52 protein-coding genes and 8 pseudogenes (1 of these 60 running past the window's edge) are annotated in these 56101 nt (G+C 69.3%); 29 read left to right on the top strand and 31 right to left on the bottom strand.

Translation table 11 applies throughout. From position 1 onward, the window contains the following. From FU658_RS04550 to FU658_RS04575, 6 genes are all read left to right on the top strand, one after another. Window positions 1–1511 carry the 3' portion of a phosphoenolpyruvate carboxykinase (GTP) gene (locus FU658_RS04550; RefSeq protein ID WP_147890982.1) on the top strand. The gene continues 238 nt to the left of window position 1, outside the view, so the window shows 1511 of its 1749 coding nt (coding positions 239–1749); its start codon lies off the left edge, out of view; it ends in the stop codon at window positions 1509–1511. A gap of 12 nt (window positions 1512–1523) precedes the next feature. After that, entirely contained in the window at window positions 1524–2531 is a 1008-nt protein-coding gene (locus FU658_RS04555) for a class I SAM-dependent methyltransferase (RefSeq protein ID WP_147890983.1), read from the top strand. Next, a complete protein-coding gene (locus FU658_RS04560) occupies window positions 2518–4062 on the top strand; it encodes an O-linked N-acetylglucosamine transferase family protein (RefSeq protein ID WP_147890984.1) in 1545 nt (514 codons plus the stop codon). Before FU658_RS04555 ends, FU658_RS04560 begins: the two co-directional genes overlap by 14 nt. Then, window positions 4059–4445 (top strand): O-linked N-acetylglucosamine transferase family protein, encoded by a 387-nt coding sequence (locus FU658_RS14320; protein WP_187265913.1) that lies wholly within the window; start codon window positions 4059–4061, stop codon window positions 4443–4445. Before FU658_RS04560 ends, FU658_RS14320 begins: the two co-directional genes overlap by 4 nt. 308 nt (window positions 4446–4753) lie before the next feature. Next, window positions 4754–7414: a TonB-dependent receptor plug domain-containing protein gene (locus FU658_RS04570; RefSeq protein WP_147890985.1), complete on the top strand. Its 2661-nt coding sequence runs from the start codon at window positions 4754–4756 to the stop codon at window positions 7412–7414. A gap of 104 nt (window positions 7415–7518) precedes the next feature. Continuing rightward, a complete protein-coding gene (locus tag FU658_RS04575) occupies window positions 7519–8934 on the top strand; it encodes a sulfotransferase family protein (protein ID WP_187265914.1) in 1416 nt (471 codons plus the stop codon). 23 nt (window positions 8935–8957) lie between these two features. On the opposite strand, the gene FU658_RS04580 is transcribed toward FU658_RS04575, so the two are convergent. Further along, window positions 8958–9623: a TIGR02466 family protein gene (locus FU658_RS04580; protein ID WP_147890987.1), complete on the bottom strand. Its 666-nt coding sequence runs from the start codon at window positions 9621–9623 to the stop codon at window positions 8958–8960. A gap of 102 nt (window positions 9624–9725) precedes the next feature. Here FU658_RS04580 and FU658_RS04585 point away from each other — a divergent pair, with 102 nt between their 5' ends. Further along, a complete protein-coding gene (locus FU658_RS04585; RefSeq protein ID WP_147890988.1) occupies window positions 9726–10106 on the top strand; it encodes a hypothetical protein in 381 nt (126 codons plus the stop codon). A 4-nt stretch (window positions 10107–10110) separates the two neighbouring features. Here the strand turns inward: FU658_RS04585 and ptsP are convergent. The 13 genes and pseudogenes from ptsP to FU658_RS04650 form a co-directional block, all read right to left on the bottom strand. Beyond that, window positions 10111–11825, bottom strand: a pseudogene (gene ptsP, locus FU658_RS04590) (phosphoenolpyruvate--protein phosphotransferase). Continuing rightward, window positions 11822–12094 carry an HPr family phosphocarrier protein gene (locus tag FU658_RS04595; RefSeq protein ID WP_147890989.1) on the bottom strand — a complete coding sequence of 91 codons (273 nt, stop codon included), beginning with the start codon at window positions 12092–12094 and terminating at the stop codon, window positions 11822–11824. The pseudogene ptsP and the gene FU658_RS04595 overlap by 4 nt, the downstream one beginning before the upstream one ends. Beyond that, window positions 12087–12479 carry a PTS sugar transporter subunit IIA gene (locus FU658_RS04600; protein ID WP_147890990.1) on the bottom strand — a complete coding sequence of 131 codons (393 nt, stop codon included), beginning with the start codon at window positions 12477–12479 and terminating at the stop codon, window positions 12087–12089. The genes FU658_RS04595 and FU658_RS04600 overlap by 8 nt, the downstream gene beginning before the upstream one ends. 38 nt (window positions 12480–12517) lie before the next feature. Beyond that, a complete protein-coding gene (gene rapZ, locus FU658_RS04605; RefSeq protein ID WP_147890991.1) occupies window positions 12518–13396 on the bottom strand; it encodes an RNase adapter RapZ in 879 nt (292 codons plus the stop codon). Continuing rightward, window positions 13396–14349 (bottom strand): HPr(Ser) kinase/phosphatase, encoded by a 954-nt coding sequence (gene hprK / locus FU658_RS04610; RefSeq protein WP_147890992.1) that lies wholly within the window; start codon window positions 14347–14349, stop codon window positions 13396–13398. The genes rapZ and hprK overlap by 1 nt, the downstream gene beginning before the upstream one ends. A gap of 4 nt (window positions 14350–14353) precedes the next feature. Further along, window positions 14354–14824, bottom strand: coding sequence for a PTS sugar transporter subunit IIA (locus FU658_RS04615; RefSeq protein ID WP_147890993.1), 471 nt, complete (start codon window positions 14822–14824; stop codon window positions 14354–14356). A 6-nt stretch (window positions 14825–14830) separates the two neighbouring features. Beyond that, a complete protein-coding gene (hpf, locus tag FU658_RS04620; protein ID WP_147890994.1) occupies window positions 14831–15157 on the bottom strand; it encodes a ribosome hibernation-promoting factor, HPF/YfiA family in 327 nt (108 codons plus the stop codon). A 120-nt stretch (window positions 15158–15277) separates the two neighbouring features. Further along, window positions 15278–16774 carry an RNA polymerase factor sigma-54 gene (locus tag FU658_RS04625; protein ID WP_425477582.1) on the bottom strand — a complete coding sequence of 499 codons (1497 nt, stop codon included), beginning with the start codon at window positions 16772–16774 and terminating at the stop codon, window positions 15278–15280. Window positions 16775–16811: 37 nt separating this feature from the next. After that, entirely contained in the window at window positions 16812–17579 is a 768-nt protein-coding gene (gene lptB / locus FU658_RS04630; protein ID WP_147890996.1) for an LPS export ABC transporter ATP-binding protein, read from the bottom strand. Next, entirely contained in the window at window positions 17530–18081 is a 552-nt protein-coding gene (gene lptA, locus FU658_RS04635) for a lipopolysaccharide transport periplasmic protein LptA (RefSeq protein WP_147890997.1), read from the bottom strand. The genes lptB and lptA overlap by 50 nt, the downstream gene beginning before the upstream one ends. Continuing rightward, window positions 18059–18625 (bottom strand): LPS export ABC transporter periplasmic protein LptC, encoded by a 567-nt coding sequence (gene lptC, locus FU658_RS04640; protein ID WP_147890998.1) that lies wholly within the window; start codon window positions 18623–18625, stop codon window positions 18059–18061. The genes lptA and lptC overlap by 23 nt, the downstream gene beginning before the upstream one ends. Further along, window positions 18622–19176 (bottom strand): KdsC family phosphatase, encoded by a 555-nt coding sequence (locus FU658_RS04645; protein ID WP_147890999.1) that lies wholly within the window; start codon window positions 19174–19176, stop codon window positions 18622–18624. Before FU658_RS04645 ends, lptC begins: the two co-directional genes overlap by 4 nt. Window positions 19177–19218: 42 nt before the next feature. Continuing rightward, a complete protein-coding gene (locus FU658_RS04650; protein WP_147891000.1) occupies window positions 19219–20229 on the bottom strand; it encodes a KpsF/GutQ family sugar-phosphate isomerase in 1011 nt (336 codons plus the stop codon). A gap of 126 nt (window positions 20230–20355) precedes the next feature. On the opposite strand from FU658_RS04650, the gene FU658_RS04655 reads away from it, so the two are divergent. Next, window positions 20356–20595, top strand: a complete 240-nt coding sequence (locus FU658_RS04655; RefSeq protein ID WP_147891001.1) for a BolA family protein — start codon at window positions 20356–20358, stop codon at window positions 20593–20595. 56 nt (window positions 20596–20651) lie between these two features. Beyond that, a pseudogene (gene murA, locus FU658_RS04660) lies at window positions 20652–21910 on the top strand (UDP-N-acetylglucosamine 1-carboxyvinyltransferase). 19 nt (window positions 21911–21929) lie between these two features. Here the strand turns inward: murA and FU658_RS04665 are convergent. The 3 genes and pseudogenes from FU658_RS04665 to purM form a co-directional block, all read right to left on the bottom strand. Then, window positions 21930–22580 carry a DUF3108 domain-containing protein gene (locus FU658_RS04665; RefSeq protein WP_187265915.1) on the bottom strand — a complete coding sequence of 217 codons (651 nt, stop codon included), beginning with the start codon at window positions 22578–22580 and terminating at the stop codon, window positions 21930–21932. An 82-nt stretch (window positions 22581–22662) separates the two neighbouring features. Beyond that, window positions 22663–23289: pseudogene (purN, locus tag FU658_RS04670) on the bottom strand (phosphoribosylglycinamide formyltransferase); the annotation flags it as partial. Beyond that, window positions 23286–24350: a phosphoribosylformylglycinamidine cyclo-ligase gene (gene purM, locus FU658_RS04675; RefSeq protein WP_425477575.1), complete on the bottom strand. Its 1065-nt coding sequence runs from the start codon at window positions 24348–24350 to the stop codon at window positions 23286–23288. The pseudogene purN and the gene purM, both read right to left, overlap by 4 nt. Window positions 24351–24481: 131 nt before the next feature. Between purM and FU658_RS15945 the strand changes: the two are divergent. The 4 genes and pseudogenes from FU658_RS15945 to hda all read left to right on the top strand — a co-directional run. Beyond that, window positions 24482–24898 (top strand): annotated as a pseudogene (locus tag FU658_RS15945) (DUF2066 domain-containing protein); the annotation flags it as partial. 59 nt (window positions 24899–24957) lie between these two features. After that, on the top strand, window positions 24958–25266 hold the full coding sequence (locus FU658_RS15085; protein WP_255505412.1) for a hypothetical protein: 309 nt from the start codon (window positions 24958–24960) through the stop codon (window positions 25264–25266). Continuing rightward, window positions 25266–26357 (top strand): annotated as a pseudogene (locus FU658_RS14685) (AI-2E family transporter); the annotation flags it as partial. The gene FU658_RS15085 and the pseudogene FU658_RS14685, both read left to right, overlap by 1 nt. Before the next feature lie 87 nt (window positions 26358–26444). Beyond that, window positions 26445–27149: a DnaA regulatory inactivator Hda gene (hda, locus tag FU658_RS14690; RefSeq protein ID WP_222708357.1), complete on the top strand. Its 705-nt coding sequence runs from the start codon at window positions 26445–26447 to the stop codon at window positions 27147–27149. A gap of 3 nt (window positions 27150–27152) precedes the next feature. Here the strand turns inward: hda and murU are convergent, their stop codons facing one another. Both murU and FU658_RS04695 read right to left on the bottom strand, forming a co-directional pair. Beyond that, window positions 27153–27851, bottom strand: coding sequence for an N-acetylmuramate alpha-1-phosphate uridylyltransferase MurU (gene murU / locus FU658_RS04690; protein ID WP_147891005.1), 699 nt, complete (start codon window positions 27849–27851; stop codon window positions 27153–27155). After that, on the bottom strand, window positions 27848–28846 hold the full coding sequence (locus FU658_RS04695) for an aminoglycoside phosphotransferase family protein (RefSeq protein ID WP_255505413.1): 999 nt from the start codon (window positions 28844–28846) through the stop codon (window positions 27848–27850). Before FU658_RS04695 ends, murU begins: the two co-directional genes overlap by 4 nt. Before the next feature lie 90 nt (window positions 28847–28936). Between FU658_RS04695 and FU658_RS04700 the strand changes: the two genes are divergently transcribed. Next, a complete protein-coding gene (locus FU658_RS04700) occupies window positions 28937–30343 on the top strand; it encodes a mannose-1-phosphate guanylyltransferase/mannose-6-phosphate isomerase (protein WP_147891007.1) in 1407 nt (468 codons plus the stop codon). A 35-nt stretch (window positions 30344–30378) separates the two neighbouring features. Here the strand turns inward: FU658_RS04700 and FU658_RS04705 are convergent. Beyond that, window positions 30379–31871, bottom strand: a pseudogene (locus FU658_RS04705) (M20 family metallopeptidase). A 200-nt stretch (window positions 31872–32071) separates the two neighbouring features. On the opposite strand from FU658_RS04705, the gene FU658_RS04710 reads away from it, so the two are divergent. Both FU658_RS04710 and FU658_RS04715 read left to right on the top strand, forming a co-directional pair. Further along, window positions 32072–32374 (top strand): ComEA family DNA-binding protein, encoded by a 303-nt coding sequence (locus FU658_RS04710; RefSeq protein WP_147891008.1) that lies wholly within the window; start codon window positions 32072–32074, stop codon window positions 32372–32374. Between the two features lie 123 nt (window positions 32375–32497). Continuing rightward, window positions 32498–33136 carry a HutD/Ves family protein gene (locus tag FU658_RS04715; protein WP_187265919.1) on the top strand — a complete coding sequence of 213 codons (639 nt, stop codon included), beginning with the start codon at window positions 32498–32500 and terminating at the stop codon, window positions 33134–33136. Between the two features lie 12 nt (window positions 33137–33148). Here the strand turns inward: FU658_RS04715 and FU658_RS04720 are convergent, their stop codons facing one another. The 7 genes and pseudogenes from FU658_RS04720 to FU658_RS04750 all read right to left on the bottom strand — a co-directional run bounded on the left by FU658_RS04720 (window position 33149) and on the right by FU658_RS04750 (window position 39381). Continuing rightward, window positions 33149–33469, bottom strand: coding sequence for a non-heme iron oxygenase ferredoxin subunit (locus tag FU658_RS04720; protein ID WP_147891010.1), 321 nt, complete (start codon window positions 33467–33469; stop codon window positions 33149–33151). Beyond that, the gene (locus FU658_RS04725) at window positions 33466–34005 is read right to left on the bottom strand and encodes a GNAT family N-acetyltransferase (protein ID WP_147891011.1); all 540 of its coding nucleotides are present in this window, start codon (window positions 34003–34005) and stop codon (window positions 33466–33468) included. The genes FU658_RS04720 and FU658_RS04725 overlap by 4 nt, the downstream gene beginning before the upstream one ends. 20 nt (window positions 34006–34025) lie before the next feature. Then, window positions 34026–35278: pseudogene (locus FU658_RS04730) on the bottom strand (cysteine desulfurase). Beyond that, entirely contained in the window at window positions 35275–36573 is a 1299-nt protein-coding gene (gene sufD / locus FU658_RS04735) for a Fe-S cluster assembly protein SufD (protein WP_147891095.1), read from the bottom strand. The pseudogene FU658_RS04730 and the gene sufD overlap by 4 nt, the downstream one beginning before the upstream one ends. Before the next feature lie 20 nt (window positions 36574–36593). Next, a complete protein-coding gene (gene sufC / locus FU658_RS04740) occupies window positions 36594–37358 on the bottom strand; it encodes a Fe-S cluster assembly ATPase SufC (RefSeq protein ID WP_147891012.1) in 765 nt (254 codons plus the stop codon). Window positions 37359–37429: 71 nt separating this feature from the next. Beyond that, complete coding sequence (gene sufB / locus FU658_RS04745; RefSeq protein WP_147891013.1) at window positions 37430–38896, bottom strand: Fe-S cluster assembly protein SufB; 1467 nt, start codon at window positions 38894–38896, stop codon at window positions 37430–37432. 17 nt (window positions 38897–38913) lie between these two features. Further along, on the bottom strand, window positions 38914–39381 hold the full coding sequence (locus tag FU658_RS04750; protein WP_147891014.1) for an SUF system Fe-S cluster assembly regulator: 468 nt from the start codon (window positions 39379–39381) through the stop codon (window positions 38914–38916). A gap of 157 nt (window positions 39382–39538) precedes the next feature. Here FU658_RS04750 and FU658_RS04755 point away from each other — a divergent pair, with 157 nt between their 5' ends. Next, window positions 39539–40030 (top strand): SET domain-containing protein, encoded by a 492-nt coding sequence (locus FU658_RS04755; protein WP_147891015.1) that lies wholly within the window; start codon window positions 39539–39541, stop codon window positions 40028–40030. A 76-nt stretch (window positions 40031–40106) separates the two neighbouring features. Beyond that, window positions 40107–40661: a type 1 glutamine amidotransferase domain-containing protein gene (locus FU658_RS04760; RefSeq protein ID WP_147891016.1), complete on the top strand. Its 555-nt coding sequence runs from the start codon at window positions 40107–40109 to the stop codon at window positions 40659–40661. Between the two features lie 11 nt (window positions 40662–40672). On the opposite strand, the gene FU658_RS04765 is transcribed toward FU658_RS04760, so the two are convergent. The 3 genes from FU658_RS04765 to FU658_RS15720 are packed head-to-tail and all read right to left on the bottom strand — an operon-like array spanning window position 40673 to window position 43160. Beyond that, window positions 40673–41092, bottom strand: a complete 420-nt coding sequence (locus FU658_RS04765; RefSeq protein WP_147891017.1) for a DUF2784 domain-containing protein — start codon at window positions 41090–41092, stop codon at window positions 40673–40675. Continuing rightward, window positions 41089–42762 carry an elongation factor G gene (gene fusA, locus FU658_RS04770; RefSeq protein ID WP_321167730.1) on the bottom strand — a complete coding sequence of 558 codons (1674 nt, stop codon included), beginning with the start codon at window positions 42760–42762 and terminating at the stop codon, window positions 41089–41091. Before fusA ends, FU658_RS04765 begins: the two co-directional genes overlap by 4 nt. Further along, a complete protein-coding gene (locus FU658_RS15720; RefSeq protein ID WP_321167731.1) occupies window positions 42744–43160 on the bottom strand; it encodes a GTP-binding protein in 417 nt (138 codons plus the stop codon). The genes fusA and FU658_RS15720 overlap by 19 nt, the downstream gene beginning before the upstream one ends. A gap of 315 nt (window positions 43161–43475) precedes the next feature. On the opposite strand from FU658_RS15720, the gene napE reads away from it, so the two are divergent. The 9 genes from napE (at window position 43476) to FU658_RS04815 (ending at window position 51704) form a co-directional block, all read left to right on the top strand. Beyond that, the gene (gene napE, locus FU658_RS04775) at window positions 43476–43655 is read left to right on the top strand and encodes a periplasmic nitrate reductase, NapE protein (protein ID WP_147891018.1); all 180 of its coding nucleotides are present in this window, start codon (window positions 43476–43478) and stop codon (window positions 43653–43655) included. Between the two features lie 36 nt (window positions 43656–43691). Further along, window positions 43692–44183 (top strand): ferredoxin-type protein NapF, encoded by a 492-nt coding sequence (napF, locus tag FU658_RS04780; RefSeq protein WP_147891019.1) that lies wholly within the window; start codon window positions 43692–43694, stop codon window positions 44181–44183. Continuing rightward, complete coding sequence (locus tag FU658_RS04785; RefSeq protein ID WP_187265920.1) at window positions 44180–44461, top strand: chaperone NapD; 282 nt, start codon at window positions 44180–44182, stop codon at window positions 44459–44461. The genes napF and FU658_RS04785 overlap by 4 nt, the downstream gene beginning before the upstream one ends. Beyond that, window positions 44445–46937, top strand: a complete 2493-nt coding sequence (gene napA, locus FU658_RS04790) for a periplasmic nitrate reductase subunit alpha (RefSeq protein ID WP_147891021.1) — start codon at window positions 44445–44447, stop codon at window positions 46935–46937. Before FU658_RS04785 ends, napA begins: the two co-directional genes overlap by 17 nt. A 10-nt stretch (window positions 46938–46947) precedes the next feature. Further along, window positions 46948–47460, top strand: a complete 513-nt coding sequence (locus tag FU658_RS04795) for a nitrate reductase cytochrome c-type subunit (RefSeq protein ID WP_147891022.1) — start codon at window positions 46948–46950, stop codon at window positions 47458–47460. Further along, window positions 47457–48062: a cytochrome c3 family protein gene (locus tag FU658_RS04800; protein ID WP_222708353.1), complete on the top strand. Its 606-nt coding sequence runs from the start codon at window positions 47457–47459 to the stop codon at window positions 48060–48062. Before FU658_RS04795 ends, FU658_RS04800 begins: the two co-directional genes overlap by 4 nt. Before the next feature lie 6 nt (window positions 48063–48068). Further along, entirely contained in the window at window positions 48069–49529 is a 1461-nt protein-coding gene (locus tag FU658_RS04805) for an alpha/beta fold hydrolase (protein ID WP_147891023.1), read from the top strand. Window positions 49530–49633: 104 nt separating this feature from the next. After that, window positions 49634–51331 (top strand): amidohydrolase, encoded by a 1698-nt coding sequence (locus FU658_RS04810; RefSeq protein WP_255505414.1) that lies wholly within the window; start codon window positions 49634–49636, stop codon window positions 51329–51331. A 67-nt stretch (window positions 51332–51398) separates the two neighbouring features. Next, window positions 51399–51704, top strand: a complete 306-nt coding sequence (locus FU658_RS04815; protein WP_147891024.1) for an FmdB family zinc ribbon protein — start codon at window positions 51399–51401, stop codon at window positions 51702–51704. 21 nt (window positions 51705–51725) lie between these two features. Here the strand turns inward: FU658_RS04815 and FU658_RS04820 are convergent, their stop codons facing one another. After that, window positions 51726–52997 (bottom strand): MFS transporter, encoded by a 1272-nt coding sequence (locus tag FU658_RS04820; RefSeq protein ID WP_147891098.1) that lies wholly within the window; start codon window positions 52995–52997, stop codon window positions 51726–51728. 217 nt (window positions 52998–53214) lie between these two features. Between FU658_RS04820 and FU658_RS04825 the strand changes: the two genes are divergently transcribed. Both FU658_RS04825 and aspS read left to right on the top strand, forming a co-directional pair. Further along, complete coding sequence (locus FU658_RS04825) at window positions 53215–53766, top strand: hypothetical protein (RefSeq protein ID WP_255505430.1); 552 nt, start codon at window positions 53215–53217, stop codon at window positions 53764–53766. A 181-nt stretch (window positions 53767–53947) separates the two neighbouring features. Then, a pseudogene (gene aspS, locus FU658_RS04830) lies at window positions 53948–55695 on the top strand (aspartate--tRNA ligase). The last annotated feature ends 406 nt before the right edge of the window (window positions 55696–56101 follow it).

Genomic DNA, 56101 nt, shown 5'->3' on the forward strand with positions numbered 1-56101 from the left:
CCGAGCGCGACGACGCGGGTCCGAACAACCACTGGATGGCGCCGGCGGATGCGCACGCGAAGATGGACGAACTCTTCGAAGGCTGCATGCGTGGACGCACGATGTACGTGATCCCCTACTGCATGGGGCCGATCGATTCGCCGATTTCGCGCTGCGGCGTCGAGATCAGCGACAGCCCCTACGTGGCGGCCAACATGCGCATCATGACCCGCATGGGCAAGCCGGCGCAGGCACGCATCGAGCGCGAGGGCCGCTTCGTGAAGGGCCTGCACTCGGTCGGCGAGCTGGATCCCAAGCGCCGCTTCATCATGCACTTCCCCGAAGAGCTCACGATCAAGAGCTTCGGCTCGGGCTACGGCGGCAATGCGCTGCTGGGGAAGAAGTGCCATGCCTTGCGTATCGCCAGCCACCAGGCCCGCTCGGAAGGGTGGCTCGCCGAACACATGCTGATCGTCGGCATCGAGAACCCGGCCGGCGAGACCCACTACGTGGCCGCCGCGTTCCCCAGCGCCTGCGGCAAGACCAACCTGGCGATGCTGATCCCGCCGGAAGGCTACCGCCGCGACGGCTGGAAGGTGTGGACGGTCGGCGACGATATTTCCTGGATGACCCCGGGCGAGGATGGCCGCCTGTGGGCGATCAATCCCGAGGCCGGCTACTTCGGCGTGGCGCCGGGCACCAGCGAGTCGACCAATCCGAACGCGCTGAAGATGCTCAACCGCGATGCGATCTTCACCAATGTCGGCGTGACCGCCGACAACCAGCCGTGGTGGGAGGGCCTGCCCGGCCAGCCGGCGAAGGACTGGCAGGGGCGCGACTACGACCCGGCCAATGGCCCGGCCGCGCATCCCAATTCCCGCTTCACCGTCAGCGCGAAGCAGTGCCCGAGCTACTCCGACAAGGCCGAGGCCGCCCAGGGCGTGCCGATCTCGGCGATCGTGTTCGGCGGCCGCCGTGCCTCGCTGGTGCCGCTGGTGTCCGAGGCGCGCGACTGGACCCACGGCGTGTTGATGGGTGCGGCGATGGGCTCGGAAACGACCGCCGCCGCCACCGGCGCGGTCGGCGTGCTGCGCCGCGACTCGATGGCGATGAAGCCGTTCTGCGGCTACAACTTCGCCGACTACTTCTCGCACTGGCTCGACTTCGACCGGCCGGGCGCGAAGCTGCCGCGCATCTACAAGGTGAACTGGTTCCGCAAGGGCGACGACGGCAAGTTCCTGTGGCCTGGCTTCGGCGACAACCTCCGTGTGCTGGAGTGGATGCTCAAGCGCGTGACCGGGCAGGTCGACGCGCGCGAGACGCCGGTGGGCAACCTGCCGCGCGCCGAGGACCTCAACACCGCCGATCTCGAGATCGATCCGGCCGCCCTGGATGCGTTGCTGTCGGTCGACGAGGCGGGCTGGAGGTCGGAGCTGTCCTCGATCGGCGAGTACCTGGAGGACTTCGGCCCGCGCATGCCGGGCAAGCTCAGGGAAGAACAGCGCCGGATCGCCGACGCGCTCAAGGCCTGAGTCGCCTCGCGCGTGTCGGGCGACGCGAAACACGGGGAGGCCGGGGACGCCGGCATCTGGGAACGCCTGTGGAAGACCGGCGCACTGCATTCGTGCGCCGGCGCCTTCCGCGAGAACTATGACGGTGCCCTTGCCGCATTCTGGACGGCGCGTTTCGGTGCGCTGGAGGACGGCGCTGTGGTGCTCGACGTGGGCACCGGCAACGGGGCCATTCCACTGCTGGCCAAGGACGCGGCGCGCGCGCGCGGGGTCGCTTTCAGGATCCACGGTGCAGACATCGCCGACATCGACCCGGTGGGCAGTTGCCCCGACGGGGCCCGGCGCTACGAGGGCATTGAATTCCATCCGCGGGCGCCGCTGGAGAAGCTGCCCTTCGCCGATGCCAGCGTCGACCTGGTGTGCTCGCAGTACGCGTTCGAGTACGCCCGGCGCGACGCGGCCCTGGCGGAAGTGGTCCGGGTGATGGGGCCGCGCGGGCAGGCCGGGTTCGTCCTGCATGCGCGCGCATCACTGGTCTGCTCGACCGCGCTGGAACAGCTCGAGCACTGCCGGTTCCTGTTGCGCGAGTCGGGCCTGTTCGCGCAGGCACGCGGGTTGGCGCAGCGACTGGTGGCAGCAGGTCCCGACGGACCGGCGCGACTGGTGGCCGATCAAGACACGGAGCGCTTGCGCGTGGCGCTCAACGCGTCGGCAGGCGAGGTGCAGCGTCGCATGGCGGCGACGCAGACCCGGGACATGCTGGCCAAGGCGATGCACATCGTGTCCACCGTCCTGGCCGAAGCGCCGCGCAATCCGCCGGAGGTGACGCTGCCGTGGTTCGATCGCGCGGTGTCCGGACTGGCCGACGAGGAGCGGCGGCTGCAGGCTTTGGATGCCGCGGCGCTGGACGAGGCGGGCATGGTGGCCTTGCGCGAGGCCTTCCAGGCCCACGGTTGCCGGGACTGCGACATCGGCGTCCTCCACCACGAGCGTGGGCCGCTGATGGGGTGGACGCTTGTGGTGGCCAATGGACCCGCGTGAGCGCGCGCTCGGGCTGCACCGCGACGGCCAACTGGTCGAGGCCGATCGGGCCTACCGCGCGGCACTCGACGCCCATCCCGACGATGCGCGACTGAGGCATTTCCACGGGGGACTGCTGATGCAGAGCGGGCGCCTGGAAGAGGCGGCGCTGCAGTTCCAGAAGGTGGCGGCACAGGCGCCGGACGCGGTGGAAAACCTGGCGGCCCTGGCCTTGTGCCTGCGCGACCTGGGGCGCCTGGCCGAGGCGCTGCCGGTGGCCCATCGGGTGCTGGCGCTGCGGCCGGACGATGCGCTGGCCCTGCTGGTGGCGGGCAGCACGCATGCCGCGCTGGGGGAAGGAACGCAGGCCGAGCGCCTGCTGCGCGAATGCGTCGGCCTGGCGCCTGCCAATACCGAAGCTTGGCATCACCTCGGCGTGGTGCTGCAGGAACAGGGGCGCTGGGACGAGGCGGCCAGCGCGCACGAGCGCGTCGCCGCGCGCCGTGCCGGCGCCTGGTACAACGTCGGCCTGTGCCGCGAGCGCCAGGGAGACTTGCTGCTGGCGCGCGAGTGCTACGGCCGGTTCAACCAGGCCCATCCGGACCGCATTGCCGGCTGGACGCGCCGTGCCCAGGTGCAGGCGCTGCTTTGCGACTTTCCCGGTGAAGCCGAGAGCGTGGCGCGGATCCGCGCGCGCCTGGCGCGCCCGGAGGCGCTGGCCGTCGACGACCAGGCCGAACCGTTCGTGCTGTCGTTCCTGCCCTTGCCGGATGCCGACCGCCGACGACTGCTGGAGCATGCCGTGCACCAGGTGCAGGCGAAGGCGGGACGCCTCGCGGATGGCATGCAGCCGGCGAAGACGGGCGCGCGGCAGGCGGGCACGCACTTGCGGCTGGGCTACGTGTCCCCGGACTTCGGTGAGCACGCGGTGGGGTCGCTGATGCGCGATGTGTTCGCCGCCCACGACCGCGGCCGCGTCCACGTGACCGCCTATTCGTTGCGGCGGCACGCCGGTGCCACGGCCGACGCGATCCGCAGCGGCTGCGACGTGTTCCGGGATTGCGAAGCGATGGCCACGCCGGCGATCGCCGAGTCCATCGCCGCCGACGGCATCGACGTGCTGGTCGACCTGGGGAGCTACACCTCCGGCGCCCGTCCCGAGTTGCTTGCGTTGCGGCCGGCGCCGGTGCAGTTGGCCTACCTGGGGTTCCTCCACCCGCATGGCGCCCCCTGGCTGGACGCGGTGGTGCTGGATCCCTGGTTGTTGCCGGCGGGGGCAGAGGCGATGTTCGGCGAACCGGTGCGGCGCCTGTCCACACTGATGCTGCCGGGGCGGAGCGCGGAACCGGCGCCAATCGATCGTGCGCGCTTCGGCCTGCCCGCCGAGCGTGTCCTGCTCGCCGCCTTCAACAACAGCTACAAGTTCGATCGCGCGTTGCTGGAAGCCTGGCTGGAGATCGCCGGCAGGGCCCCGCAGGCCGTCTTCGTGCTCAGCGTGCCGCCGCAGGCCGAACCGCTGCTGCGCAGGCACTGGGCCGGACAGGGGGGGTGATCCCGGCCAATTGCTGTTGCTGCCGCGTCTGGCCACCGGCGAGCACGCCGCGCGCCTGGCGTGTTGCGACCTGTTCCTCGACGCCTTCCGCTACCAGGGGGGGAGCCAGTGGCATCGGTGCGGTAGCGGCCGGCCTGCCGGTGCTCGCGCTGGCCGGTGACCGGCCCCTGGCCCGGATGGGTGCGGGGCTGTCGGCGTTCCTGGGCCTGGACGAACTGGTGTGCCCGACCATGCAGGCCTACATCGACACCGCCGTGGACCTGGCCACCGACGCGCAGCGGCGCCGGGACGTGCGTCGGCGCCTCGATGAGGCCGTTCGCCGCACGGGGCTGTTCGATCCGCGGCGCATTGCGTCCGCACTCGAGGACGTGGCCGGCGCCTGAGCGGCGCGTGCCACGCCCCGCAGGGCAACCGGCCGGGTCTACGCTATTCGTGGCCACCCCCGGCCGTGGCCCTGGGCCTGCGACGCAAACCCGCATCCGGAAAGGAGTTTTGTTCAGTTTCGGCCGCAGTTGTTAATTCAGCGTGCAGGGATTGACCCTGGTGTTAAAAGATTGCTAATGTCGGCGCAACCGGGGAATCAGGGCTGGCTGTTGCCGTACCCGGGGGCCTGCTGGTTTGCCATCAGGCTTAGCAGCGATGCCAAGTCCCGATACTTAACTAGTTCCATCTTTGACGTTGGAGAGAACGAATGACTGTCAACCGTAATCTGCTGAGCGAAGCAGTGCGTTTTGGCCTGGCGGCTGGTGCCGTCGGCCTCATCGGCACTGTTGCCGCTCCTGCCTATGCACAGCAGGGCGAGCAGGCAACCGAGCTGGACCGCATCGAGGTCACCGGTTCCCGAATCAAGCGTGCTGAAATCGAAGGCCCGAGCCCGATCACCGTGATCGACCGTGCCGACATCGACGTCAGTGGCGAGCTGTCCGTTGCCGACTTCCTGCGCAACAACGTGTACAACTCGTTCGGCTCCACCCGTGAGTCCTCGGGTTCGGCCACCGGCTCGCAGGCCACCATCAACCTGCGTGGTATCGGTTCGGTCTACACCCTGGTGCTGCTGGACGGTCGTCGCATGACCTCCTCGCCGACCCTGTCGGGCGGCGCGCAGAACATCAACCTGATCCCGATGGCCGCCGTCGAGCGCATCGAGATCCTGCGTGAAGGCGCGGGCGCCATCTACGGTTCCGACGCGATCGGTGGCGTTGTCAACGTCATCCTGCGCAAGGACTACGAAGGCCTGGTCATGTCGGCCGGCATCGAGCGTCCGACCGGCGCCGGTCCGAACGCCGCCAGCGGCGCCGTCGCCGGTGGCATCAGCTCCGACCGCGGCAACATCACCTTCTCGCTCGACCACCAGTCGCGCGACCAGATGTACAACCGCGACATCCGCGACAAGATCGACCCGGCCCTGTGGGCTTCGGGCCTGAGCATCTTCACCTCGGCCGCGAACATGTTCGCCCCGGGCGTGGGCGTGCTGGGTGCGCCGAACTGCGACCAGTACGAGAACAACATCTTCCGCCCGAGCCTGGGCCGTTGCGCGTTCGATCACGGTAACACCTCGGCCAACGAGTCCTCGCTCAAGCGCGACTCGATGCTGGTCAACGGCAACTACCAGATCACCGACCGCACCTCGTTCTTCTTCCGCGGCATCAACTCCGACACCCAGTCCCTGGGCGTCTACGCGTCGGCCCCGGTCGACACGTTCCCGACCATCGCGGCGGACAACCCGTTCAACCCGCACGGCGTGGAAGGCACCCTGTACTACCGCTTCACCCCGCTGGGCACCCGCGACTCCATCCGTCGTGACACCTACCGCGACGTCAATGTTGGCCTGCAGGGCAACAACGACTGGTTCGGCGGTGCGGACTGGGAGCTGAGCATGGGCCACGGCCGCGTGCGCCAGAGCTCGGTGAACTACAACTACGGCATCGGCAGCGTCCTGCAGGACCTGATCGACGCCGGCGAGTTCAACCCGTTCGACCCGACCCACCCGTCGGTCGCCGCCAACGCCGGTGCGATCGGTCACACCGTGCTGGTCGAGTCCGAGCAGCGTGAAGTCAGCGCCGATGGTTACATCGCGTTCGACCTGTGGGACATGCCGAGCGGTCCGGTCGGCTTCGTGACCGGCTTCGAGTACCGTGACCTGCGCCTGTCGCAGATCTATGACGCCCAGTCGGCTGCCGGCAACGTGTTCGGTTCCGCGGGTGCGGGTACCGGTGGTGAGCGCGCCTACAAGGCCGCCTACTTCGAGGCCCTGATCCCGATCCTGTCGACCCTGAACCTGACGGTCGCCGGTCGCTACGATGACTACAACGACTTCGGCAACAAGTTCTCGCCGCGCGTGTCGTTGGAGTTCCGTCCGCTCGACACCCTGCTGGTTCGTGGTTCGTGGGGCCGTGGTTTCCGCGCTCCGACGCTCAACGACCTGTACGGTGCCGACTCGACGACCAACCTGAACAGCCCGCCGAACTCCTCGCTCCAGCCGCCGCACGCCGGTGGTGACGAGCTGGCTTGCGCGGCGCTGACCGCCGAGCGTGCCGCTTCGGGCAACGCGAACTACCAGCCGTACCCGGTCGATCCGTGCACCAGCACGAACCAGTACCAGTGGCTGCTGACCGCCAACCCGAACCTGCAGGCCGAAGAGTCGAGGAACTGGGGCGTGGGCGTGGTGTTCAGCCCGACCGACACGCTGTCGATCGCGGTGGACTACTGGGACATCACCCTGGAGAACATCATCGGCACCGTGCCGCGCGCCCTGGCGTTCCGCCTGGGTGACCAGGGCACGAACCCGGCCTATGGCGTGATCCGTACCCCGGGCTTCACCGCTCCGGGCGGCACGGCGATGCCGGGTGCACCGCAGCAGATCCTGCTGCCGATCGACAACGGCGCCGAGCGTCGTGCCCGCGGTGTGGATCTTGATGCGAACTTCCGCATCAATACCGCTGCCGCCGGTTCGTTCCGCAGCCACCTGGCGGTGTCGCGCCAGCTGCAGTTCGACTTCACCCCGATCGGTGGTGCAACGCTGGAGCAGGCCGGTACCGCCGGTGCGCCGAAGACGCGTGGCCAGCTGACCCTGGGTTGGGATTACGCGGACTTCGGTTTCGCCGTGATCACCAACTACATCGCCAGCAGCACCAATGCGAACCCGGCCCAGAGCCTGCCGTCGTGGACCACCTTCGACGCCCAGGCCAACTGGTCGACGCCGTGGAACGGCAAGGTCACCCTCGGCATGCGCAACGTGACCGACAAGGACCCGCCGTTCAACAACCTGCTGTTCGGCTTCCCGTTCTACAGCAACAGCCTGTACAACATCTACGGCCGCACGCCGTACATGCGCTACGAGCAGCGCTTCTGATCTTCGGATCCGTAGCGTGAAACATGGAGCGGCCCGCCTTGTGCGGGCCGTTTCCTTTTTGGCCCCGTACAATTCCCGGATTCCCGCGACGACATCGGAACCGGATGACCTCCAGCAGCAACCTGCCCCCGCCGATCTCCTGGCACGCCCACCCCGACCCGCAGCTTGAAGCGCTGCTCGCGCGGGCCGACCCTGCTTCGCTGCGCCAGGCCTTGGACAATCCGGGCGTCAGGGCGGACAGCTTTGCCCGGTTGCGCGTTGTCGATGCGCTCTACCGATGCGATCCGGGCGACGAGCAGCTGGAGTGGCGATGGCTGCAGGAAATGCTGCTTTCAAACCGGCCCGCGGCCGCGTGGCCCGTTGTCCAGCGCTGGCCGCAGGCGCCCGGCACGGGGTTCGAGCGACTGTTCCTTGCCGCACAGGTGGCCCAGATCGCCGCGCCCCGTGGCGAGGCGGCGCGCCGCTACCAGACGTTGCTCCAGGCGTTCCCGGACCGGGTCGATGCCTGGCAGAAGGCGCTGGAGTTCGATCCCGGCTTGCCGGTGGACCAGAGCGGCATGGAGCGGCTGGACGCATGGACGTCGGGCCCGGACGCCTATGCGTGCGAGAAGGCCGCGTTCGCCAGATCGAGCCTGCTGCGCACGGCGGCGCCTTCCGAGTCGTTCGCGCTGGCCATGAAGGCGCAGGCGCTCAAGCAGGCGCGAATCGGTCGGTGGAACCTCGATGCGCTGGTCGGGCAGCTGGCCGGAGACCGTGCCGCGGTGCCTGTGCCGGTGTCGGGTTCCGCCTCGCCCGGGGTGCGACCGGTCTTCATCGTCGGGCTGCCGCGCAGCGGCACCACCCTGCTGAGCGCCATGCTGGCGGCGCATCCGCGCGTGTCCACGGCTGGCGAACAGGGGCTGGTGGCCGCGCTGGCGATGGGACCGGCACGCAGCCAGGTTCTTTCAGGGGCTGCCCATGGCGGGCTGTACCAGGACTGGTACCTTGCTGCCGTCGGCGACCTGACTGACGGGGCGGATGTCGTGGTCGACAAGATGCCGCTCAATGCCGAGCACGTCGGGATCATCCTCGCGGCGTTCCCCGATGCGCTTGTGGTCCACATCGAGCGCGACCTTCCCGATGTGGCGGCGTCCATCCACCTGCATGATTTCGACTTCGGCTGCGGTTTCAGCATGTCCGCGGGCGACATCGGCGCTTACGCCGGCGTGATCTCGCGGCACCTCTCCCACTGGCGCGAACGCGCGCCCGGGCGGGTGCTCGAAGTGGCCTACGAGGCGTTGACGCAGGACGCACCGAAGGCGCTGTCCCCCGTGCTGGAACGGCTGGGCCTGGCCTGGGACGCACGGATGGCGGATTTCTGGAAGCGGCCGCAGTCGGTGGCGACCTTCAGCGAGGCGCAGGTCCGGCGTCCGCTCAACCGCGATGCGGTGGGGGCGTGGCGGCGATACCTGCCGGCTGCGGAAGGGTTCATGCGGGAGCTGGAAGCGCAGCACCGTTTCCGTCGTGACGCGACCGGGTAGGCGGCGCCGATCCGGGGTGGCCCCTACTGCTTGGCGTGCCAGGCGTTGAACGCGACCACGATGCGCGGGCGTTCGCCGGTATAGGGAAAGATCTCGTGCAGCAGGTAGGAGGGGAACATCAGCAGCTTCCCGGGCTTGTGCTGGAGCTGCCACGGTCCGTGCCGGTAGGGCACCTGCAAGGCACTGTTGGTCGGGTCCAGGTACATGTCGCAGCCGGCCCGCGGGTCGTGGAAGCGCACCGCGCCACTGTTGCTGCCGGGTTCTCCGGGCTCGCCGGGGTCGACGCAATAGATGCCCGACCATGCGGCATTGGGATGGTTGTGCAGGCCCTGGTATCCCCCCTTGCGGGTGACATGGAACCAGGTGTGGTACTGCAGGTCCAGGCGTGAGGCTCTGGCCGCATCCATCCCGCTGATCCCGGCGACGAACTGCCGCAGGGTGAGGTCGATGAAGCGGCACAGCGCGCGGATTTCCGGCTCCGGCCGGGTGTGCAGGTGGAAGTTGCTCTCGAACAGCCCGTATTGGGTGTCGCGTCGAACCGCGTCGCGATGCACGTCACCCTCGGCTTCCATCTTCAGGAACCGGCGCGCCAGGGCCTCGTTGAGGGCCTGCGCATCCGGCATCTCGCTCTCGATCAACGGCACCGCCCAGAGCGGGTGGACGGTGGCCTGCAGGTTCTCGTGGCTCATGGGTGAAGATTCGCACAAGCGTGGCGGGATGTCAGGCGGTGTGCCGGCAAGCCGCACCGGTTATCCTCGCCACACGAACGCTTCGGGCAGAGGGAGAACCACATGCGCTGGACCTGGATGCTGCTGAGCGCGCTTGCCACCGTGCATCTGGCGGGGTGCGCCCGCGACCAGTCCGACACACCCACGCGCCCGTTCACGACCGAGGGCGTGCACTTCGCGCTGACGCCGTCGGCGGCACGCGACTGCGACCCGGAAACGGTCTACGAGGCGGTGATCGGCTGGCGCGTCCAGCGCCCGGGACGCGTGCGCGTCGACATCCGGGTGGACGGGGCGGAAGGGGAGTTGTTCGCCCGCTCCAATGAGCCCGAGGGCAGCGAGCGAACCGGCCCCTGGGTGCGTCGCGGGATGTGGTTCATGCTCGTGGACCGCGACAGTGGGGAGGTGCTGGCGGCCCAGCGCGCGGGACCTGAAACCTGCGATTGAGGCCTCAGCCGCGGTCCAGCCAGGCCGCGATCGCGTCGCGGTCACGCGCGGCCAGCAGCGTGCGGACGCGCCGGCGAAGCTTGCCGCGATGGCTCCGCCGGATCATCTGGCGCACTTCCAGCAGGTTGGAAGGATGCAGGCTGAACTCGCTCAGCCCCAGCGCCAGGAGCAGGCGCGTGTAGGCGGGTTCGCCGGCCATCTCCCCGCACACCGACACCGGGATGCGGTGCGCACGCGCCTGCCGGATGACTTCGTGCAGCAGGCGCAGCATCGCCGGGTGCAGCGGCGAGTGCAGGTCGCCGACGGCATCGTTGCCGCGGTCGGCCGCCATCAGGTACTGCACCAGGTCGTTGGTGCCTATGGCGAGGAAATCGACCTGGTCGGCGAAGCCGTCGATGGACAGGGCCGCGGCCGGCACTTCGATCATCGCCCCGACCTGGTAGTGCGGGTCGGCCACCAGGCCGGCCTCGACGAGCTCCGCTTCGCACTCGGCGATCAGCGCCCGAGCGGCCAGCAGTTCGGCGCGCTGCGTGAGCATCGGCAGCAGGATCCGGACCGGTCGAACGCCGCGCTGCGAAGGATCGCGCGCAGCTGTGTCTTGAATATCAATGGACGCGCCAGCGCCAGGCGCAGGCCCCTGAGGCCCATCGCCGGATTCGGTTCGCTGGCCATGCCCAGCCCCGCTGCGTCGGCCTTGTCGGCCCCCAGATCGATGGTGCGGATCGTGACCGGGCGCCCGCGCATGCCCATGACCACCTCGCGGTAGACGCGGAACTGCTCCTCCTCGTCGGGCAGCAGGGGGCGGTTGAGGAAAAGGAATTCGGTGCGGTACAGGCCGACGCCGGCGGCATCCATGGCGTGCGCCTCGCCGACGTCCTCCATCGACTCGGCGTTTGCGAACAGCAGGATGTCGTGGCCGTCCTCGGTACGGGTCGGGGCATGGCGCAGGCGCTCGAGCTGCCTGCGCTCGCGCCGGAGTTCGGCGACCCGGCGGCGATAGCGGCGCAGGTCGCCCGCATCGGGCTCGACGATGACCTCGCCGCTGCTGCCGTCCACGATCAGGGCGTCGCCGTCGTTGATGCGCTGGATCGCATCGTGGGCGCTGACCACCAGCGGCAGGTGCAGGCTGCGGGCGAGGATCGCGCTGTGCGAGAGCGCACTGCCGGTGCCGGTGACCACCGCCACGATCCCACGTTCCTTGAGCTGGGCCAGCTCGGCCGGGGCCACGGTCTCGGCCACCAGGACCTCGCCCGAACGCAGCGGAAGCGCCGGTTCGGACGCCCGGTGCAAGGCGGCGTAGACCCGCCCGATGGCATGGTCGATGTCCTCCTGGCGACTTCGCAGGTAGGGGTCGTCCATCGCGGCGAACACCGACGCCAGGCGGTCGCGCTGCAGCCGCAGCGCGTACTCGGCGCTGTAGCGTCCGGTCTCGATGAGCTCCCGCAGGCCGCTGAGCAGCTCAGGGTCGTCGAGCAGCAGGGCATGCAGGTCGAGGAACTCGCCCAGCTCCTTCGCGATGGCGCCCTGCAATTGCTCGCGCGTCGCGGCCAGCTCGCTGCGGGCGCTGGCGATCGCCTCTTGCAGGCGCTCGACTTCCCCGTCGACGGATTCCGGCTCGATCCGCGTGGCGTCGACGTCGATGGCGTGGGGTTCGCGCACGCGGGCGCGGCCCAGCACCAGGCCGCGCGATGCGCCGACGCCCTGGATCGACAGCCTCATTCGCCTTCCTCGTCGAAGCGGCGTTCGAACAGGTCGATGACGGCGGCCAGCGCGGCCGCTTCGTCCTCGCCCTCGAGCCGGAGCTGCAGGGTGGTGCCCTGCGCGGCCGCCAGCAGCATCACCCCCATGATGCTCTTGGCATTGATCTCGCGGTTGCCGTTGGACAGCCAGGCCTGCGCCTTGAACCCCGACAGCACGCGCACCAGCTTGCTGGCCGCGCGCGCGTGCAGGCCCAGGCGGTTCGTGACCTCGATCGGCTGCTCAATCATCGTCGAGGAGGACTCCGTTGCGCGCCCCGGCAGCCGCCGTGCGCGCAAGTTCGTCGAGCGCTTGCTCGGCGTAGTTGAAGCTGCGCAGCAGCATGGGCAGGCTGAGGCCGGCGACGCGCCGGACGGGCGTGCCCAGTTCGGCCACCCGGGCGGCCAGGCGGCTGGGGGAGGACCCGTAGACGTCCACCAGCACCAGCACGCCATCGCCCTGGTCGACCCGGCGAAGCGCCGCACTCGCCTCGGGCAGCGCCGTGTCGGGGCTGTGCTCGAAGTCGAGCTCGAAGCACTCCGCCGCGAGGGGCAGCTTGCCCAGCAGGCGGGTGGCGACCTGCAGCATCGGCGCACCGATGCCTTCGTGGGTGATGAGGAGGATGCCGACGGCCATCCGGGAAAACTACCAGATCGAAGGCGCCGCGGGTGCCGCTATTCGAGCTCGCGGTGGTAGGTCAGCACGTTCTCGCGGCCACTCTCGCGGAAATGCCGGGCCATCGCTTCGGCCAGATAGACCGAGCGATGTCGGCCACCGCTGCAGCCGAAGGCGACGGTGACATAGCTGCGGGTGCCCGACTCGAAGCGCGGGATCCATTCGTCGAGAAAGGAGCGAACCTTCTCGGCGTATTCGCGCACTTCCGTCTGCAGCTCCAGGTAGTCGCGCACCGGTGCGTCGCGCCCGGACAACGGCTTGAGCGTGGGGTCCCAGTGCGGATTGGGCAGCGCCCGTGCGTCGAAGACGAAGTCCGCGTCCGGTGGCAGCCCGCGCTTGTAGGCGAACGACTCGAACAGTACCGACACGCCTTCCTGGGGGCCGGCGGAGAACTCGCTGCGCACCCGTTGCCGCAGCTGGTGGACGTTCATTCCGCTGGTGTCGATGACCAGGTCGGCCAGGGCGCGCACCGGGCGCATGACCTGGCGCTCCAGTACGATCGCATCCGCCAGTGCCAGGCCGGTGTAGCTCAGCGGGTGGCGTCGGCGGGTCTCCGAATAGCGCTTGAGCAGCGTCTCGTGCGTGGTGTCGAAGAACAGCAGCCGCGGGTCGAGCCCCCGGGCGCCGACCGCCGCAAGCAGGTCGGGCAACTCGTGCAGGTCGCCGCTGCGGTTGCGCACGTCGATTCCCACCGCCAGCCGCCCGGGAGGTGCCTCGCTGCCCATGACGTTGTCGACGAAGTCCGGCAGCAGTCCCGCCGGCAGGTTGTCGACGCAATAGAAATCCAGGTCCTCGAGCGTGTTGAGCGCGACGCTCTTGCCCGAGCCGGACAGGCCACTGACGATCACCAGGTCGGGTTTTCCGGTCAGCTCGTTCATCAGTACGCCGCGCCTCCCCCCTGGAGCATCTGGCTGTGGCGCGCCATGAAGGCGTGCGCCGGGTCGATCCCCTTCGCACGCAGGATATACAGTCGCACCGCCGCTTCAAGCAGCACGGCCAGGTTGCGGCCCGGGGCGACCGGGATCGTGATGCAGGGGATGTCCAGGCCCAGCACCTCGCGGTGGCTGGTGTCGCCCGCCAGCCGGTCGATCTCGGCCCCGTTCTCTGCGCTGACGGGCTCCAGGTGGACGATCAGACGCAGGTACTTGTTCCGCTTCACCGCGGTGTGGCCGAACATCTCGCGGATGTTGAGGATGCCCAGGCCGCGCACCTCCAGCAATTCCAGCAACAGCTCCGGGCAGGTGCCGTCGAGCACGTCGGGCGCGATCTGGGTGAACTCCGGCGCGTCGTCGGCGACCAGCCGGTGGCCGCGGGTGATCAGCTCCAGTGCCAGCTCGCTCTTGCCCGAGCCGCTTTCACCGGTGATCAGCACGCCGATCGAGTAGACCTCCAGGAACACGCCGTGCATCGTCACGCTGGGGGCCAGCGCACGCGCCAGGTGGTACTGCAGCAGGGTCAGCAGCTCGTGCCCGCGGCGCGGGGACACCCACAGGGCGGTGCCGGATTCCTCGGCCGCATCGCGCAGGTCCGACGGGCAGCTCTGGTCGCGCGTGATGACCAGTGCCAGCGGCTTGAACGCGACGATCTTCTGCAGCGTTTCCCAGCGATGGCGCGCGTCCAGGCCGTCCAGCCAGCTCAGTTCCTCGGTGCCGAGGATCTGCACGCGGTTGGGATAGATCGTATTGAGGTAGCCGGCCATCGACGGCCGCCGGGCGAGGTGCTCGCCGGATTCGATCAGGCGATCGCCTCCGTCGTGGTTGCCCAGCCAGCGCAGCTCCAGTCGCTCATGGAGCTGGTCGAAAAGCTCCTGGGCACTGATGCGCTCGCTCATGGGGTCAGGCCGCGGCGTGCGCGGCCTGCCAGTCCGACAGCAGGCGGTGGATGGCGGCGCTGTCCGGTGCCTTGCGCAGGCTGTCGCGGAAGGATGCGTCGCCGAACATGTCCGCGAGCTGGGACAGCAGCACCAGGTGCTGGTGGGTGAAGTGTTCGGGGACGGCCAGCGCGAAGACCAGGTCGACCGGCTCGCCATCGGGTGCGCCGAAGTCCAGCGGTTCGCGCAGCCGCACGAACGCGCCGGTGGCGGTGGCCAGGCCCGGCGTGCGGCCATGCGGGATGGCCACGCCGTGCCCCAGCCCGGTCGAGCCGAGGCGCTCGCGCGCGCACAGGCTGTCGAAGACCGGCCGGTCGAGTTCGGCCGGCTGGTCCTGGATCAGCAGGTCGGCAACGACTTCCAGCAGCCGCTTCTTGCTGCTGGCGGACACGCCGGCGCTGATGCGCGCGGGGCTGATCAGGTCAAGCAGATGCATGGTGTTTCAGCCGAAGCTTTCCGATCGGGCCGGGCTTTCGCCGCGGTGGTGGTCGGTCAGCTTTTCCTTGTGTTTGAGGACGATGCGATCGAGCTTGTCGGCCAGGGCATCGATGGAGGCGTACATGTCTTCGGAGACGGCGTCGGCGAAGAGGGTCTTTCCGGAAATCGCCAGCGTGGCCTCGGCCTTCTGGTCCAGTTTTTCCACACCCAGGATGATGCGGACGTCGAGATGGTGGTCGAAATGACGGTCGACGCGCTCGAGCTTCGAGTTCACGTAGTCACGCAGGGCCGGGGTGATGTCGATGTTGTGGCCGCTGATGTCGATCCGCATGGCAAACCTCCTGTGGCGCTGGAAATGCCCCGGGGCGGACGCCGCGGGGCCGGAACGGGGAGGGGGAGGCGCCATGGGATCGGTCCCGCGTCGCCGCCACACCTCGCTGGTATGGGGGAGTCAGCCCAGTCGCTGCCGCTCGTTGGACGCAGGGATGTTCATTGCTTCCCGGTATTTTGCCACGGTTCGGCGGGCAACGGGGATCCCGCCGGTCTTGAGCTCGGCGGCCAGCTTCGCGTCCGAAAGCGGCTTGCGCGGGTCTTCGGCGTCGATCAGACGCCGGATCAGGGCCTGTATGGCGGTGCTGGAGGCCGCCCCGCCGTCGCCGGTGGCGACGCCGGAGGCGAAGAAATACCTGAATTCGAAGGTGCCGCGCGGGGTGTGCAGGTACTTGCGCGCGGTGGCCCGGGAGACGGTGGATTCGTGCAGGCCGACATCCTCGGCGACCTCGCGCAAGGTCAGCGGCCGCATGGCCTGTGGGCCCAGCTCGAGGAAGCCCGACTGCTGGCGGACGATGCAGTTCGCCACCTTGAGCAGGGTTTCGGCGCGGGTTTCCAGGCTCTTGATGAGCCAGCGGGCCTCCTGCAACTGGCCGCGCAGGTAGCTGGCGTCGCTGCGGCTGGCCTGGGCGATCAGGCCCTCGTAATGCCGGTTCACCGACAGCTTGGGCTGGCTGCCCGGGGCCAGCGCCACGTGCCAGACACCGCCTTCGCGCCAGGTGATGCAGTCCGGGGCGATGAATTCGGGTGTGCCGGGGTTGATCTGGGCGCCCGGGCGCGGGTCGAGCGAACGCAGCAGCGCGACCGCCTCGCACACCTCCTCGCCGGGGCGGCGCAATTGCGTCGCCAGGCGCTCGGGGCCCAGTTTCGCCAGCAGTTCGAGGTGCTCGCAGGCGATCTCGCGTGCCAGCGCAAGGCCCGGAGTTTCCGGGCTGAGCATCGACAGTTGCACGCACAGGCATTCAGACAGGTCGCGGCAGGCCACGCCCACCGGATCGAAGCGCTGCACCCGGTGCAGCACGGCCAGGACCTCGTCTTCGCCCGCGTCGATCTCCGGCTTGAGGCCTTCGCGGATCGCCTTGATCGTCTCGCCCAGGTAGCCATCGTCGTTGACGGCCTCGATGAGCGCCACGGCGATGCTGCGGTCGCGCGGTGAGAGCGGGCTGAGGTGCAGTTGCCAGAAGAGGTGGTCGTGGAGGTCCTCGATCGCGGCGGTGGACGCGGCCAGGTCGGCGGCGTAGTCGCTGGGCCCATGGCCCTGGCCGCTGCCGGAGCTGGTCCAGTCGCCTTCGAAGGCATCCGGGCCCTGGCCCAGGTCCCCGCCCGCGTCGGTGTCGCTGGCGGCGCGTTCGGCGACCTGCGTGGCGCTGCGTTCGGCCGCCACGTCCGGGGTGTCCCCGCGCGCCTCGAGCGCTTCGGCCTCGCTGGCCTCGGCGGTGGATGCAGCGGAGTCGTCGGCGACATCCTCCTCGCGGTCGAGCAGGGGATTGGCTTCCAGCGCCTCGTTGACCTCGGCCTCCAGCTCGATCGCGGAAAGTTGCAGCAGGCGGATCGCCATGCGCAGCTGCGGCGTGAGCGTCAGCTGCTGGCCGAGCTTGACGGTGAGCGATGTCTTCAGCATCGTCCCTTACCCCGTGGCTGGCGCCCCCGCGCGATCACAGTCGGAAACTCTCGCCAAGATAGACCCGACGGACGTCGGGGTTGGCCAGCACCGCTTCGGGCGTACCCTGGGTGAGCACCGTGCCGGCATTGAGGATGTAGGCGCGGTCGCAGATGCCCAGCGTCTCGCGCACGTTGTGGTCGGTGATCAGCACGCCGATGCCGCGCGACTTCAGGTGGCGCACGATGCGCTGGATCTCGCCGACCGAGATCGGGTCCACGCCGGCGAAGGGTTCGTCGAGCAGCATCAGCCGCGGCTTCATCGCCAGTGCCCGCGCGATCTCGACGCGCCGGCGTTCTCCGCCCGAGAGGCTGGCACCCATCTGGTCGGCGACATGGCCGATCTGCAGTTCGTCGAGCAAGCCTTCAAGCTCGCGCCTGCGACCATCGCCGTCGAGGTCGCGTCGGAGCTCCAGCACCGCCATGATGTTGTCGGACACGCTGAGCTTCCGGAACACCGAGGGCTCCTGGGGCAGGTAGCCGACCCCGAGCTTGGCGCGCATGTGCATCGGCGCGGACGTGATGTCGGTGCCGTCCAGCTCGATGCGCCCGGCATCGGTGCCGACCAGGCCGACGATCATGTAGAAGCAGGTGGTCTTGCCGGCGCCATTGGGGCCCAGCAGGCCGACCACCTCGCCCGCATCGAGCTCCAGTCCGAAGTCGGTGACGACCTCCCGGGACTTGTAGCGCTTGCGCAGGCCGGACGCTTGAGCATCAGCCCTCGCCCCGCCGTGCCGGCTGGATGACCATGCGCACGCGGCCACCCTCGCCACCGGCGTTGATCTGTCCGGAATCGAGGTTGTAGACCACCCGCTCGCCGCTGAGGTTGCCCCGGGGCTGCTCGATCTCCACGCTGCCGGTCAGCACGATGCTGTTCCCCGACAGGTCGTAGTCGATGCGGTTGGCGCGTGCGTTCATCGGAAGGCCGGCGTCGTCGACCTGGCGCATGCGGGCCGGGCTGCCCGTGAGCACGACGCGCGCGATCTCGCCCGCCCGTGTGCTGACATCGGCCGCGTCGGCCTGGATGTTCAGGGTTCCCTGCACGATCTGCACGTTGCGGCGCAGCCTCAGCGTGCTGTCGTCGGAGAGCACGCCGTCGAAGTCCTCCGCATCGATCTCCATCGGCTGGTCGCGGTCGCTGCTGCGTGCCTGCCCGGTGACCGGGGCGGCGGCAAGCGCCAGCGCCAGCGCGGCGAGCGCGAGCACGCCCAGCGAGGGCCGGAAGTTTGCGGCGGGGGTCGGATCAGCGGCGCGGGACGGGTTCATGTCGGATCCTGACTTCGGCGTGCAGTTGCAGGCGGCGGGTATCGAGGTCGGCATCCAGACCCCGGCCCGTGAGTATAGAGTTCCCGCGATCGATGCTGACAGCCACGGGGCTGTGGGCGGTGCGCTCCTCGGGTCGCACGTGCAGTGCCTCGGTGCGCACGCGCACCGGCGCGGCCGCGGGGTCCGGTGGTCCGTCGAGCTCGACGGAACGCGTGAGGCGCAGCTCGTCGGCCGCGGCGTTCACCCAACCCGCTTGCGCGGTGGCCGTCCACCTGCCGTCCTCGGACGGGATGATGAAAAGGGGACGCTCGAGGTAGATCTCCGCACTCTCGGGGTCGCGGGAGAGTTGCGGGCCGCTGACGGTGAACGACTCCCTGCCCGCGACATCGAGCACGACCAGCTGGTAGTGGTCCATCGTGTAGTCGGCGCGCGGAGGCCCGACGAAGGCCTGCAGGTCGCGGTCCGGCCGCATCTGCAGCGCCAGCCAGCCCGAGGCAAGCACCGCGACCAGAAGCACGGCACCGATGAGGCCGCGGCGGTTCATTCCGGGAGGTACCTCGAGAGGATCGCCTCGGCCTGGCCGGACGCGGCCAGCAGCACGTCGCACAGTTCGCGCACGGCGCCCTGGCCACCGGCATGGCGGGTGCGCCAGTGCACGCGCTCGCGCACCCAGGGGTGGGCATTGGCCGGTGCGGCGGCCAGCCCGGCCAGCGACAGCGCGGGCAGGTCGCCGAGGTCGTCGCCCATGAAGCTGGCCTGGTCCGGCGTGAGGCCGAGCTGTCCGCAAAGCATGCGCAGGCACTCGCGCTTGTCGTCCACGTCCTGGTGGACATGCGACAGGCCCAGTTCGCGCGCCCGCGCCTCGACGATGCGACTGTTCCGCGCGGTGACCAGCGCCACTTCGATGCCGATCCGGCCGAGCAGCTTGATGCCGAGGCCATCGTGCACGTGGAAGGTCTTCGCCAGTTCCCCGTCGGCGCCGATGACGATGCCGCCGTCGGTCAGCGTGCCGTCGACGTCGAAGCACGCCAGGCGTATCCGCGAAGCACGCTCACGGATGTCCGCCGGCAGGTCGTTGAGGTGGGAGTAGGGCATCGATTCCCGCTGCAGGGCTGTGGTGATCGCGATTGTGCCCGCTCAGACGACGCGGGCGCGCAATAGATCGTGAATGTTCAGGGCGCCGACCACGCGGCGTTCAGCGTCGAGCACCAGCAGGCCGTTGATCTTGTGCGTCTCCATGAGGTGCGCGGCCTCGATCGCCAGCTGGTCGGGGCCGATCGTTTTGGGGGAGCGACTCATCAGGGTCACCACGCGCGTGTGGCGCAGGTCGACCTGGGTGTCGTCGAGCGTGCGTCGCAGGTCGCCGTCGGTGTACACGCCCAGCAGGCGGTCCTCGGCATCGACCACGGCGGTCATGCCCAGGCGCTTGCGGCTGATCTCCACCAGCGCTTCGCTGAGCGTCGCGTCCTCGCGCACCTTCGGCACCGCATCGTCGCCATGCATGATGTCGTGGATGTGCAGCAGCAGGCGGCGTCCGAGCGCACCGGCCGGGTGCGAGCGGGCGAAATCGTCGGAGGTGAAGCCGCGGGCCTCCAGCAAGGCCACTGCCAGCGCATCGCCCATCGCCAGCGCGGCGGTGGTGCTGGTGGTCGGCGCCAGTCCCAGCGGGCAGGCTTCGGCACTGACGCTGACGTCGAGGTGCACGTCGGCATGGCGCGCCAGCGTCGAGCGGGGGCGGCCGGTCAGCGCGATGAGGCGGTTGCCCTTGCGCGCCAGCACCGGAAGGATGGTCAGCAGTTCATCGGTTTCCCCGGAGTTCGACAGCGCCAGCACGACATCCTCGTCGATGATCATGCCCAGGTCGCCGTGGCTGGCCTCGCCCGGGTGCACGAAGAAGGCCGGCGTGCCGGTGGAGGCCAGCGTGGCGGCGATCTTGGTGGCGATGTGCCCGGACTTCCCCATGCCGGTGCAGATGACCCGTCCACGGCATGCCAGCATCAGCCGGCAGGCTTCGACGAAGCCGCCATCGATGCGCTCTCCGAGGGCGAGGATGGCCTGCGCTTCAAGGTCCAGCACGGCGCGCGCACTGCGCACCAGCGCGGCGTCGTCGATCTCGTGCGCTGCGGCGGGGGAGGGGTGGGCACTCATGGGGCTCCTCGGGCCAGTGGCCGCTCGGGCAGGGGAAACCGGACAGCCGGGCCGTTTTTAATTAAGCTAGCGGGCCATTCTAGCCCAGCCCCGGTGAACCGCCGCGGCCCACCCGACCCGGAGCCCATGGACGCCATTGCCATCCAGAAACTGATCGAAGACGGCCTGCCCGGCGCGCGCGCCGACGTCCTGGGCGACGACGGCGTGCATTTCGAGGCGGTGGTGGTGTGCGAGGCGTTCAAGGGCAAACTGCCACTGGCGCGACACCGGATGGTCTATGCCACCCTGGGCGAGCTCATGGGCGGGCAGATCCACGCCCTGTCGCTGCGCACGCTGACGCCGGAAGAATCCAACCGCGCCTCCTGAGGCGCCCCGGTGCGACCACCCTCCGGGGCGGGCGCCCGTCCACACAGGACCCCCCGATGGCCAAGATCCTCATCAAAGGTGGCACGCCGCTCAATGGCGATGTCTGGATTTCAGGTGCCAAGAACGCGGTGCTGCCGATCCTCTCCGCCAGCCTTCTGGCCGACGGGCCGATGGACATCGGCAACGTCCCCCACCTTCATGACGTGACGACGACGATGGAACTGCTGGCCCAGATGGGCGTGCAGCTGACCATCGACGACCGCATGCGCATCCACATCGATGCGACCAAGGTCGACCGCACCTACGCGCCCTACGAGCTGGTCAAGACGATGCGCGCCTCGATCCTGGTGCTGGGCCCGCTGGTCGCGCGCTTCGGCTCGGCGGAGGTGTCGCTGCCCGGTGGCTGCGCGATCGGTTCGCGCCCCGTGGACCTGCACATCCGGGGCCTGCAGGCGCTGGGCGCCGACATCACGGTGGAGAACGGCTACATCAAGGCCCGTGCCGACCGGCTCAAGGGGACGCGCATCGTCATGGACCTGGTGACCGTGACGGGCACCGAGAACATCATGATGGCCGCGGCGCTGGCCAGCGGCACGACGGTGATCGAGAACGCCGCCCAGGAGCCCGAGGTCGTCGACCTGGCCGAGTGCATCAATGCGATGGGCGGCAACATCTCCGGGGCCGGCACCAGCACGCTGGTCATCGAGGGCGTGGAGTCGCTCAAGGGCTGCCGCTACGACGTGCTGCCCGATCGCATAGAGGCCGGCACCTTCCTGGTGGCGGGGGCAATGACCGGCGGCCGGGTGGTGTGCAAGCGCGCGCGCGCCGACATCCTCGACGCCGTGCTGGCCAAACTGGAACAGGCTGGAGCCCACATCAACATCGGACCGGACTGGATCGAGCTCGACATGCAGGGCCGCAGGCCCAGGGCGGTCAGCCTCACCACGTCGCCCTACCCGGGTTTCCGACCGACATGCAGGCGCAGTTCTGCGCGCTCAATGCGATCGCCGAGGGCGTGGGTACGATCACCGAAACGGTGTTCGAGAACCGCTTCATGCATATCCAGGAGCTGGTGCGCCTGGGTGCGGACATGCGCATCGAGGGCAACACCGTGATCATCCGTGGCGTGGAGAAGCTCAGCGGCGCGCCGATGATGGCCACCGACCTGCGTGCCTCGGCGTCGCTGGTGCTGGCCGGGCTGGTGGCCGAGGGCGAGAGCACGATCGACCGCATCTACCACATCGACCGTGGCTACGAGTGCATCGAGGAGAAGCTCGGCACGCTGGGCGCGAACATCCGCCGCCTGCCGGTCTGAGGCTCCCGGCCCCTCGGGGTCAGCGGCTGGACCTCACCAGCCGCGTCTCCATCGTGTCGCGGCCTTCGTTCTGCACCACCCGCACCGGCAGGTAGCCGTTGCCCGGGTCCATCCACATCGTCGTGACGCGATCGCTGTTGGCGCGCTGGCGCTCCAGCTTCACCGCCTCCACCTCGCCCTTGGGCGTGGCTACCCGCTCGGTCCCGGTGACCCGGTACACGTGCTCGTCCACTTCCCCCCGGTCGGCCACCTGGTAGCGCAGCGGGCCGCGGTTGCCACTCGCGAGGTCGCGGGCGATGGCCAATGGCAGGATGTGGCGGTCGAGCACGCCGGCTTGGTAGGGCAGGCGGGTTTCCTCGTCGCGGTCGCGGGTGACGATCGAGCCGCCGCCGGCATCCACGCGCACGCTGCGCTCGCGGCTGCGGGTGGCAGCGCGCTGCGAATAGTCGTACTCCATCGCCTCGATCAGGTCGGGCGTCCAGCGGAAGCGCGAGCGCTCGGTCACCTCGACCCCGGCAAGCGACGCGACGCCGCGCGTGCCGCGGGTCTGGCTGTGCATCTCCCACACGCCGTTGCCGGCCGCGCTGACGCGGACATCGGCCTGGCCCAGGGCGCGCCCATTGCGCAGGACCTCGTACTCGGCGCTATAGGCCGCCGGTGTGCTCGCCATGGCCGGTGCCAGGGCCAAAGTGGCCAGAAGGGCGAGGGCTGTCTTGATTCGCTTCATCGATGCTCAATTCCTGGTCCGGACCCAGTTGCAGCGGTACCCGCAGGGGGCGGCCATCGAACACGACCTGTCCGTCGTGTTGCGACACCCGACCCTGGGCGATGAGGCCGACACTGGCGACCAACAGTGGATGCTCGCGCTCGAGCACCCGATTGGCCAGCGATGTGGCGTCGTCGCCCGGAAGTACCGGCACCCGGGCCTGGGCGATGACCGGGCCGGCATCCAGGGCAGGGATCACGTAGTGCACGCTGGTCCCGTGTTCCCGGTCACCGGCGGCCAGCGCCCGTGCGTGGGTGTCGAGCCCCGGGTATTTCGGCAGCAGCGAGGGATGGATATTGACCATCCGGCCTGCAAACCGGCGCACCTGGGACCCGTCGATCAGACGCATGTATCCCGCACAGACGATGAGGTCGGGCTGAACGTCGGCGATGGCGCTGAACAGCGATTCATCGTGGGCCGCACGCGTGGCGAAGTCGCGAGGTGCCAGCGCCACTGCATGGACGCCTGCCGCGGAGGCACGAGCGAGCACCGCAGCCTTGGGCCGGTCGGAGAAGACGCCGACGAACTCGACGTCCAGGCGTCCGGCCGCACGCGCATCGAGCAGGGCCTGGAAATTGCTTCCACGCCCCGAGGCGAGAACAGCCAGCCTCATCCGATGCGGACCCGGTCCCCGTCGGTCGCCCTGGTCACCGTGCCGATGGGCCAGCTTTCCATGCCCTCGGCGGCCAGCATGGCTTGGGCTGCGCCGACCGCGTCGGCCGGCAGCAGCACGGTGAAGCCGATGCCGCAGTTGAAGGTGCGCCACATCTCGGCGTCCTCGACCGCACCTTCGCGCTGGAGCCACTCGAACACTGGCGGCAGCGTCCAGGCACCGGCATCGATGTCCAGTCCGAGGCCCTCGGGCACGACCCGGATGATGTTCTCGCTGAGCCCGCCGCCGGTGATGTGGGCCATCGCGTGCACTGGCTGGGCGGCGGCCAGTGCCAGCATCGGCTTGACGTAGATGCGCGTCGGCGCCATCAGCGCGTCGCCCAGCGTCGTGCCGCCGAGGTCGAGGTCAAGCGGGCTGCCGGCGCGCTCGAGGATGCGGCGCACCAGCGAATAGCCGTTGGAATGCGGGCCCGACGAGGCCACGCCGAGCACCACGTCGCCGGCCTGCAGCCTGCTGCCGTCGAGCAGTGCGGACTTCTCCACCGCTCCCACGGTGAAGCCGGCCAGGTCGTACTCGCCGGGGCCGTACATGTCCGGCATTTCGGCCGTCTCGCCGCCGATCAGCGCGCAGCCGGCCAGCTCGCAGCCGCGGGCGATCCCGCCCACCACCGCGACCGCCGTATCGACGTCGAGCTTGCCGGTGGCGAAATAGTCCAGGAAGAACAGCGGCTCGGCGCCCTGCACCAGGACGTCGTTGACGCACATGCCGACCAGGTCGATGCCGATCGTGTCGTGGCGTCCCAGGGTCTGGGCCAGCTTGAGCTTGGTGCCGACGCCGTCCGTGCCCGACACCAGCACCGGCTCGCGGTAGCGGTTGGACAGGTCGAACAGGGCCCCGAAGCCGCCCAGCCCGCCCATGACTTCGGGCCGGAAGGTGCGCTTGACCAGCGGCTTGATGCGCTCGACCAGGGCATTGCCCGCATCGATATCGACGCCGGCCTCGCGGTAGGTCATCGGAGTGGGAGTGTTGCTCACGGCGGGTCCCTGCAGGCAAAGCGGCATTTTAGCAGGGCTTGGCTGCCGCACGGTTGGACGGGGTGCCGCCGCATGCGGCAACATGCGGTCAGATTGGCAGCTTGGAAGCGCACGATGCGTCCTGAACGTTCTGGTGGCCTGGTGGCAACGGCCCTGCTGTGGCTGGCCCTCGTGGGCCTGGCGGGTGTGGCGATGGCCCAGGAGGCTGCCCCGGAGGACGAGGCGGGCGCGGTGATGTCGCGCTGCCGACGGGGCCGGCGGAGTGGGCCGACGGCCCGCGGCCGACCCCCGGGTTGTGGCTGGTCATCGACGACGGCCGGGGTCCAAGGCTGGTGGTGTCGCGGCAGCGCAATGCCGTCGCACCGCTGGTGCAGGCCGCCGGCAACCAGGGGCTCGTGCTGCGCCTGCCCGAGGGCGGCACGCAGGACGACCGCCAGGGGCTTGAAGCCGCCTGGGAAAGCAATGACGCGACGACGCGACAGATCGCCGGGCGCTACGGCAGCGGCGAGCTGGTGCTTGGTCGCCTTTCGCGCGTCGGTGCCGGCTGGGAGGCGCAGTGGCGCGTCGTCGACAGCCTGGGCGAGGCTGAAGCGTTCTCGCGCTCGGGGGCGATGCGCTGGCCCTGCTCGGCGAGATGGGCGACATCTCGGCCCGCCACCTCGCGCAGCGCTCGCAGGACCTGCTTTCGGCCGGCCCCGCGGGCGAGCGTGAAGTGGTGTTCGAGAACATCCGCTCCGCCGAGGACTTCATCCGTTTGCGCGCCTACCTCGACGGCCTCGCGGTGGTCCGCGGCGTCCAGCCCGTCGGCGCCGAGGGCAACCAGCTCAGGGTCCGGCTTTCGCTGGCCACCGGGATCGACCGCTTCGACGCGATGATCGGCGCCGGCCGGGTGATCGAGCCGGCGGGCGCCGATCGCGATACCCCCCGCTACCGGTTGCGCTGATGGACCGCACCCTGGAGCTCCGGCTGCAGTGGCTGTTGCTGCTGTTCGGCCTGGGCGCGCTTCTGTACCTGCTCGGTCCGGTGCTGACCCCGTTCGTGGTGTCGGCGCTGCTGGCGTGGCTGTTCGATCCACTGGCCACCCGGATGCAGCGGCGCGGCCTGAGCCGGACCCTGGCCACGGTGGTGGTGTTCGTCCTGTTGGCCCTGGTGCTCACCATCGTGGTGTTGATCGCGATCCCGTTGCTCGAGCACCAGCTGTCCTACCTGTTCGAGCAGTTGCCGCGCTATCGCGAATGGTTCATGGGCTCGGCATTGCCCTGGGTCGAGGCACGCACCGGACTGGAGTTGGCCAGCTTCTTCGACCCCGACCGGTTGATCGAGCTGACGCGGGAGCACTGGCAGGAGGCGGGGGGCGTGGCCTCGACGGTCATGGGCCATGTCACGCGTTCGGGCATGGCGATCGTCGGCTGGCTGATCACGTTGATGCTGATCCCGGTGGTGACGTTCTATTTCCTGCGCGACTGGCCGATGTTCATGTTGCGCATCCGCCAGTTGCTGCCGCGCCCGGTCGAGCCGCGCGTGGTGGCCCTCGCCGGCGAGTCCGACGTGATGCTGGGTGGCTTCCTGCGCGGCCAGATGCTGGTGATGCTCGGACAGGGCCTGCTGTATTCGGTGGGCCTGTGGCTTGTCGGCATCGACCTGGCGTTCCTGATCGGCATGGGCGCGGGGCTGATCAGCTTCATTCCCTACCTGGGGGCGATCGTCGGCCTGGGCGTCGCGGTCATCGCCGCGCTGGTCCAGCATGGCGACCTGCTGCACGTGGTGCTGGTGCTCGCGGTCTTCGCCTTCGGCCAGACCGTGGAAAGCGTCGCACTGACGCCGTGGCTGGTCGGCGACCGCATCGGCATGCATCCGGTGGCGGTGATCTTCGCGGTGATGGCCGGTGGTGCCCTGTTCGGGTTCGTCGGTGTCCTGTTGGCGCTGCCGGTGGCGGCGGTGGCGATGGTGCTGCTGCGCTACGCCCATACCCGCTACGTCGAAAGCCAGCTCTATGCCGGGGAGACCAACGAAGGCGTGGTCGTGCCCGATCCGGGGACGGGGGAGGAAGCACGCGACTGGAGCCCTGCCACGCCCCCCCGGGCTGGACCGCGTCAACGAGCCGCTCGACCCGACCCGGAAATGAGCTCCGCCCAGATTCCACTCGCGCTGCGTTTCCCTCCGGACCAGCGCCTGGAGCGCTATGTCGGGGCGCCGGCAGCGCTGCTGGATGCCCTGAGGGCGCTGGCCGCCCGACGCGACGCGGACTGGGTCTACCTCAGCGGACCGGCCGGCAGTGGCAAGACCCACCTGAGCCTGGCCACCTGCGCCGAGGCCGGTACGTTTGGCCGGACCGTCGCCTACTTCCCGCTGGCGACGCTCGCGGGCCGCCTGGCGGCGGCACTCGCCGGTGAGCTGACGGCCTCGCTGCTGGTGCTCGACGGACTCGACGCGGTGGCCGGGAACGCGGCGGATGAGGTCGCGCTGTTCGATTTCCACAACCGGGCCCGGGCCGCCGACGTGGGCGTGCTCTACACCGGCAGCGTCGATCCGATGTCCCTGCCACTGCATCTCCCGGACCTGCGTTCGCGCCTGTCCCAGTGCGTGCGCTTCGGCCTTTCCCCGCTGGACGACGCGGGCCGGCGCGACGTGTTGCGACAGCGAGCGCAGGCACGTGGCCTGAGCCTCGACGACGCGGTGCTGGACTGGGTGCTGAACCGGGTGGGGCGCGACCTGGGAACGCTGGGTGCGTTGCTGGACCGGCTGGATCGCGAGAGCCTGGCCGCCCAGCGGCGGATCACGATCCCCTTCCTTCGCCAGCTCCTGGGTCCCCGGCCGGGCGGCTGAGTCTCAGGACAGCGCTGCGCGCAACGCTTGCAGCCGTTCCGGGGTGCCCACGTCGGTCCATCGGCCACGGTGATGCTGGCCGGTGACCTCGCCACGCGCCATCGCCGCGGACAGCAGCGGTGCCAACGCGAAGCGGGGTGCCGGGTCCGTGCCGCCCGGTGCCTCGCCGACGACCTCCTGCCACCCGTCCAGCAGTCGCGGGTGGTACAGCCCGATGCCGGCGTAGGTCAGGCGTGGTCCTTCCCCGGGGTGCAGCTGGCCCGCGGCATCCAGCACGAAATCGCCCTCCGGATGCTGGGGTGGGTTGTCGACCATCACCAGGTGCGCGAGGCCGGAGGGCCGTGGCGGAAGGGTACGGAAGTCGAAGTCGGTCCAGACGTCGCCGTTGACCACCAGGAACGGCGCATCCCCAAGCAGGGGCATTGCATTGAGCATGCCGCCGCCGGTCTCCAGCGGGGTGTCGCCTTCGTGCAGGTAGTGGATGCGAAGCCCGAAGCGGCTGCCGTCGCCCAGCGCGGGTGCGAAGCAGTGGTGCAGCCACGAGGTGTTGATCACCACCTCGTCCACGCCCAGTGCCGCCAGCTTGTCCAGGTGCCAGGCGATCAGCGGCCGGCCACCCGCCTCCAGCAGCGGCTTGGGCAGCCGGTCGGTGAGGGGGCGCATGCGCTCGCCGCGACCGGCGGCGAACAACAGCGCCCTCACGCTCCTTCCCGGGCCACCAGCTGGGGGCGCAGGGTGTGGGCGAACAGCTCGGCCAGCGGCTGCAGCTCCGGGTGTCGCGGAAGTACGGCTTCCAGGTAGCCGATGAAGCGCGGCGCATCCGCCAGGTAGCGTGGCTTGTCGTCGCGATGGCGCAGCCGGGCGAAGATGCCCAGCACCTTGAGGTGGCGGTGCACGCCGATCAGGTCGACGTCGCGGCGGAAGCGCCGCCCGTCCGGCACCGGCAGGCCGAGCTGCTCGGCGCGGCTGCGGTAGTTCTCCAGCCAGCGGCCGACCAGCGCCTCCGGCCAGCTCACGAAGGCATCCTTGAACAGGCACAGGGGGTCGTAGGCGATCGGGCCGCGCACCGCATCCTGGAAGTCCAGTACCGCCAGCCCGCCGTCGACCGGCATCAGGTTGCGCGGCATGAAGTCCCGGTGCACCAGCACCCTGGGCTGGTCCAGTGCGGCGTTGACCAGCGCGTCGTATCCGGCTGCCAGGCGTTCCCGGTCCGCGGGTCCCAGCTCCAGCCCCAGGTGCCGGTCGAGGTACCACTCATCGAAAAGCGAAAGCTCGCGCCTCAGCAGCGCATCGTCATAGGACGGCAGGTCGGCGGGGCAGGGAATCGACTGCACGCGCAACAACTGATCGGTGGCGGCATCGAACCAGGCCTCGGCGCTCTGGCTGGTGATCTCGTCGAGCAGGGTCTTGCTGCCGAGGTCCTCCAGCAGCAGGAAGCCCGCGTCCAGGTCCCGCGCCAGCACCTGGGGCACGCGCACGCCGCCGGAGGCCAGCAGCTCGCGCATGCGCAGCCACGACCCGAGGTCCTCCAGGCCGGGCGGCGCGTCCATGACGATCCAGCTGTACTCCCCGCGCACGGCCCGCCAGTAGCTGCGGAAGCCGGCGTCGGTCGAGGCACGCTCGAGTTCGAGCCCCTCATCGCAGAGCGATTGACGCAGGAATGCCAGGCGTTGCTCGCTTCGATCCGGGGCGGTCATTGGCGTCGGGTTCATTCGCGAAAGCGGGTCGGAAAGGCAGTCACTGTAAACTCCGACGGCGAAACCGTTAAGTGCCGGAAGCCGATCACCATGAGCCAACTGATTCCCGTCATCCTGTCCGGCGGTTCCGGCACGCGCCTGTGGCCGTTGTCGCGCGGGGCCTACCCGAAGCAGTTCCTGGCGCTGTCGGGCGAGCACACGATGCTGCAGCAGACCTGGCTGCGGGTGGCGCCGATCTCCGGGCGCCCGCTGGTCATCGCCAACCAGTCGCATCGCTTCATGGCCGCAGAGCAGCTGCGCCAGGCGGGTTGCGAACCGGCGGCGATCCTGCTGGAACCGACGGGACGCAACACCGCCCCGGCCATTGCCGTCGCGGCGCTGCAGGCGATGGCGCAGGGCGAGGACCCGTTGCTGCTCGTCCTGCCCTCCGATCACGTGATTGCCGACGAGGCGGCCTTCCGCCGCGCCGTGACCGAGGCGGCTCCGCTGGCACAGTCCGGGCGCCTGCTGACTTTCGGCGTGGTGCCGACGGCGCCGGAGACCGGCTACGGCTACATCAAGGCCGTGCCCGGCGACGGCCTGCGCCCGGTCGAACGCTTCGTCGAGAAACCGGACCTGGCCACCGCCGAGGCCTGGCTCGCCGAGGGCGGTTACTACTGGAATTCAGGCATGTTCCTGTTCCTCGCCAGCCGCTATCTCGAGGAACTCGAGCGCTTCCAGCCCGGCATGCTCGAGTCCTGCCGGCAGGCCCTGGCCAAGGCCCGGCGCGACGAGGATTTCATCCGGCTCGATGCGGATGCGTTCGAGACCTGCGTGTCGGATTCCATCGACTACGCGGTCATGGAGAAGACCGACGCGGCCTCGGTGCAGCCGATCGACGCGGGCTGGAACGACGTGGGGTCGTGGTCGGCGCTGTGGTCGATCGCCGACCAGGACGGCAATGGCAACGCCCACCACGGGGACGTGATCGCGCGTGGGTGCCGCAACACGCTGGCCTGGGCCGATGGCCGGCTGGTGACCCTGCTGGGACTGCAGGACGTGGTCGTGGTCGACACCGCCGACGCCGTGCTGGTGGCGCATCGCGACCGGGTGCAGGACGTGCGCGGGATCGTGGCCGAGCTCAAGAAGGCCGGGCGCAGCGAGGGCGAGGGGCATCGCAAGGTTTACCGTCCCTGGGGCAGCTACGACTCGGTCGACGTCGGCGAGCGATTCCAGGTCAAGCGCATCACGGTGAAGCCGGGTGCCGCGCTGAGCCTGCAGATGCACCACCACCGCGCCGAGCACTGGATCGTCGTCAGCGGCACCGCGCGCGTCACCCGCGGCGAGGAGGTCATGCTGCTGTCGGAGAACCAGAGCACCTACATCCCGCTGGGCGTGAAGCACCGGCTGGAGAACCCGGGGCAGGTGCCGCTGGAGCTCATCGAGGTGCAGTCCGGCAGCTACCTGGGTGAAGACGACATCGTGCGCTTCGAGGACGTGTACGGCCGCACGTCCTGAGTGGTGGCGCGGCGCAGAGGCCGCGCCCTTGGGCCTCAGCAGCAGCCGTGGTCGCCGAACTTCGCCTGCGCCTTCGCGTCCACCCCGACGCCGCGGGTCAGCCCCTCGCGGCTGGCGACGCTATGCCGTGACACCACGTGGGCGACGGCGGCGGTGACGCGCTTCCCGGTCGGGATGTGGAGGAACTCGTTGGGGCCGTGCGCATTGGAGTGCGGGCCCAGCACGCCGGTGATCATGAACTGGGCGCCGGGGAACTTCGCACCGAGCATGCCCATGAAGGGGATCGAGCCGCCCTCGCCCATGTAGACCGCCGGACGGCCGAAGCAGGCCTGGGAGGCGTCGTCGATCGCATCGGAAAGCCACGGCGCCATCGGCGGTGCGTTCCAGCCACTCGAGGATTTCTCGAGCGCGAATTCAACCCGCGCCCCGTGCGGCGGATCCTGGGTGAGCAGGTCGCGGACGATCCGTCCGGCCTGGTCGCCATCCAGCGTGGGCGGCAGGCGCAGGCTCAGCTTGACCGCCGTGACCGGGCGCAGCACGTTGCCCGCCGATGACAGCGGCGGCAGGCCGTTTGCGCCGGTGACCGACAGTGCGGGGCGCCAGGTGCGGTTGAGCACCCGCTCGTGGTTCTCCTCGAGCATCGGCGACATGCCATCGAGGAACGGGAACTTGGTCCACACCTCGTCGCCCAGCACGTCGGCGGCATGGCGGGCCTGCTCGATGCGTTCGGTGGGGATGTCGCTGAACAGTGCCTCGACCCGGATGCGACCGGTGGTCTCGTCCTCAAGGCGCGAAAGCAGCGCGCGCAGGATCCGGAAGCTCGACGGCACCACGCCCGAGGCATCGCCGGAGTGGACCCCTTCCTCGAGCACCTGGATGCTCAGGTTGCCGCCGCACATTCCGCGCAGCGAGGTGGTGCACCACAGCTGGTCGTAGTTGCCGCAGCCCGAGTCGAGGCACACCACCAGCGAGGGCCGGCCAATGCGCTCGGCCAGGTGGTCGACATAGTGCGGCAGGTCGTAGCTGCCGGATTCCTCGCAGGCCTCGATCAGGATCACGCAGCGCCCGTGGGGGATGCCCTGCTCGCGCAGCGCCATGATGGCCGTGAGCGAGCCGTAGATCGCGTAGCCGTCGTCGGCCCCGCCGCGCCCATAGAGCTTGTCGTCGCGCAGGACCGGCTTCCAAGGGCCGAGGTCGTCGTCCCAGCCGGTCATCTCCGGCTGCTTGTCGAGGTGGCCGTACAGCAGGACCCCGTCTTCGCCCCCGTGCCCGTCGGTGCCGGGAATCTCGATGAGGATCAGCGGGGTGCGGCCTTCCAGGCGCACCACTTCCACCTGCATGCCTTCCACCGCCTGCCCGCGTACCCAGCCGACCATCAGGTCGACGGCCTGCTCCATGTAGCCGTTCGCCACCCAGTCCGCGTCGAACATCGGCGACTTGTTGGGAATGCGGATGTACTCGACCAGCTGCGGGACGATCTCGCGATCCCAGGTCTGGTCATGAGCTGCTGCAGGCGGGTGGCATCCATGGGCGTGGCCGGTGTGGTCTGGGGCGCCATTGTAGCGTCCGCCGTAATCTTCCACTTACCCGGCACGCCCGCGAATTCCCACGTTGGGTTCGGCGGCGGGACGCTGGCGCGGGCGATCCAGCAGGTCGACACTGGCGCCGTCCGACTGGCCCACGCCCGGAAGGCACATGGAAGCCACATCAACCTGACAAGGAGTCAACATGAAATCGATTCTGATCCTGGCCCGCGCGGCGGTGCTTTCCCTGCTCGTGAGCGCCGGTGCGTTCGCCGCCGACGTGGTCGACATCAATCGCGCGGGGGCCGAGGAACTGGCCCAGGTGCTGGTCGGCGTCGGCCCGGCCAAGGCCGAGGCGATCGTCGAGCACCGCGAGCGCAACGGCGACTTCCGCAGCGCCGAGGAACTGGCGGAGGTTCGCGGCATCGGCCTGGCGCTGGTGGAGCGCAACATCGACCGCATCGAGGTCGGTGCCGCGCGTCGCGCATCGCGCGGCCGCGAGGACTGATCCCCCGCGGCGATGGATGCCGTCCCGGAGCGCCTGCGCCGGGCGGTGTCCATTCCCGGTGCCGGGGGAGCATCCTCCGGCGCCGCGTTAGACTTTCCCCATGACGATGCCAGGCGCAGCGACATGACGGGGGCCGACACGACGGGGAGTGGTTGTGGCGCGATCGCCTTGCTGCCCGCCGAGGAGTACCGGCGGGAGCGCTGGCCCAACGGGGCCGGCTGGACGCGCCAGATCGCCTCGGCCAGCGAGGCCGGCACGGGCCTGCTTTGGCGGCTCTCGATAGCGGAGATCACCAGCGAGGCCAGCTATTCGCTGTTTCATGGCCTGCAGCGGCACCAGGTGCTGCTGCAGGGAGACGGCATCGTCCTGGAACTCGAAGGCGCACCGGCGCAGCGGGCGGAGCCGCCTTTCGGCCAGGTGTCGTTCCCGGGCGAGCTTCCGGCGCGATGCACGCTGCTGGGCGGGCCGGTGCACATGTTCAACCTGTTCCACCGCCCGGACCGGTTCGACCTCTCACTGTGGCGCCGGCCGGTGGTCGGGCCGATGTACTTCTTTCCAGCCAGTGGCGAGACCTGGGCGATGCACCTGCTGTCCGGCCAAGCCGAACTGGGTGGCCGCGGGGGCGGGTGCATGATGCAGCAGGGGGACAGCGCCCTGCTGGGAGCCGCAGGCGGTTGCCCGGGGCGGGTGTCGCTCGAAGGCGGTGGTGAGGTGCTGGTGGCGCGGCTGACGCCGAGGGCCCCTGCAGGCGCGGACTCCTGAGGATTCGAGGCCTCAGCGGTCGTCGCGCGTCCAGACCGCGCCGTCCTCGACCTTGACGGGAAACTTGGCGACCGGGGCGTGCGCCGGCGCGCACAGTGCGCGGCCGTCGCGCAGGTCGAACTTCGCACCGTGCAGGGTGCATTCGATCGTCGCTGCGCCGGGATCCACTTCACCGGCGGACAGCTCGTAGTCCTCGTGGCTGCACTGGTCCTCCAGCGCGTAGTACTCGCCGTCGAGGTTGACGACGAGGATCGGGGTGTCGCCGTCCCAGGCCACCGTCTTCTCGCCGGGCAGCAACTCCCCGGTGTCGCACACGCGGATCCAATCGCTCAAAGGGTCTTCTCCAGGACTTCGAAGCGCAGGTCGTCCCGCCGCGGGATGCCGAAGCGGGTGTCGCCGTACGGGAACGGTTTGGTGATGCCGGTGCGCCGGTAGCCGCGGCGCAGGTACCAGTCGATGAGCTCCGCGCGCAGGTCGATCACCGTCATGCGCATCGTCGCCTGGCCAAGTTCCTCGCGGGCGATGCGCTCGGCCTCGAGCAGGAGCCGGTCGCCCACGCCCCGGCCCTGCAGCTGCGGGTTCACGGCGAACATGCCGAAGTAGGCGGCGTCGCCCTCGGGCGCAACGTGCGCGCAGGCCACCGCCTGTCCGTGCTGCTCGGCGACCAGGACCCTGCTGCCGGGTCGGCGCAGGTCCTCGGCCAGCACCTCGGGTGAGATCCGCCCTCCATCCAGCAGGTCCGCTTCGGTGGTCCAGCCCACGCGGCTGGCATCGCCGCGATAGGCCCGGGTCACCAGCGCCACCAGCATGGGGATGTCATCCGGGGTGGCGAAGCGGAAAGAGAGGGAGCTGTCGTCGTGCGCTGTCATCTCCGAGCGTCCGGTTGGCGTCACGCGAGAAGCTTGCGGACCTTGCCGAGGGCGGCGACGAAGCGCTCGATCTCCTCGTGCGTGTTGTAGAAGGCCAGCGAGGCGCGGCAGGTGGCCGGTACGCCGTAGAACTTCATCAGCGGGTGGGCGCAATGGTGGCCCGAGCGCACCGCCACGCCCTCCAGGTCGAGCAGGGTGGCCAGGTCGTGGGCGTGGGCGCCGTCGACCAGGAAGCTCACCACCGCGGCCTTGTCCTTCGCCTGGCCGATGATGCGCAGGCCCTCGACGGTCAGCATCTCGCGCTGCAGGTGTTCGAGCAGGTCCGCCTCGCGTCCGGCGACCGCCCCCATGCCGAGGCCGTCAAGGTACTCCACCGCGGCACCGAGCCCGATGAAACCGGCGATGTTGGGCGTGCCTGCCTCGAACTTGTGGGGGGGGTCGTTGAAGACCGTGCCCTCGAAGCTGACCTCGCGGATCATCTCGCCGCCACCGAGGAACGGTGGCATCGCCTCGAGGTGCTCGCGGCGGGCCCACAACGCACCCGTGCCGGTCGGGCCACACATCTTGTGGCCGGTCAGCGCGTAGAAGTCGCAGCCGATCGCGGCCACGTCCACGGCCATGTGCGGCAGCGCCTGGCTGCCGTCGATGACGGTGGTGATGCCGCGCCGGCGCGCCTCGCGGCAGACCTCGCGCACCGGGTTGACGGTGCCGAGCACGTTGGAAACATGGGTGAGCGCCAGCAGCTTCACGTCCGGCGTCATCGCCTTGAGCAGCGCGTCCATGTCGAGCTCGCCGTCGGTGGTGATCTCGGCGACGCGGATGCGGGCACCGGTGCGCTCGGCCACCAGCTGCCAGGGCACGATGTTGGCGTGGTGCTCCATGCGGCTGACCAGGATCGCGTCGCCGGGCCCGAGCCTGGGCAGCGCGTAGCTGTAGGCGACGAGGTTGATCGCCATCGTCGTGCCGCTGGTGAGCACCAGGTCGTCGGGGCGCACGTTGATGTGGCGCGCCAGGCCCTTTCGCGCGCCTCGTAGGCGGTGGTGGCGCGCTCGCCGAGGGCGTGCACCGCGCGCGAGACGTTCGCGGTGTACTCGGTGTAGTACGCATCCATCGCAGCGGTGACCGGACGCGGCTTCTGTCCGGTATTGGCCGAGTCGAAGTACAGCAGCGGCTTGCCGTGCACCTTCTGGTCGAGCACCGGGAACTGGCTGCGGATCGCCGCCCAGTCGATGCCGGCCGGATCCCGGGTCGCGTCTTCGGCCACGGTGTTCATGCGCCCGCCACGCCGGCCAGGCGTGCCTCCAGCCGGGCCGACAACGCCTCGCGCAGCGCCTCGTCGTCGATCACCGCCAGCGGCTCGCGGCAGAACGCCCGCGTCAGCAGCTGGCGTGCATCGGCCTCGGGCAGTCCGCGCGTACGCAGGTAGAACAGCGCTGTCGGGTCGATCTGTCCGACCGTCGCGCCATGCGCGGCCTCGACCTCGTCGGCGTGGATGACCAGCACAGGCTGGGTGTCGATCTCGGCGCCTTCCGACAGCAGCAGGTTCTTGTTCGCCAGCTCGGCCCGCGTGCCATCGGCGCCCTGGCGGATCAGGATGCCGCCATGGAACACCGCGCGGCCGCGGCCCCCGGCCAGGCCGCGCCAGGTCAGGTCGCAGGCGGTGTCGCGGGCGACGTGGTCGATGCCCAGGCGGGTGTCGACGTGGCGGCGGCCGTCGGCCAGCAGCACGCCGTTGGCGGTCAGGGCGGCGCGGTCGCCGGACAGGGTGACGTTGAATTCGTGGCGCGACAGCGCACCGCCCAGCTCCAGGTCCAGCCGCCGGTAGTCCGCGTCCTCGCCCAGGTCGACCTCGGTGCGCAGCAGCAGGGTCGCGCGCTCGGACTCCGACTGCACGCGGGCGTGCACCAGGCGCGCGCCACGCGCCAGCTTCAGCTGCGCCAGCGTGTTCGCCAGGTGGCCGTGGGGCAGGCCACCCAGCTGGTGCTCGACCAGGGTCAGCGAGGCCGCCTCGCCCAGGGAGACCAGCAACCGCAGGTGCCAGGCGCGATCGCCGCCGCTGGCGGTACCGATGTGCACGACGTGCAGTGGCGTCTCCACCACCGCGCCCTCGGGTACGTTCAGCAGGACGCCTTCGACGGCGAGTGCGGTATTGAGCCGCGCGAACACCTCCTCGCCGCGCTCGAAGCGCAGCGCGAACGCGTCGCGCAGGGTCGCATCGCCGGCGTCGAGCGCCTTCGACAGCGGCGCGAAGCGAAGCCCGTCGGGCAGGTCGTCAAGCCGCGACAGCCCGGCATCGAAGCGCCCGTTGACGAAGACCAGGCGGATCCCGTCGGGCAGTCCAGGCGAATCCGCCGTCGGCAGCGGCGGGGTGTCGCCCGTGGCGGGCGCGAAGCTGCGGCGCTCCAGCGCGCGCAGCGAGGTGTATTTCCAGGCTTCGTTGCGCGGTGGCGGCAGGCCGTCGGCAAGCGCGGCGTCCAGCGCCTCGCGCCTGAGCGGGCCCAGGCCGGCGGCATCGCGACGCGGCAGGCTGTCGAAGCCCGAGCCGATGGACTCGAGCAGCGGTGGCACCGTGCGTGCAGGCTCCGTGCTCACGCCGAGGCCTCCGGGGTGACACGGTCCTTGATCCAGGCATAGCCGTGCTGCTCGAGCTCCTTCGCGAGCTCCGGCCCACCGGACTCCACGATCCGCCCGTCGGCCAGCACGTGCACGGCATCGGGCTCGATGTAGTCGAGCAGGCGCTGGTAGTGCGTGATGACCAGGAAGGAGCGCTCCGGATCTCGCATCGTGTTCACGCCATCGGCCACCAGCCTCAGCGCGTCGATGTCGAGGCCGGAGTCGGTCTCGTCGAGGATCGCCAGCTTCGGCTCCAGCACGGCCAGCTGGAAGATCTCGTTGCGCTTCTTCTCGCCGCCGGAGAAGCCCTCGTTGACGCCCCGGTTGAGCAACTCGTCCTTGATGTGCAGCACCGAGAGCTTCTCGCGCACGCGCTTGAGGAACTGCATCGAATCAAGCTCCTCCTCGCCACGGTACTTGCGTTGCGCATTGAGCGCGGCGCGCAGGAAGTAGGTGTTGTTCACGCCGGGGATCTCGACCGGGTACTGGAAGGCCAGGAACACGCCCTCGGCGGCGCGCTCCTCCGGCGCCAGCGCCAGCAGGTCGCGGCCCTGGAAGGTCACCGAGCCCTCGGTGACCTCGAAGCCCTCGCGGCCGGCCAGCACGTTGCCCAGCGTCGACTTGCCGGCGCCGTTGGGTCCCATGATGGCGTGCACCTTGCCCGGCTCGAGCTCGAGGTCGAGGCCCTTGAGGATTTCCTTGCCGCCAACCGTGGCGTGGAGGTTCTTGATCTTCAGCATGTCGGTCTTCCAGAGTGTTCTGGCCACGGTGCCCGGGGCGCCGCGGCGGGTATGCGTCGGGTACGCGGGACTCAGCCCACCGCGCCTTCGAGGCTCACGTCGAGCAGCTTCTTGGCCTCCACCGCGAACTCCATCGGCAGCTCGCGGAACACGGTCTTGCAGAAGCCATCGACGATCAGCGACACCGCGTCCTCCTCGCCGATGCCGCGCGAGAGGCAGTAGAAGAGCTGGTCGTCGGAGATCTTCGAGGTGGTGGCCTCGTGCTCGACGGTGGCGGTGGGGTGCTTGACCTCGATGTAGGGGAAGGTGTGCGCGCCGCACTTCTTGCCGATCAGCAGGCTGTCGCACTGGGTGTAGTTGCGCGCGTTGGCGGCGGACTTCTCCACTTTCACCAGGCCACGGTAGGTGTTCTGGCCGCGGCCGGCGCTGATGCCCTTGGAGATGATCTTCGACTTGGTGTTGCGGCCGACGTGGATCATCTTGGTGCCGGTGTCGGCCTGCTGGTGGTGGTGGGTCAGCGCGACGGAATAGAACTCGCCGACCGAGTCGTCGCCGAGCAGCACGCAGCTGGGGTACTTCCAGGTGATCGCCGAGCCGGTCTCTACCTGGGTCCAGGAGATCTTGCTGCGCGCACCACGGCACTCGCCGCGCTTGGTGACGAAGTTGTAGATGCCACCCACGCCGTTCTCGTCGCCCGGGTACCAGTTCTGCACGGTGGAGTACTTGATCTCCGCGTCCTCGAGCGCGACCAGCTCGACGACTGCCGCGTGCAGCTGGTTCTCGTCGCGCATCGGCGCGGTGCAGCCTTCCAGGTAGCTGACGTGGCTCTTTTCCTCGGCAATGATCAGCGTGCGCTCGAACTGCCCGGTGTGGCCGGCATTGATGCGGAAGTAGGTGGAGAGCTCCATCGGGCAGCGCACGCCCCTGGGGATGAAGACGAAGCTGCCATCGGAGAAGACCGCCGAGTTCAGCGCGGCGAAGAAGTTGTCGTGCGTGGGAACGACCGTGCCCAGGTACTTCCTCACCAGCTCCGGGTGGTCGTGGATCGCCTCGGACATCGAGCAGAAGATCACGCCCTTCTCGGCCAGCTGCTTCTTGAACGTCGTGCCGACCGAGACCGAATCGAACACCGCGTCCACCGCCACGCCGGCCAGCTTGGCGCGCTCATGCAGCGGCACGCCGAGCTTGTCGTAGGTGTCGAGCAGTTCCTGGGGCACGTCATCGAGCGAGGCGTACTTGGCCTTCGGCGCCGACCAGTAGCTCGACGCCTGGAAGTCGATCGGCGCGATGCGCAGCTTGGCCCACTCCGGCATCGGCATCGTCAGCCAGTGTCGATAGGCGGCCAGCCGCCACTCGGTCATCCACTCGGGTTCGTTCTTCTTCGCCGAGATGATCCGCACCACGTCCTCGTTGAGGCCCGGCGGGATCGATTCGGACTCGATGTCGGTGACGAAGCCGGCATCGTAGCGCCGCGCGAGGCGGGCATGGATGTCGGCGTTCTCGACCGGGGCGGGGGCGATTGCTTCCTGGGTGGCCATGGGGCTGCCTCTGGAGTTCAGCCTGCGGCGAGCCGCAGGGGGATGGATTTGGTGCCGGGCCCGGCCGCCGTGGCCGGGGGCGCGGGGGGGCCGACCATGTCGGCGATGCTGACGCCGCGCAGAGCGTCGGCGACCACGTCGTTGATGCGCCGCCAGTTCGCGCGGACGCCGCAGTTGTGTTCGATGCCGCATTGGCCATCGGCGCTGGAGCACTCGGTCATGCCGATCGGGCCTTCCAGCGCCTCGACGACGTCGGCCAGCGTGATCTCGGCGGCATCGCGCGCCAGGCGATAGCCGCCATTGGCGCCACGGAACCCTTCCACCAGCCCGGCCTGGGCCAGCGGCTTGAGCAGCTTGCTGACCGTCGGCGGTTCCAGGTGCGCCCGGTCGGCCAGTTCGGTGGCGCTGTGCACGCGCCCCGGCTCGGCGGCGAGCACGGTCATCACCACGGTGGCGTAGTCGGTCAGTTTGGTGACGCGCAGCATGGCGGAGGAGGGGTCCGTGAATTAGTACCGAAATGGTACCCTTTTCGCGTCCGGGCCTCAATGCACGCCCTGCACGGTGTTCAGCGGGACCATCATGGCTTGTGGCGAACGGCGCCGACCGGTATCAATAGCGCCTTTCCCGCTGCCGGAACCCACGATGGCCAACCGCGCCAAGCCCCTGTTCGAGACCCGCCGCTCACCGATCCATGGCAATGGCGTGTTCGCCGTGCGCGACATCCCCAAGGGCACGCGCATCATCGAGTACACGGGGGAGCTGATCAGCCACAAGAAGGCCGACCGGCTTTACGAGGGCGGCAGCGAGACCGGGCACACGTTCCTCTTCACGCTCAACGACACCTACATCATCGATGCCAACGTGGGCGGCAACGACGCGCGCTGGATCAACCACAGCTGCGCGCCGAACTGCGAAGCGGTGACCGAGGACGACGAGGACGAGGATCCGGCCAAGGACCACGTCTTCATCGAGGCGATCCGCGACATCCGCGCCGGCGAGGAGCTGAGCTACAACTACGGCATCACGCTGGAGGAGAAGCACACCCGGCGCTTGAAGCAGGTGTGGGCGTGCCGCTGCGGCTCGCCCAAGTGCACCGGGACCATGCTGCAGCCGAAGAAGAAAAAGAAGGGTTAAGCGACGCATTCACGCCGGTTTAGCCGCGCGCGCCCTAGGCTCGGGCCTCCATGGAATCCATCCACAAGGAGGCGACATGTCCACTCCCCGCATCGACCGCGACCTTTCCGGCAAGCGCATCGCGGTGCTGGCCACCGACGGTTTCGAATACAGCGAATTGACCGGTCCGCGCGACGGGCTGGCAAAGGCCGGTGCGAAGGTCGACGTGATCACGCCCAAGGGCGAGAGCATCAAGGGCTGGACGGGTGGCAACTGGGCCGACTCGGTCGCGGCCGACCTTTCCCTCGCCGATGCAGACCCCTTCCACTACCACGCGCTCGTCCTGCCCGGCGGCGTGATCAATCCCGACAAGCTGCGCGTCGACGAGGCCGCGATGGAGTTCATCAAGGCGATGGCGACCGCCGGCAAGCCGGTCGGCGCGATCTGCCACGGGCCCTGGCTGCTGGTCGAGGCCGGCCTGGTCAAGGGCCGCAGGGTGACGTCGTGGAAGTCGATCCGCCGCGATCTGGAGAATGCCGGCGGGCAGTGGGAGGACAGCGAGGTGGTCGTGGATGGCGCGATCATCACCAGCCGCAATCCCGACGACATCCCGGCCTTCACCGATGCGATCGCCAAGGCGACATTGGGCTGACAGGGCGCCGATCAGGTCCCGGCGTCTTCACGGCGCCCGGGCCGCACCCACCACCAGGCGCCGGCCACCAGCGCGCCGAAGGCGGTGTACGCAGCCACGAACACCCACCACGGGGCCTCGAAGAAGATGAGCCGGGCCAGCCAGTACTCGATGAAGCCCTGGTCGTGGGTGGTCCGGCCGGCGACATCGCGCAGGTCCTGCTCCCACACCGTGAGCGGGCACAGTTCCCCGAACCAGGTCTGGGCAACGATGTAGCCGACCAGGGCCAGATGGGTCCAGCGGAAGCCGCGGTGGCGGACCCAGCGCCAGCCGGAGGCGCCGCCGATCAGGATCAGTACCAGGCCGCCGACCACGAAGGCGACCACCAGCACGTGCAGCACCAGGATGGCGTCCGCCAGTATTCCCGCGGTCTGCGGATCGAATCGGGTCATGCGTCCTCGTCGGCCCCGGGGTGCCAGGCCTCGCTGAGTTGCTTCTGAAGGGGTGGTGGAACCGGCTCATAATGGCTGAACTCGAGCGTGAAGCGGCCCCGTCCAGCGGTCACCGATTTAAGTTCGATTGCATATTCCGAGACCTCCGACAGGGGCGCCTGGGCCCGGATCAGGATCTCGCCGTTGCGCAGCGCGTCGGTGCCGTTGATGCGCGCACGCTTGGCGGCCAATCCGCCGGTGATGTCCCCGATGTGCGGTTCGGGCGCGGCGACGTCAAGGTTGACGATCGGTTCGAGCACCAGCGGCCGGGCCTTTCCCACGGCATCCAGGAAGGCGCGGCGGCCTGCGGTCATGAACGCCACTTCCTTGCTGTCCACGGGGTGATGCTTGCCGTCGTAGACCACCACGCGGACGTCCTGCAGCGGGAATCCGGCCACCGCGCCGAGGGCCAGCGCCTGGCGCACGCCCTTCTCGATGGAGGGGATGAACTGGTTCGGTATCGTGCCACCCTTGACCTCGTCGGCGAACTCGAAGCCGCCACCGCGCGGCAGCGGCTCGACGCGCAGGTAGACCTCGCCGAACTGGCCCGCGCCACCGGTCTGCTTCTTGTGCCGGTAGTGTCCGTCGGCGCGCGAGGAGACGGTCTCGCGATAGGCGATGGCCGGCGGCGCGGTCTGCACCTCGACGCCGTAGCGCTCAGAGAGGCGCTCCAGCATCACCCGCAGGTGCAGCTCGCCCAGCCCGTGCACCAGTGTCTGGTTGAGTTCGCCGTGGTGCTGCACCTTGAAGCAGGGGTCTTCCTCGGCAAGGCGGTCGAGTGCGTTCGCCATCTTCTGCTCCTGCCCGCGGCGGGTCGGGGTGAGCGCCAGGCCGAACATGGGCTTGGGGAAGTCGATCGGCTTGAGGTGCAGGTGGTCCTCGTCGTGGCTGTCGTGCAGGATCGCGTCGAAGTGCAGCTCGTCCACCTTGGCCACCGCCGCGATATCGCCCGGGATGGCCTGTGCGATCTCGGAATGGGTCTTGCCGTGCAGCTTGAACAGGTGGCCGACCTTGAACGGCTTGCGTGCGTCGTCGACGAGCAGCTGGGAGTCCCGGCGCACGGTGCCCTGGTAGACGCGGAAAACGCCAAGTTTGCCGACGAAGGGATCGTTGATGATCTTGAACACGTCGGCGATCACGTGCGCTTCGGCATCCGGGAGGGGCTGCAGTGGCGTGGCGTCCTCGCCAGTGCCCTTGCGCAACTCCGGCGCATTGGCTTCCAGCGGGCTCGGCATCCAGCGTTCGATGAGGTCCAGCAGTTCCCCCACCCCGGCCCCTGTGCGTGCGGAAACAAAGCACACCGGCACCAGGTGGCCGTCGCGCAGGCATTGTTCGAACGCGTCGTGAAGCTCCTGGCCGGACAGCGCCTCCTCCCCCTCCTCGAGGTAGCGGCCCATGATCGTCTCGTTGATCTCCACGACCTGGTCGACGATGCGCTGGTGGAACGGCGCGACCGGGCCCAGCTCGCTGTCGCCATCGGTACCGGAGAAGCAGTCGACCACGCCCCCGCGACCCGGCGTGGGCAGGTTGATCGGCAGGCATTCGGCACCGAACGCGTCGCGCAGCTGGTCGAGCAGCGCGGCCACGTCGGCCTCCGCCGCGTCGATGCGGTTCACCACCAGCAGCGGCACAGGCGCCGCGCGCGCGCGTGGTCCATCGTGCGCTGGGTGCCATGCTCTATGCCGTTGACCGCGTCGACCACGACAGCGCAGGTTTCCACCGCGGCCAGCGCCGAGAGCGCAGGCCCGCGAAAGTCGGGATAGCCCGGCGTATCGATGATGTTGGCGTGGACGCCGCCGTGGTCGATCGAGGCGATGGTGGAATTGATCGAATGCCCGCGCGCCTTCTCCTGCGGATCGAAGTCGGAGAACGTGGTGCCGCGTTCGATGCTGCCTGCCGACTGGAGTTCGCCGCCGGCGTGCAGCAGGGCTTCGAGCAGGGTGGTCTTGCCGGCGCGGCATGGCCTGCCAGGGCCAGGTTCCGGATCTGGGCGGTGGTGTAGCCAGGCATGAGCGACCCTCCTTCGCAACGGGCGGAGTGAGCCGTCATGGTCGTCCGTTGACGGAGCAGCGACCGGCGGGCCGGTAGGGCTCGACGGGCGGTCATGGCGGAGGGTCGCTCAGCGACCCGTGCATCAAGCCTTGCAGTGGCCCCGGGCGAGGTCAAGTGCATCCGTTCTTGCATTGCAGCATCCCGATCGCCGCGTGCGTGCCAGGGGAAAAGGAGATCGAGGCGGTCACCCCTACGTTGCGGTGCAAGGTTGCGTGCGTGAAGAGGACGTGACTATGGTGGAAGTGAGTGGCACCCCTCACGGACGGAAGCGGAGGCGCGGACGATGGCGGTGATGCATCGACACCCCGAAGGCGACCCGGTCGAGGAGGACCGGGCCGGCAGGCGGCGTGAGCTGGGGGCTTTCCTGTTCCTGACCGTGGTGCTGTTTCCCGTGCTGGCGGTATTGATCGTCTCCGGATACGGCTTCGCGGTCTGGGTGACGCAGATGATCTTCGGCCCGCCGGGGGTCTGAGCATGGTCGCGACCGCCCTTCCCAACCGCTCGCGGCGTGCCCTGCTCCGGGGGCGCGTCCGCCCCGAAGCGCGGCCGCGCCCCCCCGTGGGCGCTGGCCGAAGCGGATTTCGTTTCCACCTGCACCCGTTGCGACGCCTGCATCGACGCCTGCCCGGAGTCCATCCTTGCCCGTGGTGACGGCGGATTCCCCATCGTGGATTTCAACGCCGGGGAGTGCACGTTCTGCCAGGACTGCGTGGCCGCCTGCCGGCCACGCGCGTTGCGCCTGGACACGACCGATGCCCCGGCTGCTGTCCCCTGGTCGATCAAGGCTGCGGTCCAGGACAAGTGCCTGGCCCTGCACGGGGTGCACTGCCAGGCCTGCCGGGATGCCTGTCCGACGGGCGCGATCCGCTTCCCGCTGCGAACCGGCGTCCCGCGTCCGGTCGTGGATCCCGCCCAGTGCACCGGTTGCGGCGCCTGCGTCGCACCGTGCCCGGTCGAGGCGGTCCTCGTGCGCGAGCCGGACCAGGAAGCTCACGCGTGAGCGGCCTCCTGCACATCGCCAGTTTGCTGGTCCATCACCGGGCCGAGGCATCCACCGCGCTCGACTCCCTGATCGACACGCTGCCTGTGGCCGAGCTCGCGATGCGCGACTCCACCCGCAGCATCGTGCTGTGCGAAGGCCAGGACGAATCGCAGATCACCGATTGCATCGATGCCCTGGGCCAGGTCCAGGGCGTCATCGGCGTGAGCCTGGTGCATCACCATGCCGAAGCCGCCGAAAGCCTCATGGAGGACGTCGAAAATGACCACGCGTCGTGAGTTCATCCGCAATTCCGCTGTCGCCAGTGCCGCCGCCGCGGCGGGCATGAGCCTGCCCGCCGGCGCCCAGAACGTCCTGGTGGAACGCTCGCAGGCTGAGATGAAATGGGCCAAGGCCCCGTGCCGCTTCTGCGGCACCGGCTGCGGCGTGAACGTGGCGGTCAAGGAGGGGCGCGTGGTCGCCACCCACGGCGACGTGCACAACGAGGTCAACCGCGGGCTCAACTGCGTCAAGGGCTACTTCCTCTCCAAGATCATGTATGGCCGCGACCGCCTGACCCGGCCCCTGCTGCGCAAGGCCAACGGCGTGTACGACAAGAACGGCGAGTTCGCCGAGGTCTCCTGGGAGGAGGCGTTCGACGTGATGGCCGACCAGTTCAAGCGCGTGCTGCGCGAGAAGGGCCCCGATGGGGTCGGCATGTTCGGCTCGGGCCAGTGGACGATCTGGGAGGGCTATGCGGCCAACAAGCTGTTCAAGGGCGGCTTCCGGTCCAACAACATCGATCCCAACGCGCGTCACTGCATGGCCTCGGCGGTCATGGGCTTCATGCGCACCTTCGGCATGGACGAGCCGATGGGCGTGTACGACGACATCGAGCACGCCGACGCGTTCGTGTTGTGGGGCTCGAACATGGCCGAGATGCACCCGATCCTGTGGTCGCGGCTGGCCGACCGGCGCCTGTCCCACCCGCACGTGAAGGTGGCGGTGCTGTCGACTTTCGAGCACCGCAGTTTCGACCTGGCCGACATCCCGATGGTGTTCCGGCCCCAGACCGACCTGATCATCCTCAACTTCATCGCGAACCACATCATCCGCACCGGGCGCGTCAACCGCGAGTTCGTCGATGCGCATACCCGCTTCATGAAGGGCACCGACGACATCGGCTACGGGCTGCGGCCCGAGCATCCGCTGCAGCAGGCGGCGAAGAATGCCGACAACGCCAACTCGGGCGAGCCGATCGACTTCGATGCCTTCGCGGCATTCGTCCGGCCCTACGACCTCGACTACACCGTGCGCATGACCGGGGTGGCGCGCGGCTGGCTGGAGCAGCTCGCCGAGCTCTACGCCGACCCGGACACCAAGGTGATGAGCTTCTGGACCATGGGATTCAACCAGCACACGCGCGGCGTGTGGTGCAACAACATGGTCTACAACATCCACCTGCTGACCGGGAAGATCTCCGAGCCTGGCAACAGCCCGTTCTCGTTGACCGGCCAGCCTTCGGCCTGCGGCACCGCGCGCGAGGTCGGCACCTTCGCCCACCGCCTGCCGGCCGACATGCTGGTGACCAACCCCGAGCACCGGGCCAAGGCCGAGGAGATCTGGAAGCTGCCGCCGGGCACCATCCAGGCGCGTCCCGGTTTCCACGCCGTCGACCAGAACCGCGCGCTCAAGGACGGCAAGCTCAACGCCTACTGGGTGCAGGTCAACAACAACATGCAGGCCGCGGCGAACATCAACGACGAGGGGCTGCCGGGCTACCGCAACCCGGACAACTTCATCGTCGTCTCCGAGGCCTACCCGACCGTCACCGCACAGGCGGCCGACCTGATCCTGCCGGCGGCGATGTGGGTCGAGAAGGAAGGCGCCTACGGCAATGCCGAGCGCCGCACCCAGTTCTGGCGGCAGATGGTGCAGGCGCCGGGCGAGGCGCGTTCCGACCTGTGGCAGCTCATGGAGTTCTCCAAGCGCTTCACCACCGAGGAATGCTGGCCGGCCGAGCTGCTCGACAGTGCACCGCAGTACCGCGGCAAGACGCTGTTCGACGTGCTGTTCGCCAATGGCCAGGTCGATGCCTTCAGCACCACGGAGATTCCCGAGGACCATGCCAACAACGAGTCCACGGCCTTCGGCTTCTATGTGCAGAAGGGCCTGTTCGAGGAGTACGCGCGGTTCGGGCGCGGCAAGGGCAAGGATCTCGGCGCGTTCGACGTCTACCACCAGGTGCGCGGCCTGCGCTGGCCCGTGTTCGAGGGAAAAGAGACGTTGTGGCGCTACCGGGAAGGCCTCGACCCGTTCGTCGAGGTGGGGCGCGGCGTGCAGTTCTACGGCAACCCCGACGGCCGGGCGGTGATCTGGGCCTTGCCCTATGAGCCGCCCCACGAGGCACCGGGCGAGGAGTTCGACCTGTGGCTCACCACCGGCCGGGTGCTGGAGCACTGGCATTCGGGCTCGATGACGATGCGCGTGCCCGAGCTCTACCGCAGCTTCCCGCAGGCGCCGGTATACATGCACCCCGACGATGCAGCCGAGCGTGGGCTGCGGCGCGGCCAGACGGCGAAGCTGGTGTCGCCGCGTGGCGAGATCGTCGCCCGGGTGGAAACCCGCGGCCGAAACCGCATGCCGCGCGGGATGGTGTTCGTACCGTGGTTCGACGCGAGCGTACTGATCAACAAGCTGCTGCTCGACGCGAACGACCCGATTTCGCGGCAGACCGATTTCAAGAAGTGCGCCTGCCGCATCGAGCGTGCCTGAGGGGAAAGCCATGCGAAAGCAGACAGTCATCATGGGTATCGTGGCCGCGCTGGTCGTGGCGGTGTCGGGGAGCTGGTCGGTTCGGGCGCAGGACCCGGAGGCCACCGCCCCGGCGGCGGCACCGACCGAGTACCGGTCCATCGACGCGCTGCGGCGTGGTGCGCCATTGCAGGAGGAACCGCCCGCTGCGCCGATGGCACGGGTGCTGGACGGTGAACGGCGGCGTGAGCGCGACTGGCCGGAGATGCCGCCCACCATCCCGCACTCGATCGACGGTTACCAGGTCACCCGCAATGCGAACCGGTGCATGGTCTGCCACTCCCGCGCCGGGGCCGAGCGGTTCATGGCGCCGATGGTCAGCGTGACCCACTTCATGGACCGCGACAGCCAGGTGCTGGCCCAGGTGTCGCCACGGCGCTACTTCTGCACCCAGTGCCATGTCGTGCAGACCGACGCGCGCGTGCTGGTCGAGAACGACTTCCTGGATGTCGACACCGTCATAGACAGGGCGAGGGAGCCATGAGCAAGCGCGGCCGCATGCGTAGTTTCGTGCAGCGTGGATGGCGCACGCTGCGCTCGCCCAGCGTGCACTTCAGCCTGGGCTTCCTGACCCTGGGGGGGTTCGTCGCCGGGATCATCTTCTGGGGTGGCTTCAACACCGCGCTGGAGCTGACCAACACCGAGGAGTTCTGCATCTCCTGCCACGAGATGTACGACAACGTCTACGTGGAGCTTCGTCCGACGATCCACTACACCAACCGCTCCGGCGTGCGCGCCACCTGCCCGGACTGCCACGTGCCGCATGACTGGACCGACAAGATCGCGCGCAAGATGCAGGCGTCCAAGGAGGTCTGGGGCACGATCTTCGGCACCATCAACACGCGCGAGAAGTTCCTGGACCAGCGGCTGCGGCTGGCGCAGCACGAGTGGGCCCGGTTGAAGGCCAACGATTCGCTGGAGTGCCGCAATTGCCACAACTTCGAGTACATGGACTTCACCCGGCAGAGCCCGCGCGCGGCCGAGATCCACGATCGCTGGCTGGGCAGCGGCGAGCGGACCTGCATCGACTGCCACAAGGGCGTGGCGCATGAACTTCCCGACATGGCAGGCATCCCGCAAGGCTGATGCGGCATGAGCGGCGGCCTCGAGATCGATGACGATCCCGGTCCCTGGACGCCGGAACTGCCGTTGTGCGCGGGCTCGGCCCTGCTGGTCCACGGCGCCGGAGGCGGGGCCTGGGAGTGGCGCCGCTGGACTCCTCGCTTGCGCGCAGCAGGCTTCGCGGTCCACGAACTGGAATTGCGAGCGCGGGATGCCGGCCTGGAGGCCACGCTGTTGCAGGACTATCGGGACCAGGTGGCGGAGGCGCTGCGACAGGCCCGTCCTCCGCGCCTGCTGATCGGGGCGAGCCTGGGCGGGCTGCTGGCCTTGATGGCTGCTCCAGGGAACGCGGTGCGCGGCCTCGTGCTGGTGAACCCGGTCCCGCCGGCGCCCTGGCACCGGCAGCTGCCGCCGCGCGAGGACGCGGGTCCCATCGTGCCCTGGGGGCTACGGGCCCGCTTGGAGGGCACGCGTCGTGCGATGCCCGGAAGCGATCCGGCGTCGACCCTGCACGCCTTCCGGCGCTGGCGCGACGAGTCCGCCGAGGCCCTTCGCCAGGCCTGGTCGGGGGTGGAGGTCCAGGCGCCGGGTTGTCCGACCGTGGTGTTGTGTTCGGGGGACGACGAGGACATCCCCGCCGATGCTTCCGCCGCGATGGCCTCTGCAATGGGCTTCGACCATGTGGTGCTGCCGCGAATCGGCCACGTCGCCCCCCCTGCTGGGCGACCCGGCGCGCACCACGGTGCAGGCGGCTGTCCGCTGGGTAAACGCGATTCCGGCGTTCAGGGCCATTTAATCGGGAACCCACCAGCATCCACCTCGAGGCCCCGATCCGCGCGGCCCCGGAGGACGTTGATGAACATTCGAATCCTGGTTCTCGCATTGGCCGCCGGAGGCGTGGGCCTCACCGGCGTGCTGCCCTCCACCGCGCAAGCGCGTGGCTACCATTACGGCCCGCCCGCTCATGCGCCTGCGCATGGCTACCGCGCGCAGCACGGGCAGCGCGGGCACGAGCAGTACGACTGGGCGCAGGTGCTCCGGGTCGATCCCCTGATCGCGTGGGAGGATCGTCCCGTGCGGCGCCAGGAGTGCTGGGACGAGCCGGTCCAGGCCCGATACGAGCGTTACCCGTCGCGTCGGGGCAGCGATGCCGGGGTGGTGCTCGGCGCCATCGTGGGTGGCGTCGTGGGCAACCAGTTCGGCGGTGGCCGGGGCCGGGTGGCGACCACGGCGGCAGGCGCCGCGCTGGGCGGCGCAGTGGCGCGCGACATGCAGCGCGACCCGTACCATGCCCGCTCGCCGGGCTACGGCCAGACGGTGTACGAGGAGCGTTGCCGCAGCGTCACCGAACATGTGCGCCAGCAGCGCGTGGATGGCTACGAGGTGACCTATCGCTATGGCGGGCGCACCTACCAGACCGTCACCGACCACCATCCCGGCGACCGCCTGCAGGTGCGCGTGGACGTGGCACCGGTCTACGGCTATCGCTGAGCGCCTGCGCGCGACCGCTGCCCTGCAAGGGCCGTCCGGATGGGCGGCCCTTTTACTTGGGTCCGGACCGGCTACAGTGTCGGACTGAACTGGACGCTGGGGGAATGGCGATGCGACGTGGACTGGAACTGACGCTGGGGGCCGCGCTGGCCATGGCCATCGCACTGGGTGCTGGCAACGCGCAGGCCAACGAGGCCACCGTGCTGGTGAACGCCCACATCCATACCAGCGACCCGGAAAGGCCGTCCGCCCAGGCATTGGCCTGGGGTACCGACGGGCGCATCCTCGCCGTCGGTTCGCTGGCCCAGGTGCGGGCGGCACACCCCGGTGCGCGCGAGATCGACGCCGGTGGGCGCGCGGTGGTGCCCGGCCTGATCGATGCGCATGCCCATCTGATGAACCTGGGGCTGGCACTGATGAGCGTGGACCTCGCGGGCGCCGACAGCGTGGAGGAGGTGATCGAGCGCATGCAGGCCTTCGAGCGCGACCTTCCCGAAGGTGCGTGGCTGACGGGCAGGGGCTGGGACCAGAACCGCTGGCCGGGGCAGGCATTCCCGACGGCCGCCGACCTCGACGAGGCCTTTCCCGACCGACCCGTCTGGCTGACCCGGGTGGACGGCCATGCAGGCTGGGCCAACAGTGCGGCCCTGCGCCTGGCCGACAGCGATTTCAGCGGCGATTGGCAGCCGGAGGGCGGACGCATCCTGCGTGATGCGCAGGGCCAGGCCACCGGTGTGTTCATCGACGCGCCGCAGTTGATCGCCGCGGCGATTCCCGCGGCCGACGAGGCCCTGCTCGACGAGGCCCTCGAGCGTGCACTGGCCGAGGCGGTGCGACTGGGCCTGACCGGCGTGCACGACATGGGCGTCTCGCTGGCCGACCTGCAGCGCTACCGCGCTTTCGCCGACGCCGGGCGGCTGCCGCTGCGCGTGAATGCCTACGCCGATGGCGACAGCGATGCGCTGACCGCGCTGTGCGCGTTCGGCCCGTTGCAGCACGAGGGCGGTCGCCTGCAGATGCGAGGGGTGAAGCTCTATGGCGATGGCGCGCTCGGCAGCCGTGGCGCGGCCCTGATGGAGGACTACTCCGACGACTCCGGCAACCGCGGCCTGCTGGTGACCGCGCCGGACGCGCTGGAGTCGGCGATGGCCAAGGCCAGCCGCTGTGGCATCCAGGTGGCCACGCACGCCATCGGTGACCGGGCGAACCGGATCGCGCTCGAGCGCATGGGCCGGGTGCTGGGCGAGGACGCCGGTGACGACCACCGCTGGCGCATCGAGCATGCGCAGGTCGTGGCGCTGGGCGATATCCCGCGCTTCGCCGAGCTCGGCGTGATCGCCTCCATGCAGCCGACCCACGCGACGTCCGACATGCCCTGGGCCGAGGACCGCGTGGGCCCGCGACGCATTGCCGGCGCGTACGCATGGCGCAGCTTCCTCGACGCGGGGGTGCGCCTGGCGCTGGGCTCGGATTTCCCGGTGGAACAGGTGGACCCGCGCCTGGGACTGTTCGCGGCCGTGACGCGGCAGGATGCACAGGGCCGACCGCCGGGCGGCTGGTATCCGGAGCAGCGCCTGGGCCTGCTCGAGGCGCTGTCGGGCTTCACCGCCGATGCCGCCCACGCCGGTTTCGACGAGGGCCGGACCGGCCGGCTGGTGCCGGGGCTGGCCGCCGACTTCGTGATACTCGACCAGGATCCCGCGCAGGTCCCGGCCAGCGGGCTGCTGGAGTTGCGGGTGCACTCGACATGGGTGGATGGCGAACCCGTGTTCGAAGCAGGCGGCGGGGTCGACGGGACTTGATCCGGCGGCGAAAAGCCCCATTATTCGCGCTGCCGGGCGTTCCGGCTCCCCAGGGAACCTGACCACCATGCCGATCTACTCATTTGGATGCAGCGACTGCGGCCACGCCTTCGACCGACTGCAAAAGCTCTCCGACGCCGATCCCAGCGCCTGCCCGGCCTGTGGCAGCGAAGCGGTGAAGCGCCAGGTGACGGCGCCTTCGTTCCGTTTGGCCGGTTCGGGCTGGTATGAGACCGACTTCAAGTCCGACAAGGACAAGAAGCGCAACCTGGCCGGCGAGGCCGCGACGCCGGCTTCCGCGCCGTCCACGACGACTGCGCCGGCGACGGAAACCAAGGCCAAGCCCGCCGCGACGGCTCCGACCGCGGGCTGAGGCGGCCGGCTGCGGCCGGTCCTACAACGCCGGCGGGGTGTCGTCCTCGTCTTCGTCGGTGCCGGGCCCACGCGCCGGCTCCGCGTCCGGGATCATGTCCAGTGCCGCCGGCGTGGTGCGCAACATCGGCAGGAAGTGCCCGTCGAAGGTCGCCGCGCGACGGCGGACCAGCAGCCGCCAGGCGACCGCCACGGCCAGCAGCAGTTGCGTGATCGCGAAGAACATCCACAGGGCGTCCGGTCCGAAGCGGCCCATGGCCACGCCGGCCAGCAACGGGCTCAGGGCGGCACCAACCCCGTGCAGCAGCAGGACCGTGGAGCTGCCCTGCAGCAGATCCGACGGCTCCAGGTGGTCCATCAGGTGGGCCACGCTGACCGGATAGATCGCGAACGCCAGTCCGCCGTAGAGGAACACCACCACGTACAGCACGCCGAGGCGCTGCGCTCCGGGCTCGCCGCCGGCGAATGCCCCCACGAAGGCCACGACGGCTGCCAGGATCGCCACGGCCAGCAACGCATAGCGCCGGTCATGGCGATCCGACAGGCGTCCGATCGGCCACTGCAGCAGCATGCCGCCGAGGATGCCGATGCTCATGAACCAGGCGATCTGGCTGTCGATGAGGCCACTGCGGGTCGCGAACAGCGGGCCGAGCGCCCAGAACGCACCCATGGCCAGGCCCGAGAAGAGCGCGCCTGCGACCGCGGTGGGAACCCTGTGGTACAGGTGGAGGAGGTTGAGTCGGGGGGTGTCGTGCAGGACCGGCTGGGCCTGGCTGGTCAGCGTGACCGGGATCATCGCCGCGCACACCAGGATCGCCACCAGCGCGAACAGCAGTGCGCCGCCGTCGTCGAGTCGCAGCAGGTGCTGGCCCGCCGCCAGCGCCGCCAGCGTGACCGCCATGTACACCGCGAAGACCCGACCCCGCTCGATCGGCTCGGAGCGGGCGCTCAGCCAGCTCTCGATGACGGTGTACAGGGCGACCAGCGCGATTCCGGTGACCACGCGGAAGGCGAACCACCACGCCGGCGACACCAGAACGACGTGCATCAGTACCGCGCACGTGGCCAGCGCGGCGAAGAGGGCGAAGGCGCGGATGTGCCCGATCCTCCGGATGATGCCGGGCGCGAGGAACGTGCCGAGGAAGAAGCCGACGAAATAGCCCGACATCACGATGCCGACCACCGCGTCGCTGAAGCCTTCCCCGGAACCGCGCACCGCGAGCAGGGTGCCCAGCAGTCCGCCACCCAGCAGGAGCAGGGCGACGCCGACGAGCAGCGCGGCGATGGGGGCCAGGAAGTGCATCTGGGGGTCGCGGAAGCTAGGATGGGGTTTCACGACAAACCTATCACGGAGAAACCGCATGGCAGCCAAGCACGTCATCCTCGCGACACTGAGTCCGCTGACATTGGCCGTCCTGCTTGCCGGATGCGGCGATCAGCCCGGTCAGATGTCGCCCGAGCACGACCAGATCCGGCCGGAGGCCGACCCGGTCGAGACCGAAGCGAGCACGATGGAGACACCCGCGGCACCGGCGGACGCGTTCCTTGCGCGCATCGCCCAGCATTGCGGCCAGGCGTTCGAGGGCCGGATCATCGACAACACGCCGCCGCGCGGCGAGGATCCGCCGGCCGAGGATGCCTTCGAGGGCCGCCGACTGGTCATGCACGTGCGCGAGTGCAGCGAGGGCGAGCTGAAGGTGCCGTTCCATGTCGGCGACAACCACAGCCGCACCTGGATCCTCACCCGCACCAACGGCGGCCTGCGCCTCAAGCACGACCATCGCGTCGAGGACGGTTCCGACGACCCGCTGACGATGTACGGCGGCGAGAGCGACCGGCCGGGCACCGAGGTGCGCCAGGAGTTCCCGGTCGACCAGGAGTCGATCGACATGTTCAACGAGCAGGGCCTCGAGGTGTCGGTCACCAACACCTGGGCGATGGAGATCGAGCCTGGCGATCGCTTCCTCTATGAACTCTCCCGCCCGAGCGGCCGCATGTTCAAGGTCGAATTCGACCTGACCACCCCGGTCGACACGCCGCCGACCCCGTGGGGCTACGAATAAGCCGACCCCGGGGAAGACACCGTCGGACGGTGAGCGGCCCGATCCGCCCGTCCGGCGTGCGAGACTGCCGGTTCGACAGGCCCGCTTCGGCGGGCCTGTTTGCTTCGCCCCCCGCCGCGCCCTACCATTTTCGCCCCCGACATCCCTACCCGCGGCCCGCCACCGGCCGCCCGGAGCACCCATGCGTACCCACTACTGCGGTCTCATCGACGAGACCTGATCGGCCAGAGCGTCACCCTGTGCGGCTGGGCCGACGTCGCCCGCAACCTGGGCGGGGTGTGCTTCATCGACCTGCGCGACCACGAGGGCATCGTGCAGGTGGTGGCCGAGCCCGGCCAGGCGGTCTTCGCCCGGGCGGCCGAGGTCGGCTACGAGGACTGCGTGCGCATCACCGGCACCGTGCGGGCCCGCCACAGCGTCAACGACAAGCTGCGCTCGGGCCAGGTGGAGATCGTGGCCGAGGCCATCGAGATCCTCAACAAGGCCGACAAGCTGCCGTTCTACGCCCACGAGAATCCGGGTGAGGACATTCGCCTCAAGTACCGCTACCTCGACATCCGCCGCCCGCAGATGCAGGCGATGCTGCGCAAGCGCAGCGCGCTGGTTCGCGCGCTGCGCCAGCAGCTCGATGCGGCCGGCTTCCAGGACATCGAGACGCCGATCCTGACCAAGGCCACGCCCGAGGGCGCGCGCGACTACCTGGTGCCCTCGCGCGTGCATGGCGGCGAGTTCTTCGCACTGCCGCAGTCGCCGCAGCTGTTCAAGCAGCTGCTGATGATGGCGGGCATGGACCGCTACTACCAGATCGCGCGCTGCTTCCGCGACGAGGACCTGCGCGCGGACCGCCAGCCGGAGTTCACCCAGCTCGACATGGAGTTCGCCTTCGTCGAGGAGCGCGACGTCCAGGACTTCGTCGAGGACATGATCACCCGGGTGTTCCGCGACGTGCAGGGCGTGGAGCTGCCGACGCCGTTCCCGCGGTTGAGCTACGCCGAGGCGATGCGCCGCTTCGGTTCGGACAAGCCCGACCTGCGCATCGACCTGGAGCTGGTCGATATCGCCGACCAGGTCAAGGCGTGTGGCTTCAAGGTGTTCACCGACTGGGCCACCCACGCCGACGGCCGCGTGGTGGCGCTGCGTGCGCCCGAGGCCGGCTTCTCGCGCAAGCAGATCGACGACTATGCCGCGCATTGCGCCAAGTACGGCGCCAAGGGCCTGGCCTGGCTTCGCGTGGACGACCTGGCCAAGGGCCGCGAAGGCATCAACTCGCCGATCGCCAAGTTCCTCGACGACGCGACGCTGGATGCGATCGTCGCGGCGGTGGGGGCGGGCAATGGCGACATCGTGTTCTTCGGTGCCGGCCCGTACAAGACCGTGTGCGACTTCATGGGCGCGCTGCGCCTGAAGCTGGGCCGTGACCTGGGCCGCGTGTCTAACACCTGGGCGCCGCTGTGGGTCACCGATTTCCCGATGTTCGAGTATGACGAGGAGGCGGCCCGGTACGTCGCGCTGCACCACCCGTTCACCGCGCCGTCGATCGACGACGTCGCCGATTTGCGCGCCAACGCAAGGCTGGCGCTGAGCCGTGGCTACGACATGGTGCTCAACGGCAACGAGATCGGTGGTGGCTCGATCCGCATCCACCGTCCGGACATGCAGGCGGCGGTGTTCGAGCTGCTCGGCATCGGCGCCGAGGAGGCGCAGGCGAAGTTCGGCTTCCTGCTCGAGGCGCTGCGCTACGGGGCGCCGCCGCATGGCGGCATCGCCTTCGGCATCGACCGCATCGCCGCGCTGATGGCTGGCACCGAGTCGATCCGCGATGTCATCGCGTTCCCGAAGACCGCGTCGGCGCAGTGCCTGCTGACCGACGCGCCGTCGCCGATCGCCGAGGCGCAACTAAAGGAACTCCACGTCCGCACGATTGACTGAATGGGTGCATTACCCGACTCGCTTGTCGACTCCGCCCTGATTAGGGCCGCCCATAACTGAAGGTTTCCGGGCGTGCGCGCTCCACCAATCCGGGTGTAGTCGAACGATACGAAATGCTGCCGTAACGACTTGGGCAGCTACGTGGGTCGCTGTTACGCATGAGCGAGCCCAACCCTTCGACTGACGGGAGATTCTCCGACAGCGCACTGCAGGGCTTTCCGCTAGCGGACCGCCTGGCACGTAGGCACGCTTTTGCTGCCCCGATCGCCTGGCGTTACGCGTCCGGCCAGGTCGCCCGAGAAGTCGGCGTTCGGGGCGCTACCCACTGATGGCGAGCGCTTCGGGCGGCACACCTTGCGCCAGTTTCTCGCGCATCCATTTCGGCGCGGCCGCGCCCCGGCCACGT

Origin of the sequence: Alkalisalibacterium limincola, assembly GCF_008017755.1 — a bacterium.
Taxonomy (GTDB): Bacteria; Pseudomonadota; Gammaproteobacteria; order Xanthomonadales; family Xanthomonadaceae; genus Alkalisalibacterium; species Alkalisalibacterium limincola.

Bases quoted from the DNA above. Each gene is read 5' to 3' on its own strand.
- FU658_RS04645 (WP_147890999.1), bottom strand. From the start codon at position 19,176: ATGCCCTACTCCCACCTCAACGACCTGCCGGCGGACATCCGTGAGCGT.
- lptA (WP_147890997.1), bottom strand. From the start codon at position 18,081: ATGAACCCGTCCCGCGCCGCTGATCCGACCCCCGCCGCAAACTTCCGG.
- FU658_RS04585 (WP_147890988.1), top strand. From the start codon at position 9,726: ATGCGCTGGACCTGGATGCTGCTGAGCGCGCTTGCCACCGTGCATCTG.
- FU658_RS04560 (WP_147890984.1), top strand. From the start codon at position 2,518: ATGGACCCGCGTGAGCGCGCGCTCGGGCTGCACCGCGACGGCCAACTG.
- FU658_RS04805 (WP_147891023.1), top strand. From the start codon at position 48,069: ATGAGCGGCGGCCTCGAGATCGATGACGATCCCGGTCCCTGGACGCCG.
- napA (WP_147891021.1), top strand. From the start codon at position 44,445: ATGACCACGCGTCGTGAGTTCATCCGCAATTCCGCTGTCGCCAGTGCC.
- FU658_RS04655 (WP_147891001.1), top strand. From the start codon at position 20,356: ATGGACGCCATTGCCATCCAGAAACTGATCGAAGACGGCCTGCCCGGC.
- purM (WP_425477575.1), bottom strand. From the start codon at position 24,350: ATGCCGCTTTGCCTGCAGGGACCCGCCGTGAGCAACACTCCCACTCCG.
- sufB (WP_147891013.1), bottom strand. From the start codon at position 38,896: ATGGCCACCCAGGAAGCAATCGCCCCCGCCCCGGTCGAGAACGCCGAC.
- napE (WP_147891018.1), top strand. From the start codon at position 43,476: ATGCATCGACACCCCGAAGGCGACCCGGTCGAGGAGGACCGGGCCGGC.
- FU658_RS04580 (WP_147890987.1), bottom strand. From the start codon at position 9,623: ATGAGCCACGAGAACCTGCAGGCCACCGTCCACCCGCTCTGGGCGGTG.
- FU658_RS04825 (WP_255505430.1), top strand. From the start codon at position 53,215: ATGGAGACACCCGCGGCACCGGCGGACGCGTTCCTTGCGCGCATCGCC.
- FU658_RS04750 (WP_147891014.1), bottom strand. From the start codon at position 39,381: ATGCTGCGCGTCACCAAACTGACCGACTACGCCACCGTGGTGATGACC.
- hda (WP_222708357.1), top strand. From the start codon at position 26,445: ATGAGCTCCGCCCAGATTCCACTCGCGCTGCGTTTCCCTCCGGACCAG.
- FU658_RS04615 (WP_147890993.1), bottom strand. From the start codon at position 14,824: ATGCATCTGCTTGACCTGATCAGCCCCGCGCGCATCAGCGCCGGCGTG.
- FU658_RS04725 (WP_147891011.1), bottom strand. From the start codon at position 34,005: ATGACAGCGCACGACGACAGCTCCCTCTCTTTCCGCTTCGCCACCCCG.
- FU658_RS04810 (WP_255505414.1), top strand. From the start codon at position 49,634: ATGGCGATGCGACGTGGACTGGAACTGACGCTGGGGGCCGCGCTGGCC.
- FU658_RS04700 (WP_147891007.1), top strand. From the start codon at position 28,937: ATGAGCCAACTGATTCCCGTCATCCTGTCCGGCGGTTCCGGCACGCGC.
- FU658_RS15085 (WP_255505412.1), top strand. From the start codon at position 24,958: ATGGGCGACATCTCGGCCCGCCACCTCGCGCAGCGCTCGCAGGACCTG.
- FU658_RS04695 (WP_255505413.1), bottom strand. From the start codon at position 28,846: ATGACCGCCCCGGATCGAAGCGAGCAACGCCTGGCATTCCTGCGTCAA.
- sufC (WP_147891012.1), bottom strand. From the start codon at position 37,358: ATGCTGAAGATCAAGAACCTCCACGCCACGGTTGGCGGCAAGGAAATC.
- FU658_RS04570 (WP_147890985.1), top strand. From the start codon at position 4,754: ATGACTGTCAACCGTAATCTGCTGAGCGAAGCAGTGCGTTTTGGCCTG.
- FU658_RS04665 (WP_187265915.1), bottom strand. From the start codon at position 22,580: ATGGCGAGCACACCGGCGGCCTATAGCGCCGAGTACGAGGTCCTGCGC.
- FU658_RS04800 (WP_222708353.1), top strand. From the start codon at position 47,457: ATGAGCAAGCGCGGCCGCATGCGTAGTTTCGTGCAGCGTGGATGGCGC.
- FU658_RS04815 (WP_147891024.1), top strand. From the start codon at position 51,399: ATGCCGATCTACTCATTTGGATGCAGCGACTGCGGCCACGCCTTCGAC.
- rapZ (WP_147890991.1), bottom strand. From the start codon at position 13,396: ATGAACGAGCTGACCGGAAAACCCGACCTGGTGATCGTCAGTGGCCTG.
- FU658_RS04755 (WP_147891015.1), top strand. From the start codon at position 39,539: ATGGCCAACCGCGCCAAGCCCCTGTTCGAGACCCGCCGCTCACCGATC.
- lptC (WP_147890998.1), bottom strand. From the start codon at position 18,625: ATGAACCGCCGCGGCCTCATCGGTGCCGTGCTTCTGGTCGCGGTGCTT.
- FU658_RS04765 (WP_147891017.1), bottom strand. From the start codon at position 41,092: ATGACCCGATTCGATCCGCAGACCGCGGGAATACTGGCGGACGCCATC.
- FU658_RS04760 (WP_147891016.1), top strand. From the start codon at position 40,107: ATGTCCACTCCCCGCATCGACCGCGACCTTTCCGGCAAGCGCATCGCG.
- hprK (WP_147890992.1), bottom strand. From the start codon at position 14,349: ATGAGCGAGCGCATCAGTGCCCAGGAGCTTTTCGACCAGCTCCATGAG.
- FU658_RS04595 (WP_147890989.1), bottom strand. From the start codon at position 12,094: ATGATTGAGCAGCCGATCGAGGTCACGAACCGCCTGGGCCTGCACGCG.
- FU658_RS04575 (WP_187265914.1), top strand. From the start codon at position 7,519: ATGACCTCCAGCAGCAACCTGCCCCCGCCGATCTCCTGGCACGCCCAC.
- FU658_RS04715 (WP_187265919.1), top strand. From the start codon at position 32,498: ATGACGGGGGCCGACACGACGGGGAGTGGTTGTGGCGCGATCGCCTTG.
- FU658_RS04710 (WP_147891008.1), top strand. From the start codon at position 32,072: ATGAAATCGATTCTGATCCTGGCCCGCGCGGCGGTGCTTTCCCTGCTC.
- FU658_RS04600 (WP_147890990.1), bottom strand. From the start codon at position 12,479: ATGGCCGTCGGCATCCTCCTCATCACCCACGAAGGCATCGGTGCGCCG.
- hpf (WP_147890994.1), bottom strand. From the start codon at position 15,157: ATGCGGATCGACATCAGCGGCCACAACATCGACATCACCCCGGCCCTG.
- FU658_RS04795 (WP_147891022.1), top strand. From the start codon at position 46,948: ATGCGAAAGCAGACAGTCATCATGGGTATCGTGGCCGCGCTGGTCGTG.
- FU658_RS04650 (WP_147891000.1), bottom strand. From the start codon at position 20,229: ATGAGTGCCCACCCCTCCCCCGCCGCAGCGCACGAGATCGACGACGCC.